Source organism: Devosia elaeis, from assembly GCF_001650025.1.
Classification (GTDB): domain Bacteria; phylum Pseudomonadota; class Alphaproteobacteria; order Rhizobiales; family Devosiaceae; genus Devosia; species Devosia elaeis.
The window spans coordinates 57,672-114,021 of record NZ_LVVY01000086.1 but is presented as its reverse complement, the minus strand read 5'-3'; the positions used below and the strand labels follow the sequence as shown (position 1 = coordinate 114,021).

Below are 56,350 nucleotides of genomic sequence, written 5' to 3'. Positions count from 1 at the left end.
GATTGCGTCGTCGCCGCCGAGCGGGCCGGCTTCGCCCTGGCCAATTGCTCGGATCATTTCCATCCCTGGAGCGCCGCGCAGGGCCAATCGGGCCAGAGCTGGCCGTGGCTCGGCGCCGCCATGCAGACTACCAGCCTGCCCTTCGGCGTGGTCTCGGCGCCGGGCTATCGCTATCATCCGGCAATTCTGGCGCAGGCCGTGGCCACATTGGGCGAAATGTTTCCCGGCCGCTTCTGCATCGCGCTCGGCAGCGGCGAAGCCATCAATGAAGGCATTACCGGCCAGGCCTGGCCGGACAAGCCGGAACGCAATGCGCGCCTGGCCGAATGCGCCGCGATCATCCGGGCACTGTTGGCCGGCGAAACCGTCACCCATCGGGGCCGGGTGGAGGTGGTGGAGGCCAGGCTCTATACCCGTCCGGCGCAACCGGTCCCGCTCTTTGCCGCGGCGGTTACGCCCGAAAGCGCGGCTGAGGTCGCCGCCTGGGCGGATGGGCTGCTGACCACGACCGGCCCCATCGACAGGATCGCGGCCACCATCGCCGCTTTCCGGGACAATGGCGGCGCCGGCAAGCCGGTGCAGCTTCAGCATTGCCTGAGCTGGGCGGCAACGCAGGAGGTGGCGGAGCGGGAAGCGCTGGACCAGTGGTTTACCGGCGCCATTGGCGGAGACGCCGCCTGGCAATTGCGCAGCCCGCAGCAATTCGATGCGCTGCGCCCCATCGTCAGCGCCGATTCATTGAAGGATGCCGTCGTCATGTCCGCCGATCTGCATCGCCATGCCGCCGCGATCGCCGAACTCATGCGGCTCGACGTGGAGGCGATCTACCTCCATTGCGTCGCCCGCGACCAGCACGCCTTCATCCAGGCCTTCGGCGAAACGGTCCTGCCGCAATTGACCACAGGAGCAAGCCATGCCCGACCAACCCCGTGATCCGCATCCCGACAACGAGGAGCATTACCGCCAGCAGCGCCGTCCCGGCGGTGCCGAGCCCGGGCCGCGTCATCAGGACAGCAACGATGCCGCCCATGACGGCAAGGCCCCGCCCAAGCCGCGCAATGTGGAGAGCGAAGGGCAGGGCTGATCCCGCCTTCAGTGCGCCGGGACGCCCGCCCGCAGATAGGTGGGATCGAATGAGCACAGGGCCCGCAGCGCCTGCGGGTCGGGCAGGGTAATGGTCTTGTCGCGCCAGATGGCCAGGCCCTCCCGGCGCAGCACCTGGATCTTGCGGTTGATATGCACGGTCGACAGGCCCAGCGCGTCGCCCAGTTCCGATTGCGTCAGGGGAAAGCCGAAGCTGCCCTCGGCATCGACCAGGTCGACCTTGCTCAGCCGGTAATGCATTTCGCACAGCATATGGGCGACCCGATGCAAGGCGGTGCGGCCGCCGACGCTGACCAGCAATTCCTGCATCGTGCTCTGCTCGATGGCAGCGCAGCGCAGGATACCGGTCATGATCTCGGGATGCTTTTCCACCATGCCCGCCAGCTGCGACAGGTCGAGCTGGCCGACGCTGCTCGCCGGCAGCGCGATGACGTTCTGGGAGACGGCGCTGTGGGAGAGGAAGCCGAAATCGCAGATATCGCCGGGCACGAGGAAAGCGGTGATCTGCCGTGTGCCGTCGGGCCGGTAGCGGTGGCGATAGGCGAAGCCGCGCAGGAGAACCTGCACCGATCCGTCGCGGGTGCCATCGCGCATGATATGCTCGCGCGCGCGAAAATGCCTGGTCTGGGTCAGGCTCGACAGGATGGCGGCCTGCGCACCGCTGCTGAGGGACACCACGGCGGCCAGCCGGCGCAGCCAGGTCTTTCCCGAATTTGAAAATGTGCTCTCCATCATCATTGGGCCATCTGCAAAAGCCGGCAGTGCTGCGGCTCAGGAAGACTTGCATGGATAGGGGAAGCGCTTGCTGGCGTTCCGGATACTGCGTTGTTTTTCAACGGATACCGCGATTCTCAAATGAACCCGCGGAGCCTATCCGTCTCCTCGGCTTTCGGAATTCACATAGGTTAAGGGCCTGCCGCGGCACGATTTGTTGCTCGGGGCATCGAGAGGAGCGGCTTTGGCGTCAATTCGTGCGGTCCAGCGGCGGGCTTCGGGCGGCAAGCGGCCGGCCGTCGCCCCGGCGCAGCACCGCACAGATGGTGCGGATGAGCCGTTCATGTCTGCCCGCCTGGCCATCGCGCGGGAAATGGTCCGATGCCGCCTGGGCGTCCCGGGCCTCGGCCAGGAACAGACCCGCCACGGCGCGCACCACCTCCTGTTCCGGGCAGGGCTTGGCCAGGCATGGCCGGTCCCGGTGGCCCTCGGGCAGGGTCCCGGCGCCGGCCTCGGCCAGGAACAGGATGGGTATGCCGCGCCGGGCCAGCAGATCGGCGAGCTCGAAGACGTCCTGGCCGTAGAGCCGCGTATCGAGAATGGCTGCATCGACAGGACGCCGGCCGAGCAATTGGCTGGCATAGAAAATCGTGGGCGCCGGGCCTATCGCCACACATCCCTGCAGGCGGAGGGCCTGACAGATCGCAGTACCGGAGGCCTGGTCGTCCTCGACGACCAGGATACGTTTATCCTTGAGGTCCATTTGTGTTTCCCACTCCATCGCCAAACGCGGGGGGCCGGCAAAAGGATGCATGTCCGGATGGTGTGACCCACGCTGGTGGGTGCAACCGAACGAGGCGATGCGGATTGAGCGGTGCGGTCCGACCGGGGCCGTCCAGCCAGCGAAACAAGATGTCAGCAAATCCCCAATCGACGATCCGCCGCGAATATTCCATGAAGTTCGGGACCCAGATCCTGCCCGAAGGGGTGCGCTTCCGCCTCTGGGCGCCCGGCCAGCAGCATATCGGGCTGCATATCCACGATCTGGGCCGCACCATATCCATGCCGGCCAGGCGGCGCGGCTGGTTCGAGGCAAGCGTCCCCGAAGCCCGGCCCGGCATGTTCTACACGTTCGAGCTGGCGAATGGCGAGCACGTGCCCGATCCGGCCTCCCGCTTTCTCCCCGAGGACGTGATGGGCCCCAGCGAGATCATCGATCCGCTCGCCTTCGCCTGGACCGATCGCGGCTGGACCGGCCGCCCCTGGGAAGAGAGTATCCTCTACGAAATCCATATCGGCGCCTTCACGCCCGAAGGCACGTTCCGCGCCGCCATCGGCAAGCTCGATCATCTGGTCGCGCTGGGCGTCAACACCATCGAGATCATGCCGGTGGGCGATTTCAACGGGCGCTGGAACTGGGGCTATGACGGCGCCAGCCTTTTCGCGCCCGATGCCAGCTATGGCCGGCCCGAAGACATGAAAGCCTTCGTCAATGCCGCCCATGAAAGGGGGATCAGCGTCCTTCTGGACGTGATCTACAACCATTTCGGCCCCAAGGGGAATCACCTGGGCGCCTATACGCCGCTGACCAAGAGCAATGTGCAGACGCCCTGGGGCGAGGCGCTGAATTTCGATGGCGACGATGCCGCCATGATCCGCGAGTTGATCTTCGCCAATGCCCGTTACTGGCTCACCGAATATCACCTCGATGGGTTGCGGCTCGATGCGGCGCACGAGATTTACGACGATGGCCCGCGCCATCTCCTGCTCGAACTGGCCGAACAGGCCCGCGCCGCCACCGATGGCCGCCAGGTGCATCTCGTGCAGGAAAATTCGCTCAACCAGGTCAATTGGCTCAAGCGCCGCGAAACGGGGGCGCCCTGGCTCTATGACGCGCAGTGGAGCGACGATATCCACCATGCCATTCATGCTGCGATGACGGGCGATCCGGGCGCCTATTACATGGACTTCCTCGGCCGGACCGATCTCGTCGGCCGGGCGCTGGCGGAAGGCGCGGGCTGGCAGGGCGAATACATGGCCCATGAACAAAAGCACAAGGGCGAGCCCAGCGCCTTCCTGCCCGCCACGGCCTTCGTCGCCTTCATGCAGAACCACGACCAGGTGGGCAATCGCCCCTGGGGCGACCGCATTTCGGCGCAATTGCCACAGGAGGCGCTGCGGATGTGGAGCACGATCCTGCTGCTTTCCCCGCAAATTCCGCTGCTGTTCATGGGCGAGGAATGGGCCGCCGAAACGCCGTTCCTGTTCTTTTCCGATATCGGGGAGGATCTGGCCGAGACGATCCGCGACAGCCGCCGGGAAGAACTGAAGAACTATCCCGATGCGCAACGGGACAACCTGCCCGATCCGATGAGCGAAGACAGCTTCCGCCGCTCCAAGCTCGACTGGTCCGAACCCGGCTCCGCCACTCATGCCGCCATGCTCGACCATTATCGAAAGCTCATCGCCCTGCGCAAGGAAGCGATCATCCCGCGCCTTGCCGGCATGGCGGGCTATGCGGGGCGCTACGATATTCTCGGCGACAAGGTGGTTAGCGTCCAATGGGTGTTGGGCGACGGCTCGGTGCTCAAGCTCCTGGCCAATCTTGGTCCCGAGCCGGTGGACAATGTCACGATCTGGGAGGAGGGCCATCTCTGGCTCGAGGGCAGCGCCGGCAGCGATACATTGGGCGGCTGGACGGCGCTGTTCAGCCTCAATTCAGCGGATTGAGCAGGTACATGATGGTGCCGCCGACAAGGATGAAGGCCAGCACCAGGCCAGCCAGCCGCAGCATGGTTCCATGGGAGGAGGTGCCCAGGAGAAGCCGGTCGGCTTTCCCCTGGGCCCGTTCGGTGATCGCGCGGTCGGTGGCCGAGCGCTTGTCGGGATCGGCGGGCATGGCTTTGGCCCTATTTCTTCGCTTCGGTGCCGCCGCTTTCGCTGAGCGTGGCGAAGCGCAGGGTCAGCGGTTCGATATTGCTGTCCAGCCAGTCCGACATGGCGATTTCCTCGTCGAGGTTCTGTTGCAGCAGGTCGATAGCCTCCTCGTCCGCCACTTCCTCGGCCAGCGCCAGGAGCGATTTCTAGGCGGCGATTTCGTAGTGCTCGAAGGCGAAATTGGCGAAGCTGTTCTTGACGATCTCGTCGGGCGCCATGCTGTGGCCCAAGGCCGCCATGGTGCCCCCCAGGCTGAGCGCCGTGTCCTTGAGGCCCGAATTGCTGCTCTGGGCCAGGTCGAGCAGGCGGTCCAGCCGCTGCAATTGCCCCTCGGTCTCGGCGATATGCTGGTCGAGCCGCTCGGCCATCTCGGGATAGTGCTCGATCCGGCTCACTTGCGGGCGCATGATCGCCAGGGCCTGGTTTTCCATGGCATGGGCGTTGCGCAGGCCGGCGACGTAGATTTCCTGGGTCTTGGACATGGTTTTCTCCGATGGAAGCTGTGCCGGAGCAATGGACCGGGGGATGGTGGGCTGCGCTGAATAACGCAGGATAAGCACCATGGATCAGCGGTTCGCGCCCCTATGGCCCCGCCGCAACCTCGCCCCCTCTCGCGCATTGGTTCGATGGCGGCAGCAGCAGGAAGGACCTCATGCGGCACAAGGATGAAGACCTGGCTTTTCTCGTCGATACGTTCGGCATTCCCGCCGCCCGGGCGGCGGCGCTCATCGCCGCGACGCCCGAGGAAGCCGATTATCTGGCCGCGCGCTATCTCGCACGCGAACGCCGCCGCGACCCCTATGGCGATGTGCCGGTGCCCGATGCCCTGTCCGAACACGAGGTGGCGCACAATGCCGGCCTGCAAAAGCCGGTCCTCGACCGCGACCCCAAGTTTTAGCGGATCTGGACCGCGGGGTCGGCCGCGCAGGTCATGATGCGTATTTCAATGATTGGTGAAAAGTTTGGCTGCTGCCGTCTTGGCCGCGCCGGGACGGAATGCTAGACTCGGCTTTGACCTGTCGAACCCTCCCGTCATAAGAAAAATTTCATGCCCCGCATTGCCAAGTTGGACCGCCTGCTTTCGGTCTTGCGCGAACGTATCTTCGTTTCCAGTGAAGTTTTTGCATCGCTGTTCTATCGGCCGGCGGCCGATGGCGAACGCCATGTCGTGCCGGGCGAGGACCGGGCGGGATGGGTGCCCGTCACCCGCGATCTGGTCTGGGGTGAACCGGATGGTTACTATTGGTTCGGCGGCTCGGTCACCATTCCCGAGAGCCTTTCGGGCCAGGCCGTCTTCTGCCGCATTCACGCGCAATTCGGTTCGGTCATGGGCCGCAGCGATCCGCAATTGCTGGTGCGCGTCGATGGCCGCGTCGCCCAGGGTGGCGACGGCAATCACCGCGAATTTCCGCTGACCCGCCAGGCCGTCGCCGGGCAGCGCTTTGACCTCTTGATCGAGGCCGGCACCATCGAGGACCGCCGCCAGCTCGGTTTCGCCGTCGAACTGGTCGCCCATGACCGGCTCGCTGAAACCGTCTATTACGATCTCAAGGTCCCGCTCGACGTGGCCCGGCTGCTCAAGCCTGACGATGCGCGCCGCGCCCGTCTGCTCCGCCATATCGATGCGGCCATCGACCTCATCGATTTCCGCCCCGGCCATCCCGAACGCTTCGCCCAAAGCCTCGAAGCCGCCCGCCAGCGCGCCGATGCGCTTTATGCGGAAGCCGACGCCGATGCCATGCCGGAAATCGTCGCCACCGGCCACACCCATATCGACGTCGCCTGGCTGTGGCGGGTGCGCGAGACACGGCAGAAAATGGCCCGCTCCATGGCCAATGCTCTGGCGCTGATGGATGCATATGACGATTACCGCTTCATGTATAATCAGGGCGTTCTGCTCGATTATCTCGAAGAGGATTATCCCGAGCTGTTCGCGCGCATTTCCGCCGAAGTGAAGACCGGCCGCTTCGAAATCGAAGGCGCGCTCTGGCTCGAGCCGGACGTGGTCATCGCCTCCGGCGAAAGCCTTGTCCGCCACATCGTCAAGGGCACGAAATATCATTCTGACAAGTTCGGCGTGACGCCGAAGATCGTCTGGTTGCCCGACACCTTTGGTTACACGGCCGCGCTGCCGCAGCTCATGGCCCAGTCCGGGCTCGATGTGTTCATCACCCACAAGATGAGCTGGAACGACACCAACCGCATGCCGCACGAGATCTTCTTCTGGCAGGGTCTCGATGGCACGCGCGTGCCGGCCTATTTCCTCACCACCCAGAAATACGAATATGACGGGATCAACACCACCTATTGCCCGGACCTGGTGCCCAGCCATGTGATGGGCACCTGGAAGCGCTTCAGTCAGCAGGGCCTCCATGACGAACTCTTCCTCGTCTATGGCCATGGCGATGGCGGCGGCGGGCCGACGCGCGGCATGCTGGAGAATGTCCGCCGCATGGAACGCGGCATTCCCGGTTGCCCCAAAATCCGCCACGAGCCCATGGGCCCCTATTTCGACCGGCTGGTCACCCGCATGCGCGAGGAGCCGGAGGCCTTCCCTGCCTGGGTGGGCGAACTCTATCTCGAATATCATCGCGGCACGCTGACCTCGGTGGGCAAGAACAAGCGCAACAATCGCCTCGCCGAGCGCGTCCTGCATGAGCTCGAAGTCCTGGCCGTCATGGCAGCGCAATCCGGCCTCGCCTATCCCAAGGCGCAATTGGAGCGCCTCTGGAAGACCGTGCTGCTCAACCAGTTCCACGACATCCTGCCCGGCACTTCCATCGGCTTCGTCTATGAAGACAGCGACCGCGACTATGCCGCCTTCGTCGCCGCGGCCGAAACACTGCGCGCCGAGCTGTCCGCCGCTGTCGCCGCCGGCCATGCCGTCCTCAATGCCACCAGCATCACCCGTTCCGACCTGCTGCATCTGCCCGCCGGCACAGCGGGCATCACCATCGACGGCACGGCCTTGGCCGCGCAGAGCCTCGTCGCCGCCGATGGCACCCAGACCCGCGCCGTGCCGCTGGACGATCTCGGCGGCCTTGCCGTGCAGGCCGTCCGTCTCGGCGCCTCCGCCGTCCTGCCGGAGAGCCGCCTCAGCGTTTCCGAAACCCTGCTCGAAAACCACCTGCTGCGCGCCGAATTCAATGCCAGGGGCCAGCTCGTCTCGCTGTTCGACAAGGCGCGCAATCGCCAGGCGCTCAAACCCGGCGCCATCGGCAATGAACTGGTCGCGCATCAGGATATTCCCATCGATTTCGACGCCTGGGACATCGACGATTATTTCGAGGACGTCTCCTGGCCCGTCGATCATCTCGTCTCCGCCGAGGTGGTCGAAACCGGCCCCTACCGCGCCGCCATCCGCTTCGAATGGACCTATGAAAGCTCGCGCATCGTCCAGGTCATCTCGCTGGCCGAAGGCGCCGCGCAGCTCGAATTCGACACTTTCGTCGATTGGCACGAGCACCAGACCCTGCTCAAGACCGGCTTCCCGCTCGATATCCGCACCGATGTGAGCCGCGCCGAAACCCAGTTCGGGCATCTCACGCGCCCCACCCACGCCAATACCAGCTGGGACAGAGCCCGTTTCGAAACCTCCATGCATCGCTGGGTCGATCTCAGCGAGGCCGGTTTTGGCGTCGCCGCGCTCAACGATTGCAAATATGGCTATGACGCCAAGGGCAGCACCTTGCGCCTGACCCTGGTGAAATCCCCCACCTTCCCCTGGCCCGAGGCCGACCAGGGCGAACACCGTTTCCGCTATGCCCTGCTGCTCCATGCCGGCGACCTGCAGGCGGTCCACAACGCGGCGACGATCTTCAACCAGCCCCTGCGCCTCATCGAGGGGAACGCCGCCACCGCGCCCACTGCCATTGCCAGCCTCTCCTCGGACCAGGTCACCATCGAAACGATCAAGCAGAGCGAAGACGGCAGGCGCATCATCCTTCGCCTCTGGGAAAACCAGAACCGCGCCGGCACGGTGAAGCTCACCCTGCCGCAGGCCGCCCGCATCGCCCAGACCGACCTGCACGAAGCCGAAACCGGCCTGCTCGCCGACAATGCCGCCGAGCTCGAGCTTCACTTCAAGCCCTTCGAAATCAAGACCCTGGCCCTGGGATGAAATCGTCTGTCACCCAGCGTCCCGGCTCCATCGCCCCCTCGCCCCTCAGGGGAGAGGGGCGCAGGTCCCTCGGTAAAGCCGCCAGGCCGCCCCCCTTATCCGGCGCTCCGCGCCACCTTCTGCCTTCGGGCGAGAAGGGACATGTCTTCAAGCGAGGCCGCTCATGATCCCGCCCATCCCCGACACCCTCCCGCCGCCCGCCGGTTTCCAGCTCGGCACCTGGCTCAAGGGCGATTGGCATATCCATTGCCGTCACTCGACCGACAGCACCAATAATCCGCAATCGCGGATCATCGCCTTCGCCGAGCGGCTGGGCTTCGACTATCTCGTCATCACCGATCACGACGTGCATGTCGGCGGCGCGGTGGCCCGGCACACCTGGGCCGATCCCGATTACCGTTCCGACAAGCTCCTGCTCTTTTACGGCGCCGAGCTCACCGCGCCGCGCGGCCACGTCAATATCCTCTCGCCCGAGCCCTACGATCACCAACGGATTTTCGACGCCCGCAATGCGCGCGACTGGGACCTCCTCAAGCTCAAGCAGGACATGGGCATTCACTGGTCGGCCAATCATCCCAATCACAAGAACCATTACGGCTTCTCGTTCGATCTGGCGGATTCGGTGGAGATCTGGAACCAGGCCACCTGGCCGAAAAATGCCGTCAGCGTGCGCATCTGGGACGATCAATTGCTCTCCGGCCGCATGATCGGCGCCCGCGGCGGCAGCGATGCGCATCACGGCGTTCCCGACGATCCGGCGCTGATCGTGCCGCAGACCCTGGAGGGCAGCGGCAATTATGTCGGCACCCCCACCACCTGGATTTTCGCCACATCGCGCGACAAGGCCGCGATCCTCACCGCGCTCAAACAGGGCAGGGCCTCGATCAGCGCCAATCCCTATAATCCGCGCGTCGAATTCTATGCCGATCGCGATGGCGACGGAATGATGGACATGATGATGGGCGACAATGCCCGGCCCTCCGGCGGCCCGGTCAATTTCGAGGTGCGCTTGGTCGGCGGCGGCATTCCCGGCGCTGCCTATAATGTGCGCGTCATCAAGAACCGTGAGCCCTTCGGCGAATTCATCACCGACGGGGCCAGTCGCTCCTTGCGCTTCACCGACACGCCTCCTGCCGATGCCCGCACCTATTATCGCGTCGAGATCGAAGGCCCCCAGGCGCCCTATCCCGAAGTGCCCAATTCCATGGCGCTGAGCCTCAACATGGTGGCGCTGTCTAATCCCATCTATTTCAACTACGATCCGGAGTTCTGAGGCGGCTTGGCCGGTGCTGAATGCCTTTCCATCGTCACCGCCCGGCTTGTCCGGGCGGTCCAGGGATAGCGCAGGGAAGATGGATGGCCCGGACAAGCCGGGCAATGAGGACTGAAACGGAACAGTGCAAGAGAGCGAAACTCCCAATTGGCGCGCGACCCCAGCCGCAAAGTCGGCATCAAGGACATAGCCGAGGCCGCCGATGTCGCGGTGTCCACGGTTTCGCATGTGCTCAACGGCACGGCGCCGATTTCGGCCGAGGTGCGCGAGCGGGTGCTGAACGCGGCCAATAGCCTGGGCTATCTGGCGCGGCGGCGCGAGAAGGCGGCCATCGCCGTCTTGCGCAGCGTGCTGCTGGCCGTGCCCTCCGACACGCTGCCCCATAGCGAGATCAATCTCTTCTCCTGGACCCTGCTCAGCGCGCTGACGCGCGAATGCGAACGCCGGGCCATTCGCGTCGTGCCGATGGAAATCGACCGCCCCGATGTCAGCGGCGCCCGCGTCGTCGAACAGGCCCGCGCCGCCGAGGTCGATGGCATTCTGCTCTTGTCCGAGGACCGGCCCGACCTGCTGCACGACATCGCCGCCTCGAAGATTCCTGCTGTCCTGATGAATGGCGAGGACCACGAAATGCAGGTCGACAGCGTCACCCCCGGCAATCGCTTTGCCGCCCGCTATGCCACCAATTGGCTGATCGGGCAGGGCCATCGCCACATCATGCATCTCACCTGGGAAGGGCGCTCCACCGTCCGCCGCCGCCGCGACGGTTTCCTCGATGCCTTCCGCGCCAATGGCCTGCCGCTCGAACAGGCCCATGTGCACCTGGCCAATGGCTACCAGCCCGAATATGGCGCCGAGGCGATCCGGGCCTGGCTCGCCGCCCATGACGGCACGATGGGCGGCGTCACCGCCATTTTCTGCGCCGCCGACAATCTGGCGCTGGGCATCATGCCGGTGCTGAGCCGCGCCGGCATCCGGCTGCCCGAGGATGTCTCCATTGTCGGCTTCGACGGCGTGGCTCTGGGCGAATTCACCACGCCCCCGCTCACCACGCTCAGCGTGCCGCTCGAGCATATGGGCCCCTCGGCCCTGCACCTGCTTGAGCAGCGCATCGTCAACGCCGCGCTCAATCCGCCGGCGCACCGGCTGGAGCTGGGCTGCCGGCTCACGATACGCGGCAGCGTCCGGGCCATCTGACGATCACTGTCTATTGGATCGAAGAGAGCCGGTGCCGCGTTGCCTTTTCGCGATTGCCGCAGGTCTGCATGCTGCACCAGCGCCGTCTGCCCCCGCGTGAAATATCCACGAAAAGCCAGCCGCAACGAGGGCAGGCGCGCAATCTCTGCCGGGGCAGCAGAATGGAGGCTTCGATCGTGATCGCGGACAGATAGGCGAGGATGGCTTCGGGGTCGTCGAAATGCGCGATTTCAGAGGCCGAATAGGTTTCGCGCGGTGTGAGCTTATGCGTCGAAAACCCTTCGGCGGCCCGCGCGAGCAGGAAGCCCAGCGCTTCTGGCGCCGGGGGCCGTTCTGCAGCCATCGCGTCGAAAACGGCAAAGGAGGCCTCTCGCAGCGCCCGGACATTCCGCAAGAACGCGGGGGATGGAATGGCCGAAACTGCATTCGCCTGGACCGTGGTGGCGAGCCCGGCGAACCGGAGCCAGTTTCCAACGTCCCGCGGCGAGTTCAGCAGATCGTTGCCCGCCTCCGGCCCGTGCCGGGTGAAGACCGTATTGGTGAGGTCGACCGCCGGATGGCCCCCTATGAAATGCTCCGTGGTCCAGACGGTATCCGAATTTCCTGCCATGGAACATAACCGTATAAATGATGTTATCAGGTTATCATGTTATCATGTGATAACCGGTATATCCATATTATACGGTTTTCAGGCTTCGCATAGCAGCGCAGGAGAAGGAATATGGACACCATTACCGCAACCCGGCACCGCATTGTCACCATCGATGGCGTCGAGCTGTTTTTCCGGGAGGCGGGCAAGGCCGGCGCGCCGGGGCTGCTGCTCCTGCATGGCCAGCCCTGTTCGTCATTCTATTTCCGCCATGTCATCGGCCCGCTATCCGAGGTTGCCCATGTCGTCGCCCCGGACCTGCCGGGATTCGGCTTTACCGAAGCGCCCGAGGATTATCCCTATACCTTCGACGCCATGGCCAACACCATCGAGGCATTGCTGGCTGAAGTCGGCATGGAGCGCTTCTTCCTCTATGTCCACGATTTCGGCTCGCCCATCGCCTGTGCCCTGGCGATGAAATATCCCGAACGGGTGCTCGGGCTCATCATCCAGAATGGCAATGCCCATGATGAGGGGCTTGGCGAGCCGTGGAACCTGGTCAAATCCTATTGGGCCGATCCCACCCCCGAAAACCTGGCGAAAATTCCCGAATGGCTGAATTTTGCAGGGGTCAAGCACACCTATGTCGGCGACATTCCCGAGCACCTTGTGCCGCTCGTCGCGCCCGATGGCTGGCATCTCGATTGGGAGCATATGAGCCGGCCGGGCCGTATCGATATCCAGCTCCGCATCTTCGCCGATTACAGCGCCCATGTGGCCCGCTTTCCGGCCTATGCGGCCTATCATCGCGCGTATCAGCCCCCCGCGCTGCTGCTCTGGGGCCGCCACGATCCCTATTACGATATCGCCGAAGCCGATGCCTATGCTCGCGATCTCGACCGGATCGAGACGCATATCCTGGACGGCGCGCATCTGCTGCTGGAGACACATCACGAGGAATGCGCGCACATGATGCGCAAGTTCATCCTCGAGACGCGCGGCAGGGCCGAAGCGCCCTAGATCCTCAGACGCGCTGGTGGCCGTTTTCGACCCTGTTACGGTCGAAAGCCAATTAAAAGACCGCACTCAAAAGCAGGCCCAAGGCGCAGGCTCATCGGTGATCAGATAGGGTGCAACTCGATATCGAATTGGCGATAGGCTTCTATCCCGGCTCCGTCCTCGACCACGAGATGGTCGATGCGCGCCGCGTCGGCGAGTTTGAAGGGCGCGACCGTGCCCAACTTGTCTGTGGTGGCCGCGATGACCAGAAGGCTGCTTTGCGCGATCATGACCCGCTTGATCTCGGCCTCACCCGCATCGAGCGCGGTGACGCCCAATTCCGTGTCGACACCGCAGGCGCCGAGGATAAACATGTCGGCAAAGATGTTTGTGGCTTCGCGAATGGTCTGGGCGCCGAGGCAGGCGCCCTTGGACTGATCATAGAGGCCGCCCAAGACGATGATGGTGTGTTTGGGATTGTCCGATAGCGCCGTGGCGATGGCCGGAGCATTGGTAACGACGGTTAGCCGCATATCCTTCGGCAGAGCCTTGGCGATGGCAAGATTGGTCGAACCGGCATCAATGTAAAGCGTCTGGCCGTCGCGCACCAATGCGGTGGTGGCGCGAGCAAGGCGCGCCTTGATATCGGCCTGGTCCGACGTGCGCACCGCAAGCGTTCCGATATCGGGCGCCGGCAGCAGGGCCCCGCCATAGACGCGCCGACAATGGCCGAGCCGCGCCAGCTCGCGAAGATCGCGGCGGATCGTGTCGTCAGACACGCCGAACTGGGCTGCCAGATCGTTGGCCAGCACCTTGCCATGGTCGTCTAGCATTCGCCGGATGGCATCAAGCCTTTCTTCCGTCAGCATGTTGCTTCTCGTTTGTGCACGTTCTTGCATGTTGTCGCATCTTTTGTCATAGCGTGATCGGTGCATGGAGAACAAGCATGGATGGCGCAATCTTCGCCGGACGCAATGAGCGGATCGCTACAAGGCTGATTTTTTCGCTAGGCGGGATCGTGCTCGGGGCCTGGGCACCGCTCGTGCCGCTGGCGAAACAGCGACTTGCTGTCGGCGAGGGCACGCTGGGCCTGCTGCTGTTGTGCATGGGCGTCGGCTCGATTCTTGCCATGCCGATGACCGCCTTTTTGACTTCCCGCTTCGGCTGCCGTCAGGTCATCACGGTGTCTGCGGCTGGTCTATGCTTGGTGCTGCCGCTTCTTGCGACCGTGTCCGATGTTCCGCTGATGGCGGCAACACTGGTTGGCTTCGGCATCGTCATGGGCTGCACCTCGGTATCGATGAACCTGCAGGCAGTTCTGGTCGAGCGCCAGGCGGACCAGGCCCTGATGTCAGGTTTTCATGCCATGTTCAGCCTGGGCGGCATCCTAGGTTCGGGCAGCATGGCGCTGTTGCTGGCAATAGGCGTAGCGCCACTGGCAGCAGCAATTGTCGTTTCACTGGTCATGCTCGCCCTCCTGGTCGCAGCGCGGCCAGGTCTTCTGCCCTACAGCGACGCGGGCGGCGCCAAGCCACTCCCCTTTGTCGTGCCACAAGGCATCGTTCTTGCTATCGGCGTCCTCAGCCTTCTTGCTATGCTGGCGGAAGGCGGAGTGCTCGACTGGGGCGCGCTGTTCATGGTCGAGGCGCACGACGCGGATCTCGGCCTCGCCGGCTTCGCATACACGGCCTTCGCCATCACCATGACGATCGGGCGGCTGCTCGGTGATCAATTGCGGACGGCCTTCGGCGATTTGGCCGTGCTGACCGTGAGCGCGCTCCTCGCCACCGCCGGATTTCTCGCCAGCCTCTTGCTGCCCTCCGCTGCCGCTGCCCTTGTCGGCTTCCTGCTGGTGGGCGCCGGCGTTTCCAACATCGCGCCGATCCTCTTCACGCTGACGGGCAAGAGCAAGCGCATGCCGGCGAACCTTGCTGTCGCTTCGGTTCTGACCGTTGGTTATGTGGGCATCATTGCGGGGCCGGCGGCAATCGGCCTCATCGCGCATGCCTCAAGCCTGCAAACGGCATTTTTCCTTCTCTGCGGCGCGATGCTGGTCATCGCGCTTTCCGCCAGAGCAGTTTTCCGTCGCGTCTGAAACCACACCCAATCGCAACACGAGCCACAGCATGTCCACCACCACAGCGCCGCACCCCATTCATCACGCCCTCTCAGGAGGCCGGGAACAATGGGCGACGCGCGGCGTCTTTCTCGTCGCGGGCATCGCCATGGCCGCCTGGGCGCCACTCGTCCCTTTCGCCAAGGCGCGTGTGGGTGTCGAAGACGGCACGCTCGGCCTGCTGCTGCTCTGTCTGGGCCTCGGCTCGATCGTGGCGATGCCGATCACCGGTGTCCTTGCCAGCCGGTTCGGCTGTCGCGCCATCATCGTAACGAGCGCGATTGCGGTCGCCGTCGCCCTGCCGTTCCTGGCTGTCGTCGATACCGTGCCGGGCCTGGCCATCGCTCTGGCAGTGTTTGGCGCCAGCGTCGGCACGGTGGACGTTGCCATCAACATTCAGGCGGTGATGGTCGAAAAGGACAGCGGTCGCAACATGATGTCCGGCTTTCACGGGCTCTTCAGCCTGGGCGGCATCATCGGTGCCGGCGGGGTCAGCCTGCTTCTCGGCCAAGGCGTCGCGCCGCTCGCAGCAACGCTCGCCATCAGCGCCATGCTCGTGGTGCTGCTCGCCGCTTCCTTCCAGGGCCTCTTGTCCTATGGCAATCGCGAGGCGGGCGACGCGCCGCTGTTCGTCGTGCCCAAGGGCATCGTCATCTTCATCGGCCTGCTGTGTTTCCTTGTCTTTCTGGGCGAAGGCGCCATACTCGACTGGAGCGCTCTTTTCCTCATCGGCACCCACCAGGTTGATCCGGCTCAGGCCGGCTTTGGGTACACCATGTTTGCCATCGCCATGACCGCAGGACGGCTCGCCGGCGATCGCATCGTCAAGACGCTGGGCGGGATGAAGGTCGTGGTGGCCGGCGGCCTAGTGGCGGCGGCAGGCTTCCTCCTTGCCGTCTTCGCGCCCGCGCAGCCGCTGGCCTTTATCGGTTTTCTTCTGGTCGGCATCGGCGCGTCCAACATCGTCCCGGTGCTGTTTACAGCCGCCGGCAAGCAGACGCGCATGCCGGCAAGTCTCGCCATCGCTGCCATCACCACCTTAGGCTATGCAGGCATTCTCGCCGGGCCAGCAGCCATTGGATTCGTCGCCCAACATTGGAGCCTGAGCATGGCCTTCCTGCTGGTGGCGGTCGGACTGATCTTTGTGGCGGTAAGCTGGCCGATAGCGTTGCGCCGATCTTGAGGGTGGATGAGAGGAACTTAGCGTTAGGTGGCGTCTGGTTTAGAGCCCTCCTGCATCAAGAGCCGCCAGTTAGTTTTCCACCCCATTGCTGCCGGTCTTCTACCGACCCCATTGTGGTCGCTAAACCCCTATTTGTGGAAGCCAGCGGCCATTCGGCAGCGAAAGAGCTGCCTGTAAACACCAGAGAGGTTGACCCGTATTCTTTACATCGATAATACTCGATATATGGAATCAACCCACGCAATCCATGTCTTTGCTGCTCTATCTCAAAGCACCCGTCTCGATACGTTTCGTCTCCTGATGGAGCATGAGCCTGATGGCCTGGCCGCCGGCGAGATCGCGCGCCGCCTCGAAGTGCCGCAGAACACGATGTCCAGCCACCTAGCCATACTCTCTCGCGCCGGCCTCATCGAAAGCGAGCGCCATAGCCGTTCGATCGTCTACCGTGCCGTCGTTGACCGCGTGCGCGAGATCACGAGCTTCCTGGTCCAGGATTGCTGCGGCGGTCGCCCGGAGCTGTGCGAACCACTCGTTGCCGAATTCACCCCGTGCTGCTCTCCGAAGGAGTCGAGCCATGTCTGAACGCGTCTACAACGTCCTGTTCCTCTGCACCGGCAATTCCGCTCGCTCCATCCTGGGCGAGGCGATCCTCAACCATGTCGGCCAAGGTCGCTTCCGGGCATACTCAGCGGGCTCGACGCCCAAGGGTGCCGTGCACCCGCTGACATTGGAAAGCCTGGCCAAGGTGGGTATCCCGACCGAGGGCTTGCGCTCGAAGGCCTGGGACGAATTCGCCGCGCCGGGTGCGCCTAAGATGGATTTCATTTTCACCGTCTGCGACAATGCTGCCGGCGAGACCTGCCCGATTTGGCCCGGCCAGCCGATGACCGCACACTGGGGCATCGAAGATCCCGCGGCTGTCGACGGTTCCGAGTTCAAGCAGCGTGCTGCGTTCGAGGATGCCCTGCGGTACCTCCGCAACCGGATCGGCGCCTTCATCAACCTACCGATCGCCAGCATTGACCGCATGGCACTGAATTCGAAGCTCGAGGGTATCGGTGCCATGGACGGCACGACCACCAAGTCTTCGAACGTCGCCTGATGGTCGATCTTCTCCGCCGTCTCGCCGCCGAGGCCCTGGGCACCGGCACCCTGGTCGCGACCGTCGTCGGATCGGGCATCATGGCCGAGACGCTAACAAACGACGTGGCGCTGGCGCTGCTCGCGAACACCATTGCCACCGGTGCCATTCTGGTCGTGCTGATCAGCACACTCGGCCCTATCTCTGGCGCGCACTTCAACCCCGCGGTGTCGCTGGTATTCGCCCTGCGCCGTGAGCTTCCCGCCCGGGACGCAGGCTTGTATGCGCTGATGCAAGTGGTCGGCAGCATCGCTGGCGCCATCGCCGCCCATGCCATGTTCGAGCTGCCGCTGCTGCAGTCGTCGACCCATGTCCGGACGGGGGGTGCCCAGTGGATTTCGGAGAGCGTCGCCGCCTTCGGCCTGGTTGCCGTCATCCTGGCCGGCATCCGATTCGAGCGTAAGGCCGTGCCAATGTTGGTCGGTCTCTACATCACCGCTGCGTACTGGTTCACGTCGTCGACGTCGTTCGCCAATCCTGCGGTGGCAATCGCCCGCTCGTTCACCGACACTTTCTCCGGCATCCGTCCCGTCGACCTGCCGGGCTTCATCGGCGCCCAGGTAGCAGGCGCGGTGATCGCGCTTGCCCTCATGACCTGGCTCCTGCGCGTGCCGACCGGCAGCGACCTCCCCATCAATCCGGAAAACCGAACATGACCGTCACGATTTACCACAATCCCGACTGCGGCACCTCGCGCAATACGCTCGCCATGATCCGGCAGTCCGGCGTAGAGCCAACCGTCGTGGAATACCTGAAGACGCCACCGTCCCGGGAACGCATCGTAGAGCTGGTATCTGCGGCCGGCCTGTCGCTGCGGGACGCCATGCGGAAGAAGGATACGCCGTATGAGGAGCTCGAATTGTCCGAAGCGGGCGTGTCCGACGACGCGCTGCTAGATGCCATCCAGGCGCACCCGATCCTACTGAACCGCCCCTTCGTGGAAACTCCTGTGGGTACCCGCCTGTGCCGTCCTTCCGAGGTCGTGCTCGACATTCTGGAGAACCCCGATATCGGGCCGTTCACCAAAGAAGACGGCGAAGTCATCATCGACGCCGAAGGGAAGCGGCTTGTCTGATTTGCCCAACGTCGCGCCGGGGGCCTTCGAGGTCCCGGACTTCGCCAGGCTGACCGCAGCCGACATGCAGCATAAGCCGCGCATTCTGATGCTCTACGGTTCGCTGCGGGAACGCTCCTACAGCCGGCTGCTGACGTTCGAGGCGCAGCGTCTGCTCGAGGCGTTCGGCGCGGAGGTGCGTGTCTTCCATGCCAACGGCTTACCGTTGCCGAACGACGCGCCCGACACGCATCCCAAGGTGCAGGAATTGCGTGAGGCCATGCTGTGGTCTGAAGGTCAGGTCTGGACGTCGCCCGAACGGCACGGCGCCATGTCGGCGGTGCTGAAGTCCCAGATCGACTGGATACCTCTGCCCGGCGGTGCCATCCGGCCGACCCAGGGACGCACGCTCGCCGTCATGCAGGTATCTGGAGGGTCACAGTCGTTCAATGCGGTGAACCAGATGCGAATCCTCGGACGCTGGATGCGAATGGTGACGATTCCGAACCAGTCGTCGGTCGCCAAGGCTTTCCAGGAGTTCGACGACGCCGGTCGCATGAAACCGTCATCCTACTACGATAGGGTCGTGGACGTCATGGAAGAGCTGGTGAAGTTCACGCTGATCAACCGCGGCGTGTCCGGCTATCTGACCTCCCGCTACAGCGAGCGCAAGGAGGCGGCGGCCAAACTCGAGGAGCGGGTCGGCCTGAAGTCGATCTAGGTTACGATGGCCGATACCCACTCCAACGCCGGGGCCATTTGGGCGCTGGGCGTCACCCAGATCATCGGCTACGGCACCCTGTATTACAGCTTCAGCATCCTCGCTCCCGGCATTGCCGTTGACCTCAATGTGGCAGTTGAATGGATATACGGATGCATCTCGCTGGCGCTGCTGGCCGGAGGCCTTATCTCGCCGTGGGCTGGCGGGCTGGCCGACCGCCTAGGTGCCGGCAAGATTATGTCGGTCGGATCTATCGGCGCGGCGGCCGCTCTGGCTGTCTGCGGTCTGGCAGGCAGCACGATAGAATTCCTGGCCGGCATTATCCTGGTCGAGCTGGCGTCGGCCTTCGTGCTCTATTCGACGGCGTTCGCTTTCCTGGCGCAGACCACCGGTGTCCGCGCGCAGCGCAGCATCACGTACCTGACCCTTATTGCCGGCTTCGCCTCCACGATCTTCTGGCCGCTCACCGCTTTGCTGCTGCAGGCCATGGACTGGCACCAAATCTACTTCCTGTTCGCGGGCCTGAACCTGGCGGTATGCCTTCCGCTGCACCTGTGGCTGTCCCGATTCGCTCGGATCGTGGCCGCCCGCCCGGTGGAAAACACAGCCGTGCCAGCCCTAATGACGGTGGACAACGGCAACCTCGTCTTCGTCCTGATCGTCCTCGGTTTCTCTCTCGCCGGTTTCGTGTCGGCGGCGACGCTGTTCCACATGGTACCCATGCTCGGGCTTCTCGGACTGGGTACCGCGGGCGTATGGGTGGCATCGCTGCTCGGGCCCGCGCAGGTAGCCAGCCGCCTGATCAACATGGCGTTCGGGAAGGATCTGCCGGCCACGGTGCTGGCAGTAGTGTCCGCGATCACGATGCCGGTTGCGCTGGGTACCCTGGCGCTGTCCGCGCCGTCGACCTCCGGTGCTGTAGCGTTCGCCGTCGTCTTCGGTCTGGGCAGCGGATTGTTCAGCATCGTGTCCGGGACCCTGCCGCTGGCGATCTTCGGTAAGGCCGGCTTCGGGAAACGCCTGGGCTGGATCGGAATGGGGCGGCTCGGGCTTTCGGCCCTGGCACCTTTTGCCCTGTCCGTTGCACTCGGCGCCATTGGGCCGCGGCCTTCGCTGGGCATGCTGGCGGGTGCCGGCATGCTGTGCGTCGGCGTTTTCGCCGAAGTCTGGAGGCGCTGCCGGGCTGCTCGCCAAGTTACAGTTGTTCTGGAGTAACGAACTAACCCGAACGAAGTCTGGTTGAGCGTCAGCTTCCGTGTTTATCGCTCTGATATCTGACTGTCCGCTTTCCACCCCAAACCTGCCCCCACCCTACCACACACCCATCCGCACTCTGTCGGTCACCTGCTCCCTTCACGGCATGGGTCCGAACATGTCGTCGAGCATGGCGTTGCGCGCCAGTTCCAGGGCACCGATCAGGCCGGCGCGGCCGCCGGTGCTGCTGCGGGCGATGCTGATGGGGCGTGGCCAGGCGGCGGCGATGCGCTGTTCGACCCGGGCGATGAATTCGAGGCGGGAGCCGATGGAGCCGCCGAACACCACGATATCAGGATCCAGCAGGGCCAGAATGGCCAGCAGGGCGCGGGCGACTTCGGCGCTCACCGCGTCCAATACGGCGACGGCGATGGCCTGGCCGCCCTCGGCGGCGGCGAAGATGTCACGCACGCTGTGATTGGCGTCGCCGCCCGCCGCCACATAGGCCCGGCGGATGCCGGCTTCCCCGACCCGGTCTTCCAGCGCGGCCACGCCGGCGGGTTCGATCCGCCAGAGCGGCATATAGCCCATTTCGCCCGCTCCGCCATGGGCGCCGCGCAGCAGATGCCCGTTGATCATCAGCGCGCCGCCAATGCCGGTGCCCAGGGCGACAAAGGCGACATTGTCCCGCCCGGCGGCCACCCCGCCGCTGGCCTCGGCCAGCAGCGCCAGGTTGACGTCGTTGTCGATCAGAACGTCGATGCCCAGCGCCTCGGCAAAGGCGGCGCGCGCATTGTTGGCTTCCAGGCCCGGCAGGTTGCCGGCCAGGCTGAGTTCGGCGCTGTGCGGATGCACGGCGGCCGGCACGCCCATGGCGGCCATGCGCAGCCGGAAGCGCGGCGTGCCGGCGCGTTCGCACAGGCTTTCGGCCATGCGGTCCAATTGCGCGGCCAGGCCCGCCGTGCCGTCCTGCGCCGTCGGCTCGACGCTTTCGGCCAGGATATGGCCGCGCAGGTCGGCGATGGCGGCGGCCACCTTGGTCCCGCCCACGTCGAAGCCCAGCGCCAGCGCCGCGTCGGCTTTCAGCGCATAGGATAGGTGGGAGCGCCCGGGCGCGCCGCCCAGCGCCCCGTCCACATGGACCATGCCGCGCGTTTCGAGATCGGCCAGCAATTCGGTGACCGCCAGCCGGGAGAGGCCGATACGCTGCGCCAGGGCGGGCCGCTGCAGCGCTTCTCCGCCCATCATCGCCTCGACCAGAAGCCGTAAGTAACCAGCTTGTGAATTTTTGCGCGCTGAAAGTGGCCCGCCATTCGTCAGGACCGGGGGCGGGCTATAGCGCTGATTTAACGGCCAATCTTCCATTCAAGCTCTCCCCTGCCAGCGCGCCGCGCGTCGCAATGACGATACAATGCAAATTTTTTCTTATTGCGCAAAGACCAATGCCGCGCATAGATAGCCCTTGTAACAGCATGAAATGCGGCAAAGAGACAAGGAAATTGTACGGGCCGCTGCTGGAGCGAGAGAAAAAGGGAGGTTGATCGTGAAAATATTTTTGACGTACGATCTGCTGCCCAAGGAGACGGTTTATCCGCGCCGTATGTCACCGGATGGTGACATTGCCGGCCAAGCACGAGGGACAGGAAAAATGATGGGCAAGAATTGGATCGCGCGCCTCGCGGTCGTCGCGCTCGCCGGTACGGCTTTGATCGCGCCGGCCTGGGCGTTTCAGGAAGCGCCGATGCTGGCCGAGCAGGTCGAGGCCGGCGCCCTGCCGCCGGTCGACGAGCGGCTTCCGGTCAATCCGACCGTGGTCAATGCGCTCAGCGTCGGCCAATATGGCGGCACCTGGCACCGCGCCTATAATGGGCCGGGCGATCGCTGGGGTCCCACCAAGCTCATGGAAGAGCGCGTGCTGAAATGGGCCGCCGACGAGAACGGCGTCGCCTATCTCGAGCCGGGCTTCATTGAATCCTACGCGGTCAACGCGGATTCCACCGAGTTCACCTTCACCCTGCTCGAGGGGCTGAAATGGTCCGATGGCCATCCGGTGACCACCGAGGACGTCGCCTTCTGGTATGAGGACGTCTTCCTCAATCCCGCCCTCGTGCCCACCATCGATCCGACTTTCGCGCCGGGCGGGGTGCCGATGCAGCTCGACATCGCCGACGAGCGCACCTTTACGGTCAGGTTCGCCCAGCCTTACGTCTATTTCCTCGAAATCCTGGCCAAGGATTCCACCGGCGAGCCGAGTCTGGATCGTCCCAGCTTCATCATGCCGAAGCATTATCTCAGCCAGTTCAACGACAAATATGCCAGCGAGGACGAGCTCAAGGCCGCCGCCGCCAAGTACAATGTCGAGAAGTGGACCGACCTCTGGGGGTCGCGCGGCAATGTCACCGCCTGGTGGTTCAATCCGGACCTGCCGGTGATCACCGCCTGGATGATCGAGACCCCGGCGCCGGCCGAAACCGTCACCATGGTGCGCAATCCCTATTATTATGCCGTCGACCAGGAGGGCAACCAGCTCCCCTATATCGACCGCATCGCCCATCGCCTGTTCCAGGACAATGAAACGCTCAGCCTCATGGTGGCGCAGGGGCAGATCGATGCCCAGAACCGCTTCATGCAGCTGGCCAATTACACCTTCTACCGCGAGAACGAGGAGCGCGGGGATTACCACACGCTGCGCTGGATCGGCGCCACCGTCTGGTCGCTGATGCCGAACTACAATACCAAGGACGAGGTGCTGCGCACGCTCTACGAGGAATTCGATTTCCGCGAAGCCATGCAATTGGCGGTGGATCGTGAACTGGTCAACGAGCTGGCCTATTCGGGCCTGGCCGAGCCGCGCTCGGTGTCCCCGATCACCGGCTCGCCCTATTTCAACGAAGAGCTCGAAACCTATCTCACCGAATACGATCCGGACCGCGCCAATGAATTGCTGGACGGGCTGGGCCTGACCGAGCGCGACAGCGCCGGCTTCCGCCTGCGGCCCGATGGGCAGCGCCTCACCATCGTCATCGAGGCCTATGACGCGGCCCATTCCAAGAGCCTCGAACTGCTCTCGGGCAATTATGCCGATGTCGGCATCGAGCTGCTGGCCCGCGTCATCGATCGCACCCAGTGGGAAAACAATCGTCGCAACAACGATTTCCAGATGCAGTGGATGCCGTTCGATCGCCTCTCGATCGTGCCGGCCGATCCGCGCCGCATGATGGGCGATGACGGCTACGCCGCCGAATATTTCAAGTGGTACGAGACGGCCGGGGCCGAGGGCGTCGAGCCGGCGGCCGATCACGCCATCCGCGATGTGTGGAAATATTGGGACGAAGCCTCGGAAGCGGCCAGCGTCGAGGTCGCCGATGCGGCGGTCAACAAGATGATCGATACCTTCGTGCGCAATGCCTGGGTCATCGGCGTGGTCGGGGAGGAGCCGGCGCCGATCATCGTCTCCAACAAGTTCCACAATCTGCGCGACGGGCTGGTGCTGGACGATGTGCATCGCGGCAAGGGCATTGCCTATCCGGCCCAGTTCTGGATCGAGCAGGATTAAGAGTTCCCTCGTGAAGGGGGAGGCGGTCCGCCGCCTCTCCCGCCCCGCTGCCGGCAGGGCGCGGCCTTATGCTCCTGCCGAAAGGCAGCCCGCTCGGCCTTGTGCGGCTCCAGCCGCGCCTGGCATTTCCGGAACTGTCCGGGCAGGGGAGACAGGATAGATCATGGTTGCCTTCATTCTGCGTCGTGCGCTTCTGGCGATACCGACGCTCATCTTCATTTCCTTCATCTCCTTCGTCATCATCCAGCTGCCGCCGGGCGATTACGTCACCGCCTATGTCGCGCAATTGCGCCAGTCGGGCGAATATATCTCCGCCATCCAGGAAGCGCAGCTGCGCGAGCAATTCGGGCTCAACGACCCGATGCTGGTGCAATATTGGCGCTGGATTTCCAACATCGTCCTGCGCGGCGAATTCGGCTATTCGCTGGAATGGAATGCCCCGGTCTCTTCGCTGATCTGGGACCGGCTGGGCCTGACGCTGGCCATTTCCTCGGTGAGCCTGGTCATCACCTGGCTCATCGCCATTCCCGTCGGCGTCTATTCGGCCACGCGGCAATATTCCTTTTTTGACCACTTCTTCACCGTCTTCGGGTTCCTGGGCAAGGGCATCCCCGATTTCCTCCTGGCGCTGGTGCTGATGTGGATGGCCTTCGCCTATATGAACCTCGATGTGGGTGGCCTGTTCTCGCCGCAATACCAGAACGCGCCCTGGTCCCTTGCCAAGGTCGTCGACCTCTTGGCCCATCTCTGGATTCCGCTGGTGGTGCTGGCCACGGGCGGCGCGGCGGGGCTGATCCGCGTCATGCGCGCCAATATGCTGGACGAACTCGGCAAGCCCTATGTGGAAACCGCCTATGCCCAGGGCCTGTCGGAATCCAAGGTGGTCTGGAACTACCCCGTCCGCGTGGCGCTCAATCCGTTCATTTCCACGGTCGGCTGGGCCCTGCCGGCTTTGTTCTCGGGCGACATCATCACCGCCGTGGTGCTGAACCTGCCCACCACCGGGCCGCTGCTTTTGCAGGCGCTCAAGATGCAGGACATGTATCTGGCCGGCAGCTTCATTCTCATTCTCAGCGTCTTCACCGTCATCGGCACGCTGATCTCCGACATTCTCCTGGCGTGGTTCGACCCGCGCATCCGCTACGCGTGAGGTCCCCATCATGACCGATCAAGCCATCGCCGCCCCCAAGCGTAAGGACCACAAGGAAGACCTCTACACCGCCAAGCCCTGGCAATTGATCTGGCGCCGCTTTTCCAAACACCTGCTCGCCGTCATTTCCATGTGGTTCCTGGTTATCCTGGCGCTCTCGGCGATCTTTGCCGAATTCGTCGGGCCCTATGATCCGTTCAAGGTGCAGCGCCTGCGCACCCTGGCGCCGCCCACCGGCATTCACCTGTTCCACGAAGGCCAGTTCGTCGGCCCCTTCGTCTATGGCCTGGCCCGCGAGCGCGATCCCGATACGGCCCGCGTCACCTATGGGCCGGATACGGAAACCGTGCTGCCGATCCACTTCTTTTATAGCGGGGATTCCTACCGCTTCTTCGGCCTGTTCGAGACCGATATCCATCTCTTCGGCGTCGACGATAGGCGCGAACAGATCAACCTGCTGGGCACCGACGATCTGGGGCGCGACGTCTTCTCCCGCCTCATCCATGGCGCCCGCGTCACGCTGTCGGCCGGCGTCATCGGGGTGGCCTTCGCCTTCGTGCTCGGCCTGACGCTGGGCTCGATCTCGGGCTATTTCGGCGGCTGGATCGATGGCTCCATCCAGCGCCTGATGGAATTCATCCGCTCCATTCCCACCATTCCGCTCTGGATGGGCCTCGCCGCGGCGCTGCCCATCGCCTGGGATCCCCTCTTCGTCTATGTGCTCATCACGCTGATCCTGGCCTTGATCGGCTGGACCAGCGTGGCGCGCGTGGTGCGGGGGCAGTTCTTCGCCATCCGCAACGAGGATTACGTCATGGCCGCGCGCCTAGCCGGGGCCAGCGAATATCGCATCATCACCAGGCATATGCTGCCCTCGATGACCTCCTATATCATCGCTGCGCTCACCCTGGCGGTGCCGGAAATGATCCTGGGTGAAACCGCGCTCTCCTTCCTCGGGCTGGGCCTCAGGCCGCCCGTGGTCTCCTGGGGCGTGCTGCTCCAGGACGCGCAGAACCTGCGCTCCATTTCGCTGGCGCCCTGGCTGCTCTCACCCGGCGTCGCCGTGGTGATGACCGTGCTCGCCTTCAACTTCCTCGGCGATGGCTTGCGCGACGCGGCCGATCCCTATGGGCAGTAAGATCATGACCAAGTCTCCCGTGCCCCAAAATCCTATGCCAGCAGAGCGCCTGCTCGAACTCGATGATGTCCATGTCCACTTCCCGCTGCGCGAAGGGCTGGTCAAGGCCGTCAACGGCGTCTCCTACCACGTCGACAAGGGCGAGGTTCTGGGCATTGTCGGCGAAAGCGGCTCCGGTAAATCCATCACCGCCCGCGCCATCATGCGGCTCCTGCCCAAGCGCGCCGCGCCGCCCACCGGCTCCATCCGTTTCCGCCCCCGCACCGGCGAGGATTTCGAGCTGTCCGGTCTCGATCGCAACAGCCGCGCCATCCGTCAGGTGCGCGGCCGCCATATCGGCATGATCTTCCAGGAACCGATGACGGCCCTGTCGCCCGTCCACACCATCGGCACCCAGATCATGCGCACGGTGCAATTGCATATGGGGCTGGGCAAGGTCGCCGCTCGCGCCCGCGCCATCGATCTTCTGGCAAAAGTGCAGATGCCGCGCCCGGCGCAGATGGTCGATGCCTATCCGCACCAGCTTTCCGGCGGCATGCGCCAGCGCGCCATGATCGCGCTGGCCATTTCCTGCGATCCCAGCCTGCTCATCGCCGACGAGCCCACCACCGCGCTCGACGTCACCACCGAAGCCCAGATCCTCGAATTGCTGAAATCGCTGCAATCGGAACTGGGCATGGCGATCATCTTCATCACCCACAATTTCGGCGTCGTCGCCGATATCGCCGACCGCGTCTCGGTCATGTATCTGGGCCGCATCGTCGAGACCGCCTCGGTCGACGACATTTTCTACGCGCCCAAGCATCCCTATACCCAGGCCCTGCTGCGTTCCATTCCCCGCCTCGGGGTCGATCAGGGCCGGCGCCTGCCCACCATTCCCGGCATGGTGCCCGATCCGTTCAGCGTGCCCGAGGGCTGCGCCTTCAATCCGCGCTGCGGCCATGCCGTGGCCGGGCTCTGCGAGGTGCGGGTGCCGCCCGAAAAGCGCTTCGGCGCGCAGATGTCGCGCTGCCACATTGCCGATCAGTTCGTCCAGGAGCCCGCCAATGTCTGATCTGCCGGCGACCTCCCTTTCCCTGCCCGATGACGTGCTGTTCTCGGTGCGCGGCCTCAAGAAATATTTCCCCATCCATGAAGGCTGGCTCAAGAAGCATGTCGGTGACGTCAAGGCCATCGACGACGTTTCCCTCGACATCAGGAAGGGCGAAACGCTCGGCCTCGTGGGCGAATCCGGTTCCGGCAAGTCTACCGTCGCCCGCCTCATGCTGCGCGCCTATTCGCTCACCGACGGGCAGATCCTGTTCCGCCGCGCCAATGGCGAGATCGTCGATCTGTCCGGCCTCACCGACCGCCAGATGCGACCGCTGCGCGCCGAAATGCAGATGATCTTTCAGGACCCTTATTCCTCGCTCAATCCCCGCATGACCCTGCTGGAGCTGGTGGGCGAACCCATGCTGATTCACGGAAAGGGCAATGACGGGGAAATCCGCGACCGCGTCGCCGAATTGCTCAAGGTCGTGGGTCTGCGCCCCGAATTCATCAATCGCTATCCGCATGCCTTTTCGGGCGGCCAGCGCCAGCGCATCGGCATTGCCCGGGCGCTGGCGCTCAATCCCAGCTTCATCGCCGCCGACGAGGCGGTCTCGGCGCTCGACGTGTCGGTGGCGGCGCAGAACATCAATCTGCTGCAGGATTTGCAGGAGCAGTTCGGCCTCACCTATCTGTTCATCACCCACGACCTGGGCATGGTCGAGCATATTTCCGACCGGGTCGGGGTCATGTATCTCGGCCGCCTCATGGAGGTCGCGCCCACCGAGGCCCTGTTCTCCAAACCCCTCCATCCCTATACGGAAGCGCTGATGGCCGCCGTGCCGCAGCCCGATCCGCGCGGCAATCGCGCCCGCAAGCGCGTGCCGCTCAAGGGCGAGATCGCCAATGCCGCCAATCCGCCCTCGGGCTGTTCCTTCCACCCGCGCTGCCCCTATGCCCAGCCGAAATGCAGCGCCGAAGTGCCGGCGTTGCGGACGGTTGACGGCGGCCGTCAGGTGCGGTGTCACTTCGCCGAAGAGCTGTCCCTCGTCGGAGCCATTGCCTGACCATGACTGACCAGGATCTTGCGGCGCGCTATGCCCCGCAACTCATGCTCGACCTTGCCGAGCCCTATCGGCCCTACGCCTATGGCTGGACCATTTTCCGCAGCCCCGGAAAATCCCCGTCGAGCAAGTTCGAGGTGGCGCCCGAAGGGGCCTTCGCAATCGAATATGCCATCTATTACGACTGGGACATCGGCCACCTCTACGACCTTGAGCACATCTGGGTCCATGTCGGCGAAGACGGGACAGTCACCAAGGTCGAAGCCTCCTCCCATGGCGGCCGCAAGCTCATGGATATCGGCAACGGCCTGCCTGAATTTGCAGGGGCTGGCTCAGAGGCGGCTCCATCGCCTCCCTCCCCCTTGAGGGGAGGGAATGAGGGCGGGGGTCCATCAGCGAATAACCAAACCACCCCCACCCCGGCCCTCCCCGCAAGGGGGAGGGGGGACACGAACCACTTGCCTTCCCACCCGATCGTCTACGCCGAAGCCGGCAAGCACGCCCATTGGGCCAGCCCCGACCACATGAGCACCGCCGATCGGCAGAAGCTCGGCTTTCTGTGCAGCACCATTGCCGGGATAGAAGGCGTCCATCTCGGTAATCGCTTCGCCCAAAGCGGCGCTTACACGGCCAGTCCGCGCGATCATCGCCTTGCGCGCCTCAAGATGCGCGCCGACGCCTTCGCGCCCCGGCATCGCTACCAGAGGCCCGATGCCGATCCAGTGCTCATGCCCTGGCCCGAACTGGAGGCCGCGATTCCGGGCAGGGTTGAGGCCGAACTCGCAAGCCTGGGGGCAGGGGACAATCATTTCGCCGCCATCTTCCTCGATTGCGGCGATACCCTCATCGACGAACGCACCGAGGAAAAGCGCCCCGGCAGCGAAGTCGTGGTCCGCGCCGATCTCATTCCCGGCGCCAAGCAGATGATGGACGATCTCAAGGCGCGCGGGCACAAGCTGATCCTCGTCGCCGACGGGCCGCGCCAGACCTTTATCAACATGCTCACCCATCACGGCCTCTGGGACCATTTCGACGCCCATGTCATTTCCGAGGATGTCGGCGTTCATAAACCCGATGCCCGCATGTTCGACGCCGCGCTCGCCGCCGCCGGCCTCACCCGCGACGATGCCTGGCGGACGGTGATGATCGGCAACAACCTCTCGCGCGACATCAATGGGGCAAACGCGCTGGGCATCACGTCGGTCTTCATGTCGTGGTCGACGCTGCGCAGTCATGTGCCCGCCGACCTCTCCGAAGTGCCCGATCATCACATCAGGTCGCCGTCCGAATTCGTCGGATTGGTCGATCATCTCGAAACCGCGCTTCAATGGCGGTTTCGCTGCGCTCAACGTTAACAGTCTGCTAACCAGATCGACCCGATGGCCACCTCGATGCTGCACTTGAACAAGAATGACAGTCTCAATGCCTGGGAATTGTCGGCCATCGAGGCGCGCTACTTTCCCGGCGAGCCGGCACCGGCCAACGATCCGCAAAACTATAAATATATCAACGGTTTCGTCGATGTGGGCGATCTGCCCTGCCGCGTCGCCACCTGGAAAGAGGTGGCCAACCGCGTCGTGGAGCTCAAAACCGACTGGAGGATCGACAGTCTCTACCTCCCCGGCGCCAATCGCCGGGTGGAATTCTCCGGTTTCCAGCATCGCCCGACAAGGCTAAGTCGTTGGTGTAGAACCTATATTGCCGCTCCTGCCGACCGCTATTATTCCTTCCGCCTCTTCACCCGCGGTGGCGTGCATATCTGGGTCGACGGCGCGCTCGCCGCCCGTTTCGAGCCCTTCACACGCAACGAGACGCAGCAGAGTGTGGTGCACCTCCCCATCAAGGCGGCGGGAAGCGAAGTTATTGTTTTCACAGAGGAAATGGCGGAGCGCGACGTCAACTGGTTCTTCGAGCTGGTGCTGCTGGACCCGGTTGAACTCACGGTATCGCTGCCCGGCGCCAGCGCCGCCTCGGGCCTCGTCGCGGCGCTCAAGGCCCTCTCGGCCCAGGTCCGGCCCGTTGGCGATGTCGTTGATTCAGAAGGCGTTTTGACGCTGGAATTCGACGACGCGGCCGATATCGACGTCATCATCCGCGCCCGCGTCACCTCCACCTCCCACACCCACGCGGTGCTTTTGGACCGCACGCTGACCCTGCCAGCCGGCGCCACGGAACTCCCCATCTGCCGCGGCAGCGATCTTCCGGATGGCTATCATACTGTGGTGCTTACATTTTCCGCCGACGATGCCAGCGTCGACCGCGTCATCGGCTGCGCCATCCTGCATGATACAAAGCCGCGCGTCTTGGAGGGAGACCTTATCGCTCGCAAGCGGCAAGCGCTTGAATATGCTGCGCAATTCGGCGAAATGCGCATGGGGACCGCGCTGGCCCTGCTGGCCATCGGCCGCTCCGACGATCCTCGCATCCGCCCCATCCTCGAGGAAACCCTCCGCGCCATCGAGGAGCGCCGCGACTGCGCCGATTTCATCGCCGTGCCGCTGCTCTGGGCCTATAAGCGCTATTTCACTGATTTCGCTGATGATTTACGCCTGCGCACCGAGCGGGCCTTGCTCGATTTCCGCTATTGGGTGGACGAGCCCGGCAATGACGCCATGTGGTTCTGGAGCGAAAATCACGCCCTCTGCTTCCATGTCTCGCAATTGCTGGCCGGTCAGCTCTGGCCCGGCGAAACCTTCACCGCCTCCGGCCGCACCGGCCGGGAACAGGCGGGCCTCGCCCTTGAACGCCTCGGTCTCTGGCTCGATGCGGTGGCGGAAGACGGTCTCGCCGAGTGGAATTCGGCAGCCTATTATCCGATTGATTTCATTGGGCTTCTCGCGCTCGTCGAGTTCGCGCCCGAGCCTCTGGCGCAACGTGCCACGGCGCTCTGCGACCGCATCTTCACCATGCTGGCCCTCCACACATTGGCAGGGGTGCCCGCCGGCTCGATGGGGCGTGCCTATGACAAGGAATTGCGCGCCGGCCCGCTCACCGAGCTTGCCCCCTTCGCCGCCATCGCCTTCGGCAAGGGTTGGTTCAATACCGGCGTCGCCGCGCTCCCCATGCTCGCCGCCGGGCGCTATGAACCGCCCAAGGGCTTGACCGCGCTGGCCTTTCCGCCGGAAGGGCAGGTCGTCGAGGCTCGCTATCGGCAGGGCTATGGACCGGCCGCGCTGCTGTCGCTTCACAAGAATGCCCATGTGCAGCTGTCCACCAATAGCGGTGCAAAACCAGGTGCTTACGGCCATCAGCAGCACGTGCTCGATATCCGTTTCGCCAGCCACCCCATGGCCCGCAGCTGGATCAACCATCCCGGCGAAGACGACCCCTGGGGCCATCAGCGTCCCTCCTATTGGGCGGGCAATGGCAGCCTGCCGCGGGTCGGCCAGCACGGACCGGCGGCGCTGCTGCTGTTCCACCTCGCGGGAGCACGGCTCGGCTTCACCCATGTCTATGCCGCAACCAGTGGCATCGAGCATCACCTTAGCGAGGATACGCTGATCCTGCGCAGCGGCGGGGCGATGATGGCCTATAAGGCGACCGGCCCGATCGAGCCGGCCATGGCCGGTCCCGGCGCGGGCATCGAGTATCGCAATCATGGCCTGGTGCAGGGCTGGGCGGCAATCGTCAGTCATTCCAATGACTTGGAAGCCTTCGCCGCCGAGATCGCGGCCAGCGAACTGGTGCTCGATCCGGACGGCGCGCGGCTAAGCCTGCGCCAGCCGGACGGCAAGGCCATGATCCTCGACTGGGCGGAGGGCCTGCGCGTCGATGGCGAGCGCCTGGCCGTGACAGACCTCTCGGCCGTTCCGGAGATCGCTGTTTCGCCCTGAAACGCGGCCTTGCCGGCCGTCATTGGCGTGTCATTTCGGCGGCGTAGAAGGCACTCATTCGAATGAGTGAGTGCCATGCGCCATCAGGGATTGTCCTGGGAAGAAATCCGCGACCGGATCGGTGACGAGATCGCCTCGGGCCGGCTGCTGCCGGATATGCGGCTCCCGTCCGAGCCAGAAATGTGCGTTCTCTACAAGACGCGCCGCCATTCGCTGCGCAAGGCCTTGGCCGCTCTGGTTGCCGAAGGCAAGCTGCGCGTGGAGCAGGGCCGGGGTACTTTCGTGGAGCGGGCGCCGCTCATCGATTACGTCATCGGCGCGCGAACCCGCTTCCGGGCAAACCTCATGGCCCAGGGGCTCGCGGCGTCGGACCAGCGGCTGGAGGAGATGCGGATTGCCGCCAGCCCGCGCGTTGCGGCGGCGCTGCGCATCCCTGCCGGAGCGCAGGTCCATGCCCGCTCCGGCAGGGGTTTCGCCAATGAATTGCCGATCAATCTGAGCTGGTCCTATTGGGATGCCGGGCGCTTTCCCGACATCATCGAGCGCCTGCGCACCTGTCCCTCCGTCACCGATGTCTATGGCTCCTACGGCATTGCCGATTATCGGCGGCTGCGCACCACCATCTTCACCCGCATCGCTTCGGAAACCGAAGCCGGCCTTCTGATGCTGCGGCCGGGCCAGTCGGTCATGGTCGTGCAAAAGATCGATGCCACGCTGGACGGCAGCCCATTGGCTTTTCCGAGGCCGCCTGGGCCGGCGACCGGGTGCAGTTCACCTTCGATACCGATCCTGTTTCATCCCTTCCCGTTGAGAGGAAAGACCATGTTTAACGAAGCCGGCAATGGCGACGACGATCATGGGAGGACGCTGGGCATTCTGGCCCACGCCCGCCCCGACAGACTCAAGACCATAGCCGAAACCCTGCTGGGCGCCATGGGAGATATCGACGTCATCGCCAACCGTACGGGCCTGGTCATGGTGCCGATGCGCGACAGCGTGGAACAGGTCGATTTTCATCTGGGCGAGGTGCTGGTGAGCGAAGCCCATATCGCCGATGCCGAGGGACGCATCGGCTATGGCATGGTCACCGGCCGCGACCTCGAACGGGCCATGGCCATGGCGGTCATCGATCTTCATCTCTTTGTCGTCGGCCCCGACGACACTCTCACCCGCTTCCTGGCCGAGGAACGCGCCCACGCCTTGGCGGAAGACGAAATTCGCATGCGTCAGGTCGAGGCCACCCGCGTCGAAATGGAGACTTTCTGATGCTGAGTGTGGCGCCGCCCGATGCGGCCGAAATCCGTTGCAACGCCGTTTTCGAGGCCTTGCTCTGGGCCGTGTCCCGACCCGGCGAGACGCAGCTTCTGCCCGCGCCCGGCATGGCGGGTATCATCGAGACATTGATCGACCTCGAATGCACCGCCTATGCGGAAGGAGAAGAATTGCGAGCCCGGCTCGCCGCCACCGGCGCGCTTCTCACTGAGGACATCGGGCAGGCGGGTTATGTTTTCGTCGACAGCTTGATGGACTTTGAGGCCTGGCTGCCTGCCGTCAACCGCGGGTCGGCGCTCTATCCAGATGTGGGGGCGACGCTGGTGGCCGCCGCCAGCCATGGACGCGGTTCGCGCCTGCGCCTTACGGGGCCGGGCATTGCCGAAAATCGGGACATCCTCATCGATGTTCCCGCCGGCTTCTGGGACCTGCGAGCGCAGCTCTCGGCCTATCCGGAAGGCTTCGATCTCATTCTGGTCGATGGCGCTTCGGCTATTGCCATCCCCCGTTCCACCCACGTCGAGGTGCTCTGATGGCCTATGTTGCAACTCGTGGCGGCGAAAAGGCCATCGAGCAGGCCGAGCGGCTGTTTCGGCAGGATCTCGGCACGATCGATCCGGATCGCGTCGAAACCATCCGCAGGACCATGCCCTATCTGATCGATCGGGTGATGGGCGAAGCCTCGCTCTATAGCGAGGAACTGGCAGCGCTCGCCCTGGCGCAGACCGGCGGAGAATTGTCCGAGGCGGTGCTGGTGCTGCGGGCCTGGCGCACTACCCAGCCACGCATCGCCATTGCCCGTCCGGTTCAGCAATCCGAATTGCTCACCCAGCGTCGCATCTCGGCGGCGTTCAAGGATATTCCGGGCGGGCAAATTCTGGGACCGACGCTGGATTATGCGCATCGCGTGCTCGCCACCGATGTGCTGGAAGGCCGGCCCTATACGCCGCCCATGGTCGACATGGCCGATCGGCCCGCGCCGCAGCGCCAGCCGGTCCTGGCCGACTGGCAGCGCCAACAGGGCCTGGTCAAGCCCGCCGTCCCGTCCGAAATTGCGCCGGAGGACATTCCCGATCTGACGCGAGAGCCGCTCCTGCTTCCGGCCTCACGCGCCCATCGCCTGCAAAGCCTGGCCCGGGCCGAAACCGGCGGAGTCCTGGCGCTCGGCTATTCCGCCATGCGCGGCTATGGCAATGCCCATCCGACGGTCAATGAATTGCGCCTTGCCGAAGCGGAGGTGGTGGTGCGCCATCCGCGTGGCGCCCAATTTTCCGCCGGTCGAGTCCGCGTCAGCCAGGCCGAGGTGACTTCAAAGGAAAAGGGCGGCTATCTCGAGCTCGGCTATGCCGCCACTTTCGGCTGGAACGAGGTCAAGGTGATCGCGGCGGCCACGCTCGATCTCAATTCGGCCGAAGCGCCGGTCGGCTCGGCCGTGCACGAGGAGTTCTACCTCTATCACACCGAAAGCGTCGAAGCGTCCGGCTTCTGCATCCATTTCAAGCTGCCCCATTACGTCACTTTCCAGTCGGTGCTCGATGCCATGCGCGGTGCCAAGGCGCGGCAGGCCTCCGCGCGGGCGGCGGAGGAAAACCAAGAGGAATCCGTGCCATGAGCCTGGCCACACTCACCAAGCCCTGGGCTGCCACCAGCTATGGCTTTCTCGATGCTTCGGCCAAGCGCGAATTGCGCCGCAAGATGCTCAAGGCCGTGGCGGTGCCCGGCTGCCAGATGCCTTATGCCAGCCGTGAAGTGCCGATGGCGCGTGGCTGGGGTACGGGCGGGCTCCAGGTCACGCTCACGCTGGCCAATCCCGGGTCTGTGATCAAGGTCATCGACCAAGGCGCCGATGACGGGGTCAATGCCGCTTCGATTCGCCGCTTCGTCAGCAGCGTTTCCGGCGCGGCGCAGACCTGGGATACGCTGGACGCCAGCATCATCCAGTCGCGCCATCGCATTCCCGAAGAAATCCTGCGCGAGAACCAGGTCCTGGTGCTGCAGGTGCCCGATCCGGAGCCCCTGCGGGATGTGGAATCCAATATCTCCATTGCCCGGCAGATGCATGCGGACGCCGATTACGGCAAGCTCTGGCTGACGCTTTACGAGCAGATCGTGCGCAAGGGCCGCATCATGCAGGGCGCCTCCTATCCCGCTTTGGTCAATGGCCGGCACGTGATAACGCCCTCGCCCATTCCGCGCTGGGACGTGCCGAAGCTGCATATGTCCAAACACCTGACGATCCTGTCGGCGGGGCGTGAAAAGCGGATTTTCGCGGTCCCGCCTTTTACCAGGGTCGAGCCCTTGGTGTTTTCCGACCGGCCTTATCTGGTCGAGGACCACGCGGGGCTGACCTGCCAGCGCTCGGGGCTATCGGGCTTCTTCATGAACGAATTGCCCATGGATGGCGGCGGCTCGCGCTTCGAAGTGTCTGACAGCAATCTGGGGATCAAGGCGATCCGCCGGACGGAAGGCGAGCCCGATGGCATCGGCGACACCTGGTATCGCAATGGGGAATATTCGGCATGAGTCTCGAAACGTCTTCGGCATTGCAACGGGCCGCTCCACGGCTCATGGCGGATGCACCCGTTCTCACCATGGCCGGCATGTCGCGCGCCTATGGGGCCGTACAGGCCTTGCGCGCGGTCGATGTCAGTGTCTATCCCGGCGAAGTCCTGGGCATCGTGGGGGAGAGCGGCTCGGGCAAGTCGACGCTGCTGCGCATGATGAATCTCGAGGATACGCCCGATAACGGCGATTATCGGCTGCGGCTTCCGGCCCGCGCCGATCGAAATCTCTTCGAGCTGGATCGCTATGAGCGCCGCATGCTCCGCGCCCGCCATATCGGCATCGTCTATCAAAACCCGCATCTGGGATTGCTGATGCATCACAGCTCCAGCGGCAATGTGGCCGAACGGCTGCTGGTCGCGGGGGAGCGCAGTTTCGAGGTTTTGCGCAGCAAGGCGCGCGTGGCGCTGGATGCGTCGGAATTTCCGCTCGCGCGCATGGATGCGCGACCCATCGAATTGTCCGGCGGCATGCAGCAGCGCGTGCAATTGGCCAAGGCCATCGCGCTCGAACCGAGCCTGCTCCTGCTCGATGAGCCGACCACGGGGCTCGATGTGTCGGTACAGGCGCTGGTGCTGGATACGCTGAAGCGCCTGCAGCGCGAACGGCGCATCACCATGGTGCTGGTCAGCCACGATCTCGGGGTCATTCGCACCATGGCCGATCGCGTCATGGTCATGCGTCATGGCGCGGTGGTGGAGCAGGGGCTGGCCGACCAGGTGTTCCAGGATCCGCAGCACCCCTATACCCAGCAACTCGTCCACGCCAAGCTCTAGGAAAAGCCATGAATGCCAATTCGTTCATCTTGCGGGTCCAGGGCCTGGCCAAGACATTTCGCATGTTCCATCTGGAGGCGACCCTGCACGCTTTCGAGGATGTGAGCTTCGATCTCAGCGCCGGCGAATTCCTGCTGCTGCGCGGCCATAACGGCGCGGGCAAGTCGACGCTTCTGCGCACCATCTGGCGCAGCTATCTGCCGGTCGCGGGGCAGGTGCTCTACCAATCGCGCCATGGCGAAATCGACCTCGCCAATGCCGCCGATGTCGATATCGCCTTGTTGCGCCGAGAAGAAATCGGCTTCGTCACCCAGTTTCTCAATGCCCGGCCGCGCGTCGCTGCGCAGGACATCGTGGCCGAGCCGCTGCTGCTGGCGGGGCATGAGCGCACGGCCGCGCTGGAGCAGGCGCGCCATTGGCTGGACCAGTTCGGCGTGCGGCGTGAACTCTGGCGCGCTTATCCCAGTACGTTTTCCGGCGGCGAGCAGCAGAAGGTCAATCTTGCGCGCGCCCTGATCCTGCCGCAGCGACTGCTGCTGCTTGACGAGCCTACCGCTTCGCTCGATGCGGGCGCCCGGGCCGCGCTGGTCAGCCGCCTGGCCGAGCTCAAGGCGCAGGGCGTCGCCATGATCGGGGTCTTCCACCATCCTGGCGATGTGGCGCAGTTGATCGACCGCGAGATCAACCTGGGCACCCGGGTCGTGGCCCCAGCTCAACACGAGGAGCCCCAATATGTGGCTGTCTGATTTCCGTATCGTCCTCAAGGACCGCATCATCGAGAGCGGTGCGCTGCGCCTCGAGGACGGCCTGATCGCCGAAATCCGCGAGACGCCATTTGCCGGCGCCGATCTCCATGGCCAGGGCATGCTGCTGATGCCGGGCATGATCGACATGCATGGCGACATGATCGAGCGCGAAATCGAGCCGCGCCCCAATGTGCGCATGCCGATGGAAATGGGCCTGCGCGATCTTGATGTGAAGCTGGCGACATCGGGCATCACCACCGCCTATGCCTCGCTCTCCTTCAGCCCCGGTTCGACCTATGGACATATGCGCTCCTACGAGTTCACCGGCGAAATGATCCGTGCCGTGCGGGCGCATCGGCACGACATGCTCATCGACCACCGCGTTCATGCTCGGTTCGAAGTGACGTTTCCGGCGGCCTTGTCCGTCGTCGAGGACTTGATCGGGGACGGCGCGGTGGACCTGGTTTCGCTGTGCGACCACACGCCGGGGCAGGGGCAATATCGCGACCTGGCGCTGCAGGCGGCCAATATTGCCAAGGCCAAGGGCGTGTCGCTGGAGGCCGCCGCGGAGCAGTTGCAGCAGCGGATCAGGGAGCGGCGGGGAAGCGCCGGCGATCTCACCGCCACGCTGCGGGCCATAACCCAATATTGCGCGCTGCACGGTGTCCCCGTCGCCAGCCATGATGACGACACGGTCGAAAAGGTGGCGCTGATGCATAGTCTCGGCGCCAATATCAGCGAATTTCCGGTGACGCTGGAGGCGGCCCGTGAGGCCCGGAAGCTGGGAATGTTGACCGCGATGGGCGCCCCCAATGCGCTGCGCGGGCAATCCTATTCGGGCAATCTCTCGGCGCGCGAGGCGCATGCGGCGGGATTGCTCGACCTGCTGACGGCCGATTATCACCCCAGCGCCATGCTGCCGGCTCTGCTGGTGCTGGCCAAGACCGATCCGGAAGGCCTGTCCGGAGCCGCGCGGCTCGCCAGCTTCAATCCGGCCCGTGCTCTTGGTCTCGAGGATCGCGGTGAAATTCGCGAGGGTTTACGGGCCGATCTGGTCGTCGCCGAAGACAGGGGCGTGGGCCGGGTGCGCGCGACTTTCGCGGGCGGTCGCCTCGTGCATTCCGATGGTACGCTAGCCTTTGAGCGCCGCCAGGAGGCCCTGCTTTCGGGTTGAACTGGGGGTCACTCGGTAGAGGCGGGCCGGCCGACATAGATCGGATTGCTCAGGGCCCGTCTAATGGGTTGGTCCCTGAGGTCGACATTGCGGAGTTGCCAGGGAAGTTCGCGGCCTTCGAGCAGAGCGGCGAACTCGGCAAGCATCATGGCGCGGGTGGTTTCAGAGGCGATGATTTCGGCGCGGATGAAGGTTTCGGGCGTGACGGGGATTTCGGTCTGCCAGTCGGCGTTGGTGATTTCGATGCGGGCGATTTCGCCGCTTGCGTCGATGAGGGAGAGGATTTCGCCGGCGGCGCCGCGCGCGGTGACGGACACGCTGGAAATGGTCTCGATCGTGCCGCCCATGGGGGTGCCGTGGGCGTCGATTTCGAGGTGTGGACCGTTGGGGCTTTCGGTGACGTAGCCGTGGCCCGATTTCATGGCCGTGAGGACCGCGTCTTCGCTTAGTTCAGGCAGCCAGAGCACCGTGGTCGGCCGCGCCAGAACCAGGGGGCCTTCGGGCTGCAGATCGACGGGCTGGTGAAAATCCGAACCGCCGATGGCCGAGAGTCTGAGGCCCGAGGCGAGGCGGGCCTGCCATTTGTCGAGCGCGATCCAGTTCCAGGCCAGCCAGGTGGATTGCCAGACTTCCTGGCAATCGGCTTCGGGCAATTCGTAGTCCCAGGCGATGGGCGGCTTGTCGTGATTGATGGAGAGGAGGCCGCCCTTGTCGTGGACCATTCGGGCCAGTGTGTGGGCGTCGGAGGGCCGTGTCATGCGGAAATCGATCCACTCGTCCACGCCATAGACGTTGGCATGGCCTTCGGCGGTAGTGACCTCCATAGCGCGGATGAAAACGAGATCGGGCGACGATTGCGGGTGGAAATAGCGGCGCTGGGTAACAGTGTTGTGATCGGCAATGGCGAGGAAATCGAGACCGGCTTGTCTCGCGGCGCGGTGGAGGGTTTCGGGGGCGCCGCGCGCATCGGAATGGAAGGTGTGGCAATGGAGATCCCCCTTGTACCAGCCGGCGCCCTGGCGCACCGGGAAGGTGCGGGCCGGCTGGGGTTCGAGGATGCGGGGCGAGGAATCGAGGGTGATCGTTACAGTGACGTCGGCGCCGGCCTCAGGAACCTTGTAGAGGCCAAGAATGACGTTCCAGGTGCCGGGCTGGATTTCGCCGTGAATATAGCCGGGTGTGGCATCGTCGGTGGCGATGAAATAGCGGTCGCGGGCGCCGCCGCTCCAGCCGCGAAAGCCTTCGGCGGCCGGATAACCTGTATCGCGTGGATCAAAAGCGCCGAGGTCGATAACGCAATCGTCGGCCTTGGGATAGGCGAGGGTGACGTCGATGCGGGTGGTGCCGGCCGGGACGTCGAAGGGGATGTAGAAATAGGGGCTTTTCGACTGGTCGGCGCGGGTGATGTGGGCAGTAATGGTGGTCATCTGTTGTCAGCACCCTGGCGCTGGAGGCTTGATGGTCGTCCTTCTCCCACAAGGGAAGAGGGGCGGCCGGTGTTAACCGTTGATCTCTGGAATGCGTTTTCCGGCGCTGTCGAACAGATGCACGTGGTCGGCGGCGAAGCCCAGGGTGACCGTCTCGCCCAGGGCGATATGGTCGTCGGTGAAGATGCGGGCGGTGACCCTTGCGCCTTCACCGCGATCGATGGTGACGAGGCTTTCGGGCCCCATATTTTCATTGGCGAAGAGCGGGGCGGTGATGGTGTTGGGGGCGCCGGCACCGGCGACATCGAGATGTTCGGGGCGGATGCCGAGGGTGAGTTTGCTGCCGGCGGCGAGGGCCGTGCCGATGGCGTCAGTCATGGGCAGGGCGGCGATGGTGAGGCCGTCGGCCTTGAGCTGGAGTTTGCCGTCGTCCTTTGTGGCTTCGACCTCGACCAGGTTCATCGGCGGATTGCCGACGAAATTGGCGACGAAGGTGGTGGCGGGGCGGCGGTAAATCTCGATGGGCGAGGCATATTGGACGATGCGGCCCTGATCCATCACCGCGATGCGGGTGGCGAGCGCCATGGCCTCGGCCTGATCGTGGGTAACGTAAACGGCGGTCATGCCCATGTCGCGCTGCAGATGGTTGAGAAAGCCGCGCGCTTCGAGGCGCAGCTTGGCGTCCAGATTGGAGAGCGGCTCATCGAAGAGATAGACCTGGGCCGGATAGACCAAAGCCCGGGCGAGCGAGGTGCGCTGCTGCTGGCCGCCGGAAATCTGGCTGGGGAGGCGGTCGAGCAGGTGGCCGATCTTGAGCACGTCGGCCACTTCCTTGGCCCTGGCATGGCGCTTGGATACGGCTTCGCCGCGGACCTTCAGCGGATAGGCGATGTTGTCGGCCAGGTTCATGTGCGGATAAAGCGCATAATCCTGGAACACCATGGCGATGTTGCGGTCCTTGGGATGGAAATGGGTGACATCCTCGCCGCCGATCATGACCTGGCCGGAGGTCGGGGTTTCGAGGCCCGCAATCATGCGGAGGGAGGTGGTCTTGCCGCAGCCGGAGGGGCCGAGCAGGCACACGAATTCTCCGTCGCCGATATCGAAGCTGACGTCGCTGACGGCCTTGAATTCGCCGAAGCTCTTGGTGACCTTGCTGAATGCAACAGATGCCATGAAATTTATGCCTTGATGCCGCCGAAGAACCGGAAGCCGAACCTCCAGCTGACGAAGAGATAGAGTGCCACGACGGGCAGCGAATAGATGAGCGAATAGGCCGCCAGCAGCGTGACCACGGGCGTGCCGGCTTCCGAATAGAACGAATAGATGGCGACGGCCGCCGGCATGTTGGCGCTGGACCGCAGCAGGATGAAGGGGATGAGGAAGCTGCCCCAGATATTGACGAAGCTCCACACCACGATGACCACGATGCCAGGACGGATGACGGGCAGGGCCACGTCGAAAAAGGCCTGGACGGGCGACGCCCCGGCCACCATGGCGCTTTCCTCGTAGGATTTGGGGATGGAATCGATGAAGTCGCGCAGGATGAACATGGCTGTGGGGAGGAGCCCGCCGGCAAAGGTGAGGATGACGGCGAGATGGGTGTCCATCAGCCCGGCGGCCGAGATGATGAGGAAGATCGGCACCATGGCGGCCGAGCCGGAAACCACCGAGGAGAAGAGCAAGAGGATATAGGTGACCGCGCCCTTGCCGGGGATGGAGGAGCGACTGAGCGCGTAGGCGGCGAGCGTCGCCGCGGCGCCGACCAGGATCACGCCACCCACGGCCTGGATCAGGCTGTTCCACAGCGCCTGCATGGCGAAGCCATTGCCGAAGACGGTGTTGAAATTGGAGAGCGTGAAGGGGTCGGGAATGGCCAGGCCCAGTTCGGCTCGCGCATTGAAGGGCGCAAAGAGGAACCAGAGCAAGGGCAGCGCGAAGGCGGCGCCGATAAGCGCGGCCAGGGTGGAAAAGGCGATGCGGCCGAAAAGCGCGGGGAATTTCATGGCTTTGTCCTCACGTCCCCGGCGCTTTCTTCTTGCGACCGATGCTGAGATAGACGAGCGCGAAGGCAAGGTTGATCAGCATCATGATGACGCCGACGGCGGCGCCCTTGCCGAACTGGAAGTCCTGGAAAGCCACGCGGTAATTGTAGATGGAGACCAGTTCCGTCCGGTAGCTCGGCCCGCCATTGGTGAGCAGGAACGGCGTGAAGGTGTTGAAGGTCCACATGGTGATAAGGATGAGATTGGTGACGATGTGGCCGCGGATCAACGGCACGGCGATGTCGCGGAATTTCTGCCAGGAGGTGGCGCCGGCCACGTCCGCCGCCTGGAAATAGGAGGGCGGAATGGAGGAAAAGGCCGAATTGAACAGCATCATCGAGAAAGCGGCGCCGCGCCAGGTGTTGAACACGACGATGACCCAGAAGGGCTGATCGAGCAGGAAGTCGCCACTGGGCAGGCCGATGGCATTGAGCATCATGTTGAGCGTGCCGGCATCGCGGTCGAGAAAGGCGAACCAGGCAAAGCCGATGACCACTTCGGGGAGGATCCAGGCGGCGATGACGAAGGTTTCGGTGAGGCGCTTGATCCAGGGCGGCACGGTCTGGATCAGCCAGGCGAGGAGCAGGCCGAGCAGCGCCTGGCCGATCAGCGCCGAGGCGAGCACGAATTGGGTGGTGAGGATTAGCGAGAACCCGAACTGGCCGCGCTGGAAGAAGGTCGCGGGGTCGAAGAGCGCCAGGTAATTGGCCAGGCCGACGAATTCGGGATTGAGCGCGGTGCGGCCGAGCAGGGTGCGATTGGTGAAGGAAACGAAGATCACCCAGAAGAAGGGCACGATGACGAAGACCGAGACCAGGAGCCCGGCCGGCGTCAGGAAGGCGGCGCCGGCGCGATTGGACAGCAGGGAGAAATTGCGGACCTTTTTCGCCTCGGTGGTGATGGGTTCGGTGGTCATGCCATTTTCCTGATCGCGTTCGATGCGCGGTGTCATTGGGGCAAAGGCCGGAATCCAAGTGCCTCTCCCCAGGCTGGATGCGGCCTTTCGCCTTCAGCATGGATCCGCCTGCCGGTATGAGGTCGTGGGAGGAGGGCCTGCTGCCCGGAGCCTTTCCGCCCATACCCGATGTCCCTCGGGACACCGGGCGGTTTTGGGAGGAACTTTTTGCCGTCAGAGCAGGCTGACCACGTTGTCGGCGCCCACGATGGCGGTGACCGAGGCCTTGTACTGGGCCATGGCTTCTTCCGGCGAGAGTTCGCCCGAGACCACGGCTTCGGTCATGCGCTGGATTTCCGAGGAGACGGCATTGTAGTTCGGATCGTTCGGACGCGCGGTGGTCAGCGGCAGCAAGGTCTGGCTGGTTTCGGTGAGGAACGGGCTGTCTGGGATTTCGACATCGGTGCGGGCGGTGATGCGCGGCTGCAGCGCCTGGAAGGCGGAGAGCTGTTCGGGCTCATTCATGAACGACAGGAAAGCCCAGGCCTCGGCCGGCGAATCCGTGTTTGGATTAAGCACGAAGCCGGTGCCGCCCGAAATGGTGACGAAATCCTGGCCGCGAATGCCCTTGCCGGGTTCCTGTGCTGGAACTTTCGCCCAGCCCTGGACCTCGTCGCGATTGGCCACGGCGAATTCGGAGCCTTCGGGGGTTACGGAGCGGTAGAAGTAATCCCCTTCGAGCAGCAGCGCGGTGACGCCGTCTCTGAAATTGGCGAAGGAGCGGTTGCGGCCATCGGCCAGAAGCTGGGCGCGCTGGTCGCCGAGCTTTTCGTCCACATAGACGGTCTTGTAGAGGTTCAGGGTGTCGAGAATGCCCTGGCTCTCGACGATGAACTTGCCGTTTTCGTCGATGACGGATTCGCCTGTGCCCAGCAGCAGCAGCCAATAGCCCTGCATGGTGGTGGCTTCGCCCATGGCGACGCCGGCATTGATCTGGAGCGGGAAGCTGTCGGGCTTGATCGCCTTGATGGCGCGGGCGGCGTCGAGCAATTCTTCCCAGGAGGTCGGCTGCCAGGTGTCGGCGTCGATGCCGGCTTCCGCCAGGATATCCTTGCGGGTGTGGATCATCCGCACGTCGGTGCCGAGCGGAATGCCGTAATATTTGCCGTCATAGAGCATGAGGGCGCGCGACCCTTCGGAGAGGGCGTCCCAGCCGGACCAATCGTTGACTTCGGCGCCGGCGACCTCGTCGAGCGACTTCAGCAGGCCGCCTTCCACGAAGGAGGGAATGAGGAAGCCGTCGAAGGCGGAAACGTCGGGGCCCGCGCCGGTGGAGAAATCGAGAGCCAATTGCTGGGTGAGCTGGGCATCCTCGCCACCGAACTGGTTGAGGCGGACATTCACGCCCGGATTGGCGGCCTCGAAAGCGGGGATGACGCTGTTCTCGATCCATTCGGCGGTGGCGCTGTTGACGCCGCCGATGACGCAGCGGCAGGTGACATCAAGATCGACGGCGAAGGCCGGCGCGGCCATAGCGGTGGCGCCAACAAGACCAAGCGCGAGAGCGCGCAGACGATTGCTCATAGCAATACCTCCCATGTTTGGCTCCGAATTCTCCGGTAGCCGGATTGGCCCGCGGCAGAGCGAGCTGCTGCATAGGCCCGTTCAGAATGAACACGTTTTCAAACTTCGTCAATGCGGAGAATTCGCAGCCGAAATCGGCGGCCGGCCGGCCGCTCAGTTCGAATGGCAGCTTTTCACGACGTTCCTGTGACATTGATCAGTCGGATTGCCCGGAAGGCGCTCCGAGGCAGGCTTGACAGCCGCGTCGGATGTCGCCAGAAAAATGAACACGTTTTCATCCGCGTCGGATGATCGGGAGGGTTATGGTGAGCGATAGCGAGCAGGTGCCGCGCGGGCGGGCGACTGCGGAAATGGTCGCCGCGCGGGCCAAGGTCTCGCGGGTCGCCGTGTCGCGCGCTTTCAATCCCCATACGTCGCTGAAGCCGGAAAAGCGCGAGCTGATCCTGCGGATCGCACAGGAGCTGAATTATACGCCGGACCGGGCGGCGCGGGCGCTGGTCAGCGGTCGCTCGCACCTGATCGGGGTCATTGTGCCGGATGTGTGCAGCCATTGGGAAAGCCAGGAAATCGATGCGCTGACCACGGCCCTGCAGGCGGAGGGCTTTGCCACCCTGCTATTCAAGACCCGCACCGACTATTCTATGGACGAGCAATTGCTCTCCTATATGCGGGGTTTCAATCCGGATTCGGTGATTGCCTTCGTCGAGAACGTCAAGCCGCAGACCCTGGCGCGCTTTCTCGACCGGGCCGTGCCCATCTATGTGCATTACCCGCTGCCGGGAGGCGGGGAGGAGCCGGAGAGCGAGCCCCTGCACGACCGGCTCAATGTGCTGCAATATGACGGCATCGACCAGGCGGTGGCTCTGTTGCAGGGTTATGGCGTGCGGCGCATCGCCTATCTCTCGGGGTTGGAAAAATCCCGCGCCAACACCTCCCGCGAGGCGACGCTGCGGCAGGTTATGGCCAATCGTGGCCTGGAGCCGCCCATCGTGGCGAAGGGCGATTTCAGCTATGACATGGCCTATGGGGCCACGCTCGACCTGTTCCGGATGGGGGCGGGGGCCGACGCGATCTTCGCCGGCAATGATGTGGGCGCCTTCGGGGTGATCGACGCGTTGCGGCACGAACTCAAGCTCCGCGTGCCCGAGGACGTAAAGGTCGTCGGCTTCGACGACATCGCCCAGTCGCACTGGAAAAGCTATAATCTCACTACGGTGAAATTCGACCTCGAGGAGCGGGTGCGCGGCTTAGTGCGGCTGATCCTGAGACGCCTCAACAATCCGGATGCGCCGGGTTTCCACGAAACGCTCAATACAAGGCTCGTCGTGCGCGGCACGGTGGGCTGACGATCCATGACCCAAAAGATCCATCTCGTCTTCAAGACCCATCTCGACATCGGGTTTACCGATCATGCCGCCAAGGTGCGGCGGCAATATCATGAGCAATTCATTCCCCAGGCCATCGCCACGGGCGAGCATTTCTTCCGCGAGAACCCGGAGGCGCCGGCCTTCATCTGGACGACGGGTGCCTGGCTGATCTGGGATCATCTGCAATCGCAGGATTCCGGGAAGGTGCGGCGGCTGGAACAGGCGATCGAGCGCGGGCTGATCGCCTGGCACGGCCTGCCCTTCACCACCCATACCGAGCTGATGAGCCCGGCTCTGTTCCGGGCTGGCCTGTCCTATGCCGCTGAACTCGATGCCCGCTTTGGTCGCAAGACCATTGCCGCCAAGATGACGGACGTGCCGGGCCATACTTTGGGCATGGTGCCGCTGCTGGCCGAGGCGGGCATCCGTTTCCTGCATCTGGGGGTCAATACGGCTAGCCCGGTGCCGGATGTCCCGCCGATCTTCCGCTGGCAGGCGCCAAGCGGCGAAGAAGTCGTGGTCATGTATCAGGGCTCCTATGGGGCCACCGATTTTCCCGCCGGCCATGATGTGGGCCTCAGCTTCGCCCATACCAATGACAATATCGGGCCGCAAAGCGTGGGGCAGTGCGTGGAGGCGCTGCGCCACATTCAGCATGAATTCCCCGACGCCGAAATCGGCGCCTCGACTCTCGACGCTTTCGGCGCCGAGATGTGGGCCCGGCGGGATGCCTTTCCCATCCTGACCCAGGATATCGGCGATAGCTGGATCCACGGCGCTGGCAGCGATCCGGAAAAGCTGGCGCGCTTCCGGGCGCTGACGCGGCTTTACGATGGCTGGGTGGATGCGCCGAGTGCCGAGCGACTGGCCTTCGGACGCGGACTGACCATGGTGGCCGAGCATACCTGGGGCGTCGATATCAAGACCTATCTGCGCGACGAGAAGGCGTGGGACCGGGCGGATTTCGAGGCGGCGCGCGGCAGCGATTACCGCTTTGCCTATGCAGAACAATCCTGGGCCGAGCAGCGCGGCTATCTCTCGAGCGCCGTGGGCCAGCTCGGCGCGGCCGATCGAGCGGCGGCGGAAAGGGCGCTGGCCCGCCTGGCCCTGCCCGCACCGATCATGCCGGTGCCGGGCACGGTGATCGCCGATGGCGGCTGGACTGCCGAGCTCGATGTCGCGACCGGGGATGTCCTGCGGCTCACCGCGCCGGATGGGCGGGTGGTGGAGGGCGGGGCCGAAAGCCTCATGGGCTATCGCCATGAAAGCTACGATTGGGCGGCCTTGCAGACCCATCTCGATTCCTACCTGCAGCATCGGCAGGAATGGGCCATCCTGGACCATGACAAGCCGGGCCTGGCCAAGGCGAAAACGGCGCGAAATGCATGTTTCCGGCCAAGCCATCTCGGCATTGCCGCGGCGGGACAGGGCGCCGTGGCGCAAATTCCGGGCGAGGCGCATGCGCAATTGGGCGCGCCGGCCCGGGTGGAATGGCGCCTGCGCGGGTTGGACGACAAGCGCGTGGAAGTGAGCCTGGTTCTGCGCGACAAGCCCGCCAATCGCATGCCGGAAGCGGGCTTTCTCAGCCTGACCCCCGCAGGCGGTGCCGAATGGCACTTGCGCAAGATGGGGCTGTGGAGCGAGAGCAGGAACATTGCCACCGCTGGCGGCGGACAATTGCAGGCCATCGAGGCGGCGCGCGGCGGCCCTCTCTGCATTATCCCGCTCGACTGCGCCCTGGTGGCGCCGGCCGCTTCGCCCTTCATGCCGTTCCAGCCGGAGCGGCCCGATTTTTCTGCCGGGCTGCGCTTCAATCTCTACAACAACAAATGGGGCACCAATTTCCCTATGTGGTGGGAGGGAAGCGTGATGTTCCGGTTCGTGGTGGAAATGGATGCTTCCCAGCCTTGAGAGGAGGGCGCCGGCGCCGGGATAAACGATATCCGGCGGATGAGGGGCTGCAAGGAACGGGTTAAGTCGCTGTCGTGACCTTGTCATCCATCTGACCTATGGGCAGGCGGCGCAATCCGGACTATGCCTGCTTCATGACTTCCCCGCCCGACCACATCATGCCACGCCCGGCCAGTGGCACCTTCGTTGCAATCGTGGGGCCCAGCGGCGTGGGCAAGGACAGCCTGATCGCCTATGCACGGGACCGGCTGGGTGCGGATGTCGCCGTGGTACGGCGGGTGGTGACGCGGGCCGCCGACGCAGGCAGCGAAGATCACGACAGCATGACGCCGGAAGCTTTCGCCCAGGCGGAGGCACAGGGGCGCTTTGCACTGAGCTGGGAGGCGCATGGCCTGCGCTACGGACTACCATTGACGCTCGAGTCCGACCTTGTGGCCGGCAAGGTGGTCATCGCCAATCTGTCTCGTGGCATGATCCCGGCGCTGCTGCGGACCTATCCAAAGGCGCTGGTGGTGGAAGTCACGGCCGACCGCGCGGTGATCGCGCAGCGGCTGGCGGCACGCGGACGCGAGACTGCTGAGAGCGTGGCGGCGCGGCTGAACCGGGTGGCGGAGGCGCAATTGCCGCCGGGCATTGTTCGGATCGACAATTCCGGGCCGCTGGAAGTTGCGGGCGAGCAATTCGTGCGCCTGCTGGAGCGTGTCAAAGGGCAGGCGGTCTGAACGCTCAGAAGACCTCATGGAGAGTCCGCCGAACCACGAGGTGGGGCATGCCCCAGCACCAGGCTCCTCATCCGACGCTGCGCGTCGATCTCTCCCCAAGGGAGAGGTGAGGTGGGGGCTGTGGAGCTTCACCGAACGGTCATCCAATCGTTATTTTGACGTCACCTGGCCGCCCTAGGTCTGCCGCATCTCAATAGCGGGGGCGGTGCCGATGCTCAGGATTTCTCACGTTACGCGCCGGTTTGGCGACAAGGTCGCCGTGGACGATGTGACGCTCGAAATCCCGCAGGGACAGATGGTGGGCATTATCGGCCGCTCGGGCGCCGGCAAGTCGACGCTACTGCGCATGATCAACCGGCTGAACGATGTTTCGGACGGCTTCATCGAGTATTCGGGCGTCAAGGTTTCGCAATTGCGCGGCGTGGAGCTGCGGGCCTGGCAGCGCGATTGCGCCATGATCTTCCAGCAGTTTAACCTGGTGCCGCGGCTCGACGTCATCACCAATGTGATGCTGGGCCGGCTCAATGGCCGCAATCCGGTGATGAACCTGCTCCAGCTTTTTACTGCCGAGGAGCAGTTCGAGGCGCTGAAGGCCCTGGAACGGCTCGATATTGCCCAGACCGCCATGCAATGGGCCCAGACCTTGTCCGGCGGCCAGCAGCAGCGCGTCGCCATTGCCCGGGCGCTGATGCAGAGGCCGAAAATGATCCTGGCGGACGAGCCGATCGCCAGCCTTGATCCGCGCAATGCGCAGATCGTCATGGATAGCCTCCGCGACATCAATGCCGAGGGCATCACCGTCATTACCAATCTGCATACGCTGGACACGGCACGGGCCTATTGCGAGCGCATCGTGGGCATGGCTGCGGGCAAGGTGGTGTTCGACGGCACGCCGGATGAGCTGACCACCGATGTTGCCCGCGCCATTTACGGCGCCGACGGCCTCAAGGAGGCCTTCTCGGAAGCCATGACCTCGACCGCGCTGGCTCCGGTCACGCCGGCCTTTCTGCCGCGCACGCCGACCAATGCGCAGCAGGCTCCCTGATTTTCCCAGTTCCGCCGCCGGTCCTGCCGGTCGCCGATCCTTCACGCGTCACCAAGGAGACTTCACGTGATCCGCAAACTGTTTTTGGCCTCATTGGCCCTTTCCCTTTCCACCAGCGTCTTCGCCCAGGACGTCAATGTGCTGCGCATCGGGCTCGATGGCGGTGAAAACGAGAGCGACCAGCTCCGTCGTGCCGAATGCGTCGCCGAGCCGCTGAAGGCCGCGACCGGCGTGTCGGAAGTGCAGTTCTTCCCCTCGCCGGATTATAACGGCGTTATCCAGGGCCTGCTCGGCGGCACTATCGACATCGCTATCATGGGCGCTTCGTCCTATGCAGCAATCTACCTGCAGAACCCCGATGCGGTCGATCCGGTACTGGTGGCCCAGCAGCAGGACGGCTCGACCGGCTATCACACGATTATGGTAGCCCGGTCCGACAGCGGCATCACCGATCTGGCCTCCACCAAGGACATGAAGCTCGGCTTTGCCGATCCCGATTCCACCTCGGGCTTCCTCGTTCCCAATGTGTCGTTGCCGAACGACCTGGGTGAGGCCATCGAGACCTTCTACAGCGAAACTGGCTTTGGCGGCGGCCACGAAAACCTGGTGCTCGGCGTGCTCGACGGCACCTGGGACGTGGGCACGACCTTTGGTTCGGGCCAGGGCGAATGGAGCGAAGGCTATACGACCGGCAATCTGCGCATCATGGTCGACAAGGGCCTGCTGGACATGGACGACCTGGTCGAAGTGTGGAAGTCGCCGGTCATCCCGAACGGGCCGCTGATGGTGTCCAACAGCCTGCCGGCCGAGACCAAGGAGCAGGTCACGGCCTTCTTCATGGATCTGCCGAACACCGATTTCGAGTGCTTCGACGCCTTCACCGCCGGTGGCTACACCAAGTTCGTGGAAGCCGGCCAGCCCATGTACCAGACCATCATCGACGCTCGTAAGTCGGTGATCGGCAGCTGATTCAGACCGGCTGCGGTGGCTGCTCGGCCACCGCAGCCAATCCCAAACGCAGTGTCATCCCGGCGCAGGCCGGGATCCATCCCGAAATCTCAAGGTGGACCCCGGCCTTCGCCGGGGTGACATCGAGAGTTTGGAAAGTTCATGCCGATGGCTGACATCTCTGCACGTCACGCAAACCTTTCGCCAGCCGGCGAGACGCTGCTGCGCCATTATCGGGGGCAGGTGTTCAATCGGCGGCTCTATTCGACGCTGATCGTGCTCGGGGTCCTGGCTACGCTCGGCGCCGCCATGGCCTATGCCAATGCCGCCAATTCAGGGAAGTTCTTCGAACGGCTCCCCTTCATGTTCGATTTCATTAAGAACTTCGTGCCGCGCGATCCGCTCGAAATCTTCCGCGCCATGTTCGATCTGGAATCACCCTATTTCGACGGCTCGGCGAAGTACAATTATACGGCCAACCGCATCTGGCTGACCGATACGTTCTATATTCCTTATTTCCTCTACCAGCTGATGGTGACGGTCAATATCGCCATCGTGTCCACCCTGATCGGCGGGGCGCTGGGTTTCTGCCTCTGCTTTTTCGCCGCCACCAATCTGGTGGGGGCCGGTGTGGTGCGCTGGGTGGCGCGGCGCATCATGGAAGTGCTGCGCGCCTTTCCCGAAATCGTCATAGCGGGCCTGCTCACCGCCATTCTCTCCATCGGGCCAATCGCAGCCATCGCGGCGGTGTCGCTGCATACGATCGGGGCGCTGGGTAAGCTGTTCTTCGAAGTGGTCGAGAATGCCGACATGAAGCCGGACGAAGGGCTGAAATCGGTGGGCGCCAGTTGGCTGGAGCGCGTGCGCTATGCCATCGTGCCGCAGGTCATGCCCAATTTCGTCTCCTATGGCCTGTTGCGGCTGGAGATCAATGTGCGCGCCTCCACCATTATCGGCGCGGTGGGCGGCGGTGGCATCGGCGAGGTGTTCCGCCTGTCCATCGGCCGCGATTATGCGGCGCAGACCTATGCGATCATCATCCTGTTGCTGGTGACCATCATCGCCATCGACCAGTTTTCCGGCTGGCTGCGTCGGCGGCTGGTGGGTGACCAGAGCTTCAACTTTGCCAAGGCGAGCGTCTAGATGAGTGCGATCAGTGTCGCCGAAAGTCATCGGCTGGAAGAAAAGTTTCCCGAGGTGTTCAAGACCTCGTTCCTCAAGCGCCATGGCTTGCTCGTCGGCATCGCGGCCACGCTGCTTTACCTGGTCTTCTGCTGGTTCTTCTTCAATGTCGGGCCGGCCCTGCAGAACGGCAAATGGGACCGTGCCTCGATCTACATCCAGGACTGGTATTCCTGGCGCGCGCAACCGCGGCTGCGCTTCGGCGAGGATGGTACGGTCAATCCGCAATGGTCGAGCCGAGGGCAATATCCCGAGGGCGCAGCTATCGATTGGCTCGTGCCGCGCGCCGATGGCGGGATGAGCGTGCATTTCGGGCCCGACCGGCTGGAAGTCACCACGGCGCAGGTCGACGTCTACCTAAATGGCCAGGTCTGGCCGGTGACGATCACCGATGGCGCTGCCTTGGCCCCCGATAATGCGCCCGACGCCATCGTGCAGGACCGCACCAAGGTGCTGGTGGATTTCGGCTTCGAAGGACAGGCCGAAATCCGCGACAATCAGGTGGCGGTGCAGCGCCGGTTCCTGGGCTGGGCCAATTTCCTCTATGATCCGCGCTCGCCGCTCTGGGGCCATGATCTGTTCTCGACCATCGGCCTGATCTTTTCGGGCGAGCAGGTGGTGGCCGGCAAGTCCAATGCGCAATTGGTGCTGGACGAATGGCTGGGCAATCGCGCCTGGCAACATGGCGATATCCTCACCAAGCTGCTGCAAACGCTGGTCATGGCCTTTGTCGGCACGCTGCTGGCGACGCTGTTCGCCTTTCCGTTGGCTTTCTTCGCCGCGCGGACCATTACGCCGAACCGCGCCCCCAACTGGCTGATGAAGCGGTTCTTCGACTTCATCCGCTCGGTGGACATGCTGGTCTGGGCCCTGTTCTTCACCCGCGGCTTCGGCCCCGGTCCCATCCCCGGCATCGCGGCGATCTTCTTCACCGATACGGGCGCGTTGGGCAAGGTCTATGCCGAGGCGCTGGAGAACGTCGATGACAAGCAACGCGAGGGCATGAAGTCGGTGGGCGCCAGCTCGGCCTCGGTCAACCGCTATGGCGTGGTGCCGCAGGTGCTGCCGGTTTTCGTGTCGCAATCCCTCTATTTCTGGGAGAGCAATACCCGCTCGGCCACGGTGATCGGCGCGGTGGGGGCGGGGGGCATCGGGCTGAAACTGCTCGAAGCCATGGGCACCAATTCGGACTGGGACAAGGTCGCCTATATGGTGCTGCTGATCCTCGTCGTGGTCTTCGTATTCGACAATATCAGCACCGCGATCCGGTCGCGACTGATTGGGCCGGCGGGGCATTGAGGGGCCTCTGCCGGAATGACTCTGTGGCTATTTTCGGTCAGCGAAACGCCGGAATGACGTGCCGTCCGTAATTGGCGATGATTTCTTCCTCGTCGCCAGAGTCCAGATAGATGTTGAACTGGGTGACGCCGGCCGCTTCGAGTTCCCGCACCTTGTTTACATGCTCGTCGGGCTCGCCCAGCACGCAGAAGCTTTCCACCACATCGTCGGTGATGAAATCGAGATAGGGATTATCGGCCTGGCCGTGCTTGGCATAATCGTAGCCGCGGCGCTTCTCGATATAGGCGGTCAGGCTCTGGGGGACCTTGTCGCTGTCCGAGCCGTATTTCTCGACGATATCGGCGACGTGGTTGCCGACCATGGCGGGGAACCATTTCACCTTCTCGATGGCGCGCTTCTTGTCGCCGAAATAGGCGGGGGCGGCGGCCATGGAGCGGTAATTGGACATGTCCCGGCCGGCGGCCTTGCCGGCCTCGAGGCATTGGTCAGTGAACCATTTGCACAGGCCCGGATCGGCGAGCTGAAGCACGACGCCGTCAGCGCTTTCACCGGCGGTCTTGAGAGCTAGGGGGCCATAGGCGGCGATCCAGCTCGGCATGTCGTGGCCCACGGCCCAGGGGAATTTCACGGCGGCAGGGATTTCGCCATAGGAGACCTCCTCGCCGCGCACCATGGCCTTGGTCTTGTCGATGAATTCGGCGACGCGCTTGAGCGTGGCCGGCTTCTTGCCCATGACGCGCATGGAGCTGTCACCCCGGCCGACTGCCAGATCAAAGCGACCGCCCGATTGCTTGGAGAGGGAGCCGAAAATGGAGGCGGCGACCGACCAGTCGCGCACGTCCGGATTGGTCACCAGCGGGCCGAAGCGCATCTGTTCGGTGTGTTCCATGCACATGGCGATGGCGGCGTAGCAATCGCGCCAGAGGATGTGGCTGTCATAGAACCAGCAATAGGAAAAGCCGGCATATTCGGCGGCGCGCACCAGATAGCGGGCGCGTTCGGCCTCGATGAAGCCCTTGAAGGTGATGCCGAATTCCATGATTTCTCCCGCGCTCCCTTGCCGGTCAGAAATTTGACCAGCCGATCAAATTTTTAAGGGCCGCAGGACGATTGTCAATCGGGATTGTGCGGGAGCGCTTCGGGGATTGCCTCGTCATAGACGATGACGGAATGGCCTGCAAATGCGTCGTGAAGCAGGCGAGCGCGCACGCCATAGACATGGTGCAGCAGGGCGGGGTCGAGCACGAGGGCCGGCGCGCCTTCGGCGGCCAGGGTACCAGCCTTGAGCACGACGAGATGATCGCAGAAGCGGGCGGCGAGGTCGAGATCGTGCAGGGCCAGCAGGACGGTGGTACCGGCCATCGCCTTGCGGCGTAGCAGGGCGAGCAATTGCAGTTGCGCGCTGATATCGAGGTGGCTGGTGGGCTCGTCGAGCAGCAGCAGGTGGGGCGTCTGTGCCAGGGCGCGGGCGATATGGACGCGCTGCTGTTCGCCGCCCGATAGGGTATCGAAGCGGCGGGCGGTGAAGGCGGTCATGCCGGTTTCGGCCAGGGCGGCGGCAATGACGGCCTGGTCTTCTGCCCCATTGGCGCTGGCCAAAGCCGATTGAAAAGGAATGCGGCCGAGCGCGACGACGTCACGGACGCTGAGGCGTTCCTCGGTATTGGCCGATTGCTCGACGAAAGCGGCGAGCCGGGCGCGGTCGCGGCGGGTCATCGCCATGAGGTCCTGGTCCTCGAAGCGGACATGGCCGCTGGACGGTGTGAAGCCGAGCAGGGCTGCCAGCAATGTCGACTTTCCGGCGCCGTTGGGACCGATCAGGCCGGTAACCTGGCCTCGGGGCGCGGTGAAGCCGATGTCGGACAGGATAGTCTTTCCGGCCTTGCGGAGGGAGAGATTGGCGACTTCAAGGCTCATGTCATCCTCCGGTAGCGGAGCAGGACGAAGAGGAAAACCGGCGCGCCGATCAGCGCGGTGATGATGCCGACCGGCAATTCGCGCGGGTCGAACAGGGTGCGCGCGGCAGTATCGGTCCAGAGCATGAAGATGGCGCCGGCCAGCATGGCATGGGGCAGGAGCACACGATGGCGCGAGCCGGTGGCGAGGCGCACGGCGTGGGGAATGACCAGGCCGACAAAGCCGATGGCGCCGCCAATGGCCACCATGATGCCGGTCAGCAATGCGGTGGCGCCGAGCAGGATCCAGCGTAGGCGCGGCACATCTATGCCGAGGGATGCTGCGGCATTATCCCCAAAGGCGAAGGCGTCGAGAGCGCGGCCCGACACCAGGATGATCGGCGCGCAAAGCAGCAAAGCCGCGCCCACCAGTCCGGCATCGGCCCAGAGAGAGCCGGAGAGCGAACCCATGAGCCAGCTCAGGATTTCGCGGTAGGAATCGCCAGTGGCGGACCAGAAGATCAGGTAGGAGGTGGCGGCGGAAGCCAGGGCCGAGATGCAGATGCCGGCCAGGATGGCGCGCGAGGGGGTGGCGCCGCCCAGCAATTGCGCGATGAGCAGGGCCAGGGCCAGGGCGCCGAGGCTGCCCAGGAAGGCTCCGAGCGGCATGAGCAGCGCGAAGCCGGCGAGTAGGAACAGTACGGCGCCGAAAGCCGCCCCGGAGGACAGGCCGAGCAAGTAGGGATCGGCCAGCGGATTGCGCGTCAGCGCCTGCATGATGGTGCCCGCAAGCGCCAGACCCGCTCCGATGCCCAGGGCGGTGAGCACGCGGGGCAGGCGGAGTTCCCAGACGATGGCGTCGCGCAGGCGCGAGACCGGGCTTTCCGGGAGCAGGCCGAAATGATGCAGAATGACCGACCAGGCTTCGGACGGGGTGATGTCGGCCGGGCCGAAGGTGATCGCCGCGATGGTGCTGAGGAGGAGCAGCAGGGTCAGGGCGGGGAGGGAGAGGTGATTCAAGGGGAAATGGAGTGTGCCGGCACCCCCTCCTTAAGCGAAGCAAGCGGCTTCTTGGCCCCCTCCCCCTTGAGGGGAGGGGCGGGATGGGAGGTCCGAAGGGGGAGCGTGCTCACATGGTTGTGGGGATTGCTGATAGGCCTGAACCCCCACCCTCGGTCCCTCCCCTCATGGGGGAGGGAGGCGACAGAGCCGACAGACCGCACGGAACCGCTCATTCCGCGAAATCCAGCCCCGCCAATTGCGCCGCCATGTCCGCCGTGGCGGGCACGTTGCGTACCCCCGCTTCGGACGCCGGGAAGGGAATGACGAGATAGCGCTGGTGGATGACGGCGTCGAGCTGGCTGGTGATCGGGTTTTCCGCCAGCAGG

52 protein-coding genes and 1 pseudogene (2 of these 53 only partly in view) are annotated in these 56,350 nt (G+C 64.0%); 37 read left to right on the top strand and 16 right to left on the bottom strand.

From position 1 onward, the window contains the following. Positions 1–933, top strand: the 3' portion of a protein-coding gene (locus A3840_RS10730) for a TIGR03885 family FMN-dependent LLM class oxidoreductase (RefSeq protein ID WP_067456091.1). The gene continues 57 nt to the left of window position 1, outside the view; the window shows 933 of its 990 coding nt (coding positions 58–990); its start codon lies off the left edge, out of view; the stop codon is at positions 931–933. Further along, positions 914–1,084, top strand: a complete 171-nt coding sequence (locus A3840_RS19705; RefSeq protein ID WP_165603167.1) for a hypothetical protein — start codon at positions 914–916, stop codon at positions 1,082–1,084. Before A3840_RS10730 ends, A3840_RS19705 begins: the two co-directional genes overlap by 20 nt. Positions 1,085–1,092: 8 nt before the next feature. Here A3840_RS19705 and A3840_RS10725 read toward each other — a convergent pair whose 3' ends face one another. Together A3840_RS10725 and A3840_RS10720 are read right to left on the bottom strand one after the other, a co-directional pair. Further along, positions 1,093–1,842: a Crp/Fnr family transcriptional regulator gene (locus tag A3840_RS10725; protein WP_067456087.1), complete on the bottom strand. Its 750-nt coding sequence runs from the start codon at positions 1,840–1,842 to the stop codon at positions 1,093–1,095. Between the two features lie 226 nt (positions 1,843–2,068). Further along, complete coding sequence (locus tag A3840_RS10720) at positions 2,069–2,581, bottom strand: response regulator (RefSeq protein ID WP_067456084.1); 513 nt, start codon at positions 2,579–2,581, stop codon at positions 2,069–2,071. 149 nt (positions 2,582–2,730) lie between these two features. Between A3840_RS10720 and treZ the strand changes: the two genes are divergently transcribed. Continuing rightward, positions 2,731–4,548, top strand: coding sequence for a malto-oligosyltrehalose trehalohydrolase (treZ, locus tag A3840_RS10715; protein ID WP_205633365.1), 1,818 nt, complete (start codon positions 2,731–2,733; stop codon positions 4,546–4,548). Here treZ and A3840_RS10710 read toward each other — a convergent pair. Beyond that, positions 4,532–4,717: a hypothetical protein gene (locus A3840_RS10710; protein ID WP_067456078.1), complete on the bottom strand. Its 186-nt coding sequence runs from the start codon at positions 4,715–4,717 to the stop codon at positions 4,532–4,534. The genes treZ and A3840_RS10710 overlap by 17 nt on opposite strands. Positions 4,718–4,727: 10 nt before the next feature. Then, positions 4,728–5,237: pseudogene (locus A3840_RS10705) on the bottom strand (DUF892 family protein). 170 nt (positions 5,238–5,407) lie between these two features. Here A3840_RS10705 and A3840_RS10700 point away from each other — a divergent pair. From A3840_RS10700 to A3840_RS10685, 4 genes are all read left to right on the top strand, one after another. Beyond that, the gene (locus A3840_RS10700) at positions 5,408–5,653 is read left to right on the top strand and encodes a hypothetical protein (RefSeq protein ID WP_067456075.1); all 246 of its coding nucleotides are present in this window, start codon (positions 5,408–5,410) and stop codon (positions 5,651–5,653) included. A gap of 150 nt (positions 5,654–5,803) precedes the next feature. Beyond that, positions 5,804–8,875 carry an alpha-mannosidase gene (locus A3840_RS10695; protein ID WP_067456072.1) on the top strand — a complete coding sequence of 1,024 codons (3,072 nt, stop codon included), beginning with the start codon at positions 5,804–5,806 and terminating at the stop codon, positions 8,873–8,875. A gap of 163 nt (positions 8,876–9,038) precedes the next feature. Continuing rightward, positions 9,039–10,148, top strand: a complete 1,110-nt coding sequence (locus tag A3840_RS10690) for a CehA/McbA family metallohydrolase (protein ID WP_067456069.1) — start codon at positions 9,039–9,041, stop codon at positions 10,146–10,148. A 147-nt stretch (positions 10,149–10,295) separates the two neighbouring features. Then, on the top strand, positions 10,296–11,345 hold the full coding sequence (locus tag A3840_RS10685) for a LacI family DNA-binding transcriptional regulator (protein ID WP_067456067.1): 1,050 nt from the start codon (positions 10,296–10,298) through the stop codon (positions 11,343–11,345). Between the two features lie 10 nt (positions 11,346–11,355). On the opposite strand, the gene A3840_RS10680 is transcribed toward A3840_RS10685, so the two are convergent. Continuing rightward, the gene (locus A3840_RS10680; RefSeq protein WP_067456064.1) at positions 11,356–11,955 is read right to left on the bottom strand and encodes a CGNR zinc finger domain-containing protein; all 600 of its coding nucleotides are present in this window, start codon (positions 11,953–11,955) and stop codon (positions 11,356–11,358) included. Positions 11,956–12,066: 111 nt separating this feature from the next. Between A3840_RS10680 and A3840_RS10675 the strand changes: the two genes are divergently transcribed. Next, positions 12,067–12,954 carry an alpha/beta fold hydrolase gene (locus A3840_RS10675; RefSeq protein WP_067456061.1) on the top strand — a complete coding sequence of 296 codons (888 nt, stop codon included), beginning with the start codon at positions 12,067–12,069 and terminating at the stop codon, positions 12,952–12,954. Positions 12,955–13,055: 101 nt separating this feature from the next. Here A3840_RS10675 and A3840_RS10670 read toward each other — a convergent pair whose 3' ends face one another. Next, positions 13,056–13,802 (bottom strand): DeoR/GlpR family DNA-binding transcription regulator, encoded by a 747-nt coding sequence (locus A3840_RS10670; RefSeq protein WP_067456058.1) that lies wholly within the window; start codon positions 13,800–13,802, stop codon positions 13,056–13,058. Positions 13,803–13,879: 77 nt separating this feature from the next. Between A3840_RS10670 and A3840_RS10665 the strand changes: the two genes are divergently transcribed. From A3840_RS10665 to arsK, 8 genes are all read left to right on the top strand, one after another. Beyond that, a complete protein-coding gene (locus A3840_RS10665; RefSeq protein WP_067456055.1) occupies positions 13,880–15,028 on the top strand; it encodes an MFS transporter in 1,149 nt (382 codons plus the stop codon). A 31-nt stretch (positions 15,029–15,059) separates the two neighbouring features. Further along, positions 15,060–16,232 carry an MFS transporter gene (locus A3840_RS10660; protein ID WP_067456052.1) on the top strand — a complete coding sequence of 391 codons (1,173 nt, stop codon included), beginning with the start codon at positions 15,060–15,062 and terminating at the stop codon, positions 16,230–16,232. Positions 16,233–16,457: 225 nt separating this feature from the next. Continuing rightward, positions 16,458–16,814, top strand: coding sequence for an ArsR/SmtB family transcription factor (locus A3840_RS10655; RefSeq protein WP_067456049.1), 357 nt, complete (start codon positions 16,458–16,460; stop codon positions 16,812–16,814). After that, positions 16,807–17,334 (top strand): arsenate reductase ArsC, encoded by a 528-nt coding sequence (locus tag A3840_RS10650; protein ID WP_067456046.1) that lies wholly within the window; start codon positions 16,807–16,809, stop codon positions 17,332–17,334. Before A3840_RS10655 ends, A3840_RS10650 begins: the two co-directional genes overlap by 8 nt. Further along, a complete protein-coding gene (locus A3840_RS10645) occupies positions 17,334–18,029 on the top strand; it encodes an aquaporin (RefSeq protein ID WP_067456043.1) in 696 nt (231 codons plus the stop codon). Before A3840_RS10650 ends, A3840_RS10645 begins: the two co-directional genes overlap by 1 nt. Then, entirely contained in the window at positions 18,026–18,448 is a 423-nt protein-coding gene (gene arsC, locus A3840_RS10640) for an arsenate reductase (glutaredoxin) (RefSeq protein ID WP_067456040.1), read from the top strand. The genes A3840_RS10645 and arsC overlap by 4 nt, the downstream gene beginning before the upstream one ends. Then, a complete protein-coding gene (gene arsH / locus A3840_RS10635; RefSeq protein ID WP_067456037.1) occupies positions 18,441–19,148 on the top strand; it encodes an arsenical resistance protein ArsH in 708 nt (235 codons plus the stop codon). Before arsC ends, arsH begins: the two co-directional genes overlap by 8 nt. A 6-nt stretch (positions 19,149–19,154) precedes the next feature. Then, positions 19,155–20,363, top strand: a complete 1,209-nt coding sequence (arsK, locus tag A3840_RS10630; RefSeq protein ID WP_067456034.1) for an arsenite efflux MFS transporter ArsK — start codon at positions 19,155–19,157, stop codon at positions 20,361–20,363. A 138-nt stretch (positions 20,364–20,501) separates the two neighbouring features. Here the strand turns inward: arsK and A3840_RS10625 are convergent, their stop codons facing one another. Further along, entirely contained in the window at positions 20,502–21,590 is a 1,089-nt protein-coding gene (locus tag A3840_RS10625; RefSeq protein ID WP_067456031.1) for an ROK family protein, read from the bottom strand. 400 nt (positions 21,591–21,990) lie between these two features. Between A3840_RS10625 and A3840_RS10620 the strand changes: the two genes are divergently transcribed. From A3840_RS10620 to A3840_RS10550, 14 genes are all read left to right on the top strand, one after another. Next, positions 21,991–23,898, top strand: coding sequence for an ABC transporter substrate-binding protein (locus A3840_RS10620; RefSeq protein ID WP_205633364.1), 1,908 nt, complete (start codon positions 21,991–21,993; stop codon positions 23,896–23,898). Positions 23,899–24,061: 163 nt separating this feature from the next. Continuing rightward, on the top strand, positions 24,062–25,048 hold the full coding sequence (locus tag A3840_RS10615; protein ID WP_067456028.1) for an ABC transporter permease: 987 nt from the start codon (positions 24,062–24,064) through the stop codon (positions 25,046–25,048). Between the two features lie 10 nt (positions 25,049–25,058). Next, a complete protein-coding gene (locus tag A3840_RS10610; RefSeq protein WP_067456025.1) occupies positions 25,059–26,186 on the top strand; it encodes an ABC transporter permease in 1,128 nt (375 codons plus the stop codon). Between the two features lie 4 nt (positions 26,187–26,190). Then, the gene (locus A3840_RS10605) at positions 26,191–27,240 is read left to right on the top strand and encodes an ABC transporter ATP-binding protein (protein WP_205633363.1); all 1,050 of its coding nucleotides are present in this window, start codon (positions 26,191–26,193) and stop codon (positions 27,238–27,240) included. Then, on the top strand, positions 27,233–28,282 hold the full coding sequence (locus A3840_RS10600; RefSeq protein ID WP_067456017.1) for an ABC transporter ATP-binding protein: 1,050 nt from the start codon (positions 27,233–27,235) through the stop codon (positions 28,280–28,282). Before A3840_RS10605 ends, A3840_RS10600 begins: the two co-directional genes overlap by 8 nt. A gap of 2 nt (positions 28,283–28,284) precedes the next feature. Continuing rightward, a complete protein-coding gene (locus tag A3840_RS19870) occupies positions 28,285–29,634 on the top strand; it encodes an HAD family hydrolase (RefSeq protein WP_205633362.1) in 1,350 nt (449 codons plus the stop codon). A 24-nt stretch (positions 29,635–29,658) separates the two neighbouring features. Beyond that, the gene (locus A3840_RS10590; RefSeq protein ID WP_067456014.1) at positions 29,659–32,112 is read left to right on the top strand and encodes a hypothetical protein; all 2,454 of its coding nucleotides are present in this window, start codon (positions 29,659–29,661) and stop codon (positions 32,110–32,112) included. Between the two features lie 75 nt (positions 32,113–32,187). Further along, positions 32,188–33,378 carry a phosphonate C-P lyase system protein PhnG gene (locus tag A3840_RS20015; RefSeq protein WP_205633361.1) on the top strand — a complete coding sequence of 397 codons (1,191 nt, stop codon included), beginning with the start codon at positions 32,188–32,190 and terminating at the stop codon, positions 33,376–33,378. Beyond that, entirely contained in the window at positions 33,378–33,917 is a 540-nt protein-coding gene (gene phnH, locus A3840_RS10575) for a phosphonate C-P lyase system protein PhnH (RefSeq protein ID WP_067456008.1), read from the top strand. The genes A3840_RS20015 and phnH overlap by 1 nt, the downstream gene beginning before the upstream one ends. Continuing rightward, on the top strand, positions 33,917–34,996 hold the full coding sequence (locus A3840_RS10570) for a carbon-phosphorus lyase complex subunit PhnI (RefSeq protein WP_067456005.1): 1,080 nt from the start codon (positions 33,917–33,919) through the stop codon (positions 34,994–34,996). The genes phnH and A3840_RS10570 overlap by 1 nt, the downstream gene beginning before the upstream one ends. Then, positions 34,993–35,907: an alpha-D-ribose 1-methylphosphonate 5-phosphate C-P-lyase PhnJ gene (locus tag A3840_RS10565; protein ID WP_067456002.1), complete on the top strand. Its 915-nt coding sequence runs from the start codon at positions 34,993–34,995 to the stop codon at positions 35,905–35,907. The genes A3840_RS10570 and A3840_RS10565 overlap by 4 nt, the downstream gene beginning before the upstream one ends. Continuing rightward, entirely contained in the window at positions 35,904–36,722 is an 819-nt protein-coding gene (locus tag A3840_RS10560; RefSeq protein ID WP_067455999.1) for an ATP-binding cassette domain-containing protein, read from the top strand. The genes A3840_RS10565 and A3840_RS10560 overlap by 4 nt, the downstream gene beginning before the upstream one ends. 8 nt (positions 36,723–36,730) lie before the next feature. Then, positions 36,731–37,468: a phosphonate C-P lyase system protein PhnL gene (locus A3840_RS10555; protein ID WP_067455996.1), complete on the top strand. Its 738-nt coding sequence runs from the start codon at positions 36,731–36,733 to the stop codon at positions 37,466–37,468. Beyond that, positions 37,455–38,642, top strand: a complete 1,188-nt coding sequence (locus tag A3840_RS10550) for an alpha-D-ribose 1-methylphosphonate 5-triphosphate diphosphatase (protein ID WP_067455993.1) — start codon at positions 37,455–37,457, stop codon at positions 38,640–38,642. Before A3840_RS10555 ends, A3840_RS10550 begins: the two co-directional genes overlap by 14 nt. 8 nt (positions 38,643–38,650) lie before the next feature. Here A3840_RS10550 and A3840_RS10545 read toward each other — a convergent pair whose 3' ends face one another. The 5 genes from A3840_RS10545 to A3840_RS10525 form a co-directional block, all read right to left on the bottom strand. Further along, on the bottom strand, positions 38,651–40,069 hold the full coding sequence (locus tag A3840_RS10545; protein WP_067455991.1) for a CehA/McbA family metallohydrolase: 1,419 nt from the start codon (positions 40,067–40,069) through the stop codon (positions 38,651–38,653). A 72-nt stretch (positions 40,070–40,141) separates the two neighbouring features. Continuing rightward, positions 40,142–41,245 carry an ABC transporter ATP-binding protein gene (locus A3840_RS10540; protein ID WP_067455990.1) on the bottom strand — a complete coding sequence of 368 codons (1,104 nt, stop codon included), beginning with the start codon at positions 41,243–41,245 and terminating at the stop codon, positions 40,142–40,144. 5 nt (positions 41,246–41,250) lie between these two features. Next, positions 41,251–42,075 (bottom strand): carbohydrate ABC transporter permease, encoded by an 825-nt coding sequence (locus A3840_RS10535; protein WP_067455989.1) that lies wholly within the window; start codon positions 42,073–42,075, stop codon positions 41,251–41,253. A 10-nt stretch (positions 42,076–42,085) separates the two neighbouring features. Then, the gene (locus A3840_RS10530; RefSeq protein WP_067456371.1) at positions 42,086–43,030 is read right to left on the bottom strand and encodes a carbohydrate ABC transporter permease; all 945 of its coding nucleotides are present in this window, start codon (positions 43,028–43,030) and stop codon (positions 42,086–42,088) included. Positions 43,031–43,243: 213 nt separating this feature from the next. Then, positions 43,244–44,593, bottom strand: coding sequence for an extracellular solute-binding protein (locus A3840_RS10525; RefSeq protein ID WP_067455987.1), 1,350 nt, complete (start codon positions 44,591–44,593; stop codon positions 43,244–43,246). A gap of 302 nt (positions 44,594–44,895) precedes the next feature. On the opposite strand from A3840_RS10525, the gene A3840_RS10520 reads away from it, so the two are divergent. From A3840_RS10520 to phnE (A3840_RS10490), 7 genes are all read left to right on the top strand, one after another. Further along, positions 44,896–45,939 (top strand): LacI family DNA-binding transcriptional regulator, encoded by a 1,044-nt coding sequence (locus tag A3840_RS10520; protein ID WP_245676595.1) that lies wholly within the window; start codon positions 44,896–44,898, stop codon positions 45,937–45,939. Positions 45,940–45,945: 6 nt separating this feature from the next. Further along, on the top strand, positions 45,946–47,871 hold the full coding sequence (locus A3840_RS10515) for a DUF5054 domain-containing protein (RefSeq protein ID WP_067455985.1): 1,926 nt from the start codon (positions 45,946–45,948) through the stop codon (positions 47,869–47,871). 134 nt (positions 47,872–48,005) lie between these two features. Further along, a complete protein-coding gene (phnN, locus tag A3840_RS10510) occupies positions 48,006–48,593 on the top strand; it encodes a phosphonate metabolism protein/1,5-bisphosphokinase (PRPP-forming) PhnN (protein WP_067456365.1) in 588 nt (195 codons plus the stop codon). Positions 48,594–48,804: 211 nt separating this feature from the next. Further along, positions 48,805–49,638, top strand: a complete 834-nt coding sequence (gene phnC, locus A3840_RS10505; protein ID WP_067455983.1) for a phosphonate ABC transporter ATP-binding protein — start codon at positions 48,805–48,807, stop codon at positions 49,636–49,638. A gap of 66 nt (positions 49,639–49,704) precedes the next feature. Continuing rightward, on the top strand, positions 49,705–50,607 hold the full coding sequence (gene phnD / locus A3840_RS10500; protein WP_067455981.1) for a phosphonate ABC transporter substrate-binding protein: 903 nt from the start codon (positions 49,705–49,707) through the stop codon (positions 50,605–50,607). Positions 50,608–50,748: 141 nt separating this feature from the next. Then, positions 50,749–51,729, top strand: a complete 981-nt coding sequence (phnE, locus tag A3840_RS10495) for a phosphonate ABC transporter, permease protein PhnE (protein WP_425388846.1) — start codon at positions 50,749–50,751, stop codon at positions 51,727–51,729. Then, the gene (phnE, locus tag A3840_RS10490; protein ID WP_067455979.1) at positions 51,730–53,067 is read left to right on the top strand and encodes a phosphonate ABC transporter, permease protein PhnE; all 1,338 of its coding nucleotides are present in this window, start codon (positions 51,730–51,732) and stop codon (positions 53,065–53,067) included. A gap of 37 nt (positions 53,068–53,104) precedes the next feature. On the opposite strand, the gene A3840_RS10485 is transcribed toward phnE (A3840_RS10490), so the two are convergent. From A3840_RS10485 to A3840_RS10470, 4 genes are all read right to left on the bottom strand, one after another. Beyond that, positions 53,105–54,106 carry a TIGR03842 family LLM class F420-dependent oxidoreductase gene (locus A3840_RS10485; protein ID WP_067455977.1) on the bottom strand — a complete coding sequence of 334 codons (1,002 nt, stop codon included), beginning with the start codon at positions 54,104–54,106 and terminating at the stop codon, positions 53,105–53,107. A gap of 74 nt (positions 54,107–54,180) precedes the next feature. Continuing rightward, positions 54,181–54,984: an ABC transporter ATP-binding protein gene (locus tag A3840_RS10480; RefSeq protein WP_067455974.1), complete on the bottom strand. Its 804-nt coding sequence runs from the start codon at positions 54,982–54,984 to the stop codon at positions 54,181–54,183. After that, entirely contained in the window at positions 54,981–55,982 is a 1,002-nt protein-coding gene (locus A3840_RS10475) for an iron chelate uptake ABC transporter family permease subunit (protein ID WP_067455971.1), read from the bottom strand. Before A3840_RS10475 ends, A3840_RS10480 begins: the two co-directional genes overlap by 4 nt. A 211-nt stretch (positions 55,983–56,193) precedes the next feature. After that, positions 56,194–56,350: the 3' portion of a putative F420-0 ABC transporter substrate-binding protein gene (locus A3840_RS10470; protein WP_082903807.1), read on the bottom strand. The gene runs 824 nt beyond the window's last position; only the last 157 of its 981 coding nucleotides appear in the window; the start codon falls outside the window, past its right edge — the gene reads right to left on this strand; it ends in the stop codon at positions 56,194–56,196.

What these genes read in the sequence shown, in the direction of transcription:
- A3840_RS19705 (WP_165603167.1), top strand. Translation starts at nt 914, where the DNA reads ATGCCCGACCAACCCCGTGATCCGCATCCCGACAACGAGGAGCATTAC.
- A3840_RS10725 (WP_067456087.1), bottom strand. Translation starts at nt 1,842, where the DNA reads ATGATGATGGAGAGCACATTTTCAAATTCGGGAAAGACCTGGCTGCGC.
- A3840_RS10720 (WP_067456084.1), bottom strand. Translation starts at nt 2,581, where the DNA reads ATGGACCTCAAGGATAAACGTATCCTGGTCGTCGAGGACGACCAGGCC.
- treZ (WP_205633365.1), top strand. Translation starts at nt 2,731, where the DNA reads ATGTCAGCAAATCCCCAATCGACGATCCGCCGCGAATATTCCATGAAG.
- A3840_RS10710 (WP_067456078.1), bottom strand. Translation starts at nt 4,717, where the DNA reads ATGCCCGCCGATCCCGACAAGCGCTCGGCCACCGACCGCGCGATCACC.
- A3840_RS10700 (WP_067456075.1), top strand. Translation starts at nt 5,408, where the DNA reads ATGCGGCACAAGGATGAAGACCTGGCTTTTCTCGTCGATACGTTCGGC.
- A3840_RS10695 (WP_067456072.1), top strand. Translation starts at nt 5,804, where the DNA reads ATGCCCCGCATTGCCAAGTTGGACCGCCTGCTTTCGGTCTTGCGCGAA.
- A3840_RS10690 (WP_067456069.1), top strand. Translation starts at nt 9,039, where the DNA reads ATGATCCCGCCCATCCCCGACACCCTCCCGCCGCCCGCCGGTTTCCAG.
- A3840_RS10680 (WP_067456064.1), bottom strand. Translation starts at nt 11,955, where the DNA reads ATGGCAGGAAATTCGGATACCGTCTGGACCACGGAGCATTTCATAGGG.
- A3840_RS10675 (WP_067456061.1), top strand. Translation starts at nt 12,067, where the DNA reads ATGGACACCATTACCGCAACCCGGCACCGCATTGTCACCATCGATGGC.
- A3840_RS10670 (WP_067456058.1), bottom strand. Translation starts at nt 13,802, where the DNA reads ATGCTGACGGAAGAAAGGCTTGATGCCATCCGGCGAATGCTAGACGAC.
- A3840_RS10665 (WP_067456055.1), top strand. Translation starts at nt 13,880, where the DNA reads ATGGATGGCGCAATCTTCGCCGGACGCAATGAGCGGATCGCTACAAGG.
- A3840_RS10660 (WP_067456052.1), top strand. Translation starts at nt 15,060, where the DNA reads ATGTCCACCACCACAGCGCCGCACCCCATTCATCACGCCCTCTCAGGA.
- A3840_RS10655 (WP_067456049.1), top strand. Translation starts at nt 16,458, where the DNA reads ATGGAATCAACCCACGCAATCCATGTCTTTGCTGCTCTATCTCAAAGC.
- A3840_RS10650 (WP_067456046.1), top strand. Translation starts at nt 16,807, where the DNA reads ATGTCTGAACGCGTCTACAACGTCCTGTTCCTCTGCACCGGCAATTCC.
- A3840_RS10645 (WP_067456043.1), top strand. Translation starts at nt 17,334, where the DNA reads ATGGTCGATCTTCTCCGCCGTCTCGCCGCCGAGGCCCTGGGCACCGGC.
- arsC (WP_067456040.1), top strand. Translation starts at nt 18,026, where the DNA reads ATGACCGTCACGATTTACCACAATCCCGACTGCGGCACCTCGCGCAAT.
- arsK (WP_067456034.1), top strand. Translation starts at nt 19,155, where the DNA reads ATGGCCGATACCCACTCCAACGCCGGGGCCATTTGGGCGCTGGGCGTC.
- A3840_RS10625 (WP_067456031.1), bottom strand. Translation starts at nt 21,590, where the DNA reads ATGATGGGCGGAGAAGCGCTGCAGCGGCCCGCCCTGGCGCAGCGTATC.
- A3840_RS10620 (WP_205633364.1), top strand. Translation starts at nt 21,991, where the DNA reads ATGATGGGCAAGAATTGGATCGCGCGCCTCGCGGTCGTCGCGCTCGCC.
- A3840_RS10615 (WP_067456028.1), top strand. Translation starts at nt 24,062, where the DNA reads ATGGTTGCCTTCATTCTGCGTCGTGCGCTTCTGGCGATACCGACGCTC.
- A3840_RS10610 (WP_067456025.1), top strand. Translation starts at nt 25,059, where the DNA reads ATGACCGATCAAGCCATCGCCGCCCCCAAGCGTAAGGACCACAAGGAA.
- A3840_RS10605 (WP_205633363.1), top strand. Translation starts at nt 26,191, where the DNA reads ATGACCAAGTCTCCCGTGCCCCAAAATCCTATGCCAGCAGAGCGCCTG.
- A3840_RS10600 (WP_067456017.1), top strand. Translation starts at nt 27,233, where the DNA reads ATGTCTGATCTGCCGGCGACCTCCCTTTCCCTGCCCGATGACGTGCTG.
- A3840_RS19870 (WP_205633362.1), top strand. Translation starts at nt 28,285, where the DNA reads ATGACTGACCAGGATCTTGCGGCGCGCTATGCCCCGCAACTCATGCTC.
- A3840_RS10590 (WP_067456014.1), top strand. Translation starts at nt 29,659, where the DNA reads ATGGCCACCTCGATGCTGCACTTGAACAAGAATGACAGTCTCAATGCC.
- A3840_RS20015 (WP_205633361.1), top strand. Translation starts at nt 32,188, where the DNA reads ATGCGCCATCAGGGATTGTCCTGGGAAGAAATCCGCGACCGGATCGGT.
- phnH (WP_067456008.1), top strand. Translation starts at nt 33,378, where the DNA reads ATGCTGAGTGTGGCGCCGCCCGATGCGGCCGAAATCCGTTGCAACGCC.
- A3840_RS10570 (WP_067456005.1), top strand. Translation starts at nt 33,917, where the DNA reads ATGGCCTATGTTGCAACTCGTGGCGGCGAAAAGGCCATCGAGCAGGCC.
- A3840_RS10565 (WP_067456002.1), top strand. Translation starts at nt 34,993, where the DNA reads ATGAGCCTGGCCACACTCACCAAGCCCTGGGCTGCCACCAGCTATGGC.
- A3840_RS10560 (WP_067455999.1), top strand. Translation starts at nt 35,904, where the DNA reads ATGAGTCTCGAAACGTCTTCGGCATTGCAACGGGCCGCTCCACGGCTC.
- A3840_RS10555 (WP_067455996.1), top strand. Translation starts at nt 36,731, where the DNA reads ATGAATGCCAATTCGTTCATCTTGCGGGTCCAGGGCCTGGCCAAGACA.
- A3840_RS10550 (WP_067455993.1), top strand. Translation starts at nt 37,455, where the DNA reads ATGTGGCTGTCTGATTTCCGTATCGTCCTCAAGGACCGCATCATCGAG.
- A3840_RS10545 (WP_067455991.1), bottom strand. Translation starts at nt 40,069, where the DNA reads ATGACCACCATTACTGCCCACATCACCCGCGCCGACCAGTCGAAAAGC.
- A3840_RS10540 (WP_067455990.1), bottom strand. Translation starts at nt 41,245, where the DNA reads ATGGCATCTGTTGCATTCAGCAAGGTCACCAAGAGCTTCGGCGAATTC.
- A3840_RS10535 (WP_067455989.1), bottom strand. Translation starts at nt 42,075, where the DNA reads ATGAAATTCCCCGCGCTTTTCGGCCGCATCGCCTTTTCCACCCTGGCC.
- A3840_RS10530 (WP_067456371.1), bottom strand. Translation starts at nt 43,030, where the DNA reads ATGACCACCGAACCCATCACCACCGAGGCGAAAAAGGTCCGCAATTTC.
- A3840_RS10525 (WP_067455987.1), bottom strand. Translation starts at nt 44,593, where the DNA reads ATGAGCAATCGTCTGCGCGCTCTCGCGCTTGGTCTTGTTGGCGCCACC.
- A3840_RS10520 (WP_245676595.1), top strand. Translation starts at nt 44,896, where the DNA reads ATGGTGAGCGATAGCGAGCAGGTGCCGCGCGGGCGGGCGACTGCGGAA.
- A3840_RS10515 (WP_067455985.1), top strand. Translation starts at nt 45,946, where the DNA reads ATGACCCAAAAGATCCATCTCGTCTTCAAGACCCATCTCGACATCGGG.
- phnN (WP_067456365.1), top strand. Translation starts at nt 48,006, where the DNA reads ATGACTTCCCCGCCCGACCACATCATGCCACGCCCGGCCAGTGGCACC.
- phnC (WP_067455983.1), top strand. Translation starts at nt 48,805, where the DNA reads ATGCTCAGGATTTCTCACGTTACGCGCCGGTTTGGCGACAAGGTCGCC.
- phnE (WP_425388846.1), top strand. Translation starts at nt 50,749, where the DNA reads ATGCCGATGGCTGACATCTCTGCACGTCACGCAAACCTTTCGCCAGCC.
- phnE (WP_067455979.1), top strand. Translation starts at nt 51,730, where the DNA reads ATGAGTGCGATCAGTGTCGCCGAAAGTCATCGGCTGGAAGAAAAGTTT.
- A3840_RS10485 (WP_067455977.1), bottom strand. Translation starts at nt 54,106, where the DNA reads ATGGAATTCGGCATCACCTTCAAGGGCTTCATCGAGGCCGAACGCGCC.
- A3840_RS10480 (WP_067455974.1), bottom strand. Translation starts at nt 54,984, where the DNA reads ATGAGCCTTGAAGTCGCCAATCTCTCCCTCCGCAAGGCCGGAAAGACT.